Origin of the sequence: Planococcus notacanthi (genome assembly GCF_030407825.1) — a bacterium.
GTDB classification, from domain to species: domain Bacteria; phylum Bacillota; class Bacilli; order Bacillales_A; family Planococcaceae; genus Planococcus; species Planococcus notacanthi.
In genome coordinates, this window is the sequence record NZ_JASDCQ010000001.1 from 1037088 (window position 1) to 1094758 (window position 57671).

Below are 57671 nucleotides of genomic sequence, written 5' to 3' on the forward strand. Positions count from 1 at the left end.
GTGTCCGGACGCGCCACCAGGATCAATGCAGTCTGGCTCGGATCGGACAATGCATCCATAGTACTGGCATACAGTTCCTTTTTGGCATCCAGTCCAGCGAGCGGCCCGAGGCAAGACGCCCCATGTGTGGACTCATCCAAAAATCCGCTCCAGGCAGTCGGCAGCTTCAAGAGCCGCAAGGTATGGCCGGTCGGTGCCGTATCAAAAAGAATATGATCGTAATCGTCCATGACGCGTTTGTCGGCCAAGAGCTTGGTGAATTCGTCGAATGCCGCGATTTCTACCGTGCAGGCACCGGACAACTGCTCTTCCATCCCTTTGATGACCGCTTCCGGCAATTTGCCGCGGTAAGGCCCCACCACTGAATTCCGGTAGGCGCGCGCCGCTTCTTCCGGATCGAGGTTGCAGGCGAACAAGTTCTGGATCCCTTCTATCGCCTGTGGTTCGTTGGTCAGTTCCACATTAAAAACGTCCTGCAGGTTGGAAGCCGGGTCCGTACTTACCAACAGTACCCGTTTGCCGGAATCCGCTAAAGCGACAGCAGTAGCAGACGCAGTGGAAGTCTTGCCGACTCCGCCTTTGCCTGTGAAAAACAAAAATGGTGTTCCGCTGATATCAGCCGGTTTAAAGATATCGCCGGTCATTTTGCACCGGATGATGCAATTTTGACGTTCAGTGGAATCCCGGGTTGTTTAACCGGCTGCAATTCCGTTTCCTCCACTTTGAACCAGGCAGCAAATTCCTGGGCAGTCGGGTATTCTCCGGTTTTAGCCACTTCCCCATCAACGATTGTGAGCGGCAACGATTCGACACCTTTGTCGAACAATAGCGCATTGACCGTTTTATTTTCCACAAAAGCAGCAGGGTCAGTCCCTAAATTAAACCGCTTGATGTCGAAGCCTTTTTTATCCAACGAAAAAACAGCGGCTGCCACTGCAGTCAGTTTCGGGTCTACTACCGGACCGCAAACACCGGTATCACAGCACATAGCTGGATCGTATATCGTCACTTTAGTCATCAGACATTCTCCTTTAACATTCAGTTTCCCGTTTTGGCAAAAGTTTCGATACGGGTGCCGATTGCATCACGGACTGTTTGGAACACTGTCCATTTTTCTTCATCTGTCCCTTGTGCTTTCGCTGGATCTTCAAAGCCCCAATGTTCACGTCTGACGTGAGGCGGAGTCATCGGACATTTATCGGCTGCATCGCCGCAAAGCGTCACAACGAAATCCGCGCTATTCAACAATTCTGGATCAATGATGTCAGAAGTTTGGGTTGAGATGTCGATGCCCACTTCATTCATGGCTTTTACCGCGTTCGGATTTAAGCCATGAGCTTCGATGCCGGCACTGTAAACATCCCACTCTCCAGCTAAATGTTGTTTCGCCCAGCCTTCAGCCATTTGGCTGCGGCAGGAATTTCCGGTACATAAAAAATAAATCGTTTTTTTCGGCATAATTAGGTTCTCCTCAATTGAGCAGCTTTTGGCAGCCGCTTATTTTTGTCTGCGATTCTCTTCTTATCAGCAGCAATCCACTGGAGCTTCTTTGGCGCGCAGCGCTAATAGCTGGGGGTCTGCCTCTTCAATATGGCTCAAAATATTCTGCAGCAGCGGCGCATGCACCGAATCCTGGTTCAAGGAATAAAAGCGCCATTGCCCTTTTCTGTTTTCTTTCACCAGTCCTGCTTGTTTCAGCTTACGCAGGTGCTGGCTGATGGCCGGCTGGCTCATGCCGAACATCTCGACAAACTGGCAGACACATAGTTCATTGGTCTCCACCAGCTTCATCATCAGCAGGCGTGTGGGATCGCTGACGGCTTTCAGGCAAGCCGTGACGTCAGCTGCAGTTGTTTTTGCTAAAGTCTCCATGAAGATCCACTCCTTTGATTTCAGTATATAACCATTTCGTTATATAAGTCAATTGCGATAAAGATTCAATCCTTAAATCAAGAAAATTTGATTTAAAGCTTGAAAACAGCTGTTTAGAGTTCTATACTTGATTCATCAAATAAAATTGATTTAATGAAAGGTTTGTTAAGCATGGCTTACCAGCTGGAAAAAGAACTCAGAGCTCCTGCAGATTACGAAACCTATGCCATACAATTCAAAGCTCTGGCCGATCCGAAACGGCTGGAATTGCTGAAACTGATCGGAAAGAAAGGTTCTGTCTGTGTCTGCGATCTTGTTGAAGAGATGGCAATGCCTCAATCAAAGCTATCCTACCATTTGAAGATTCTGTTGAATGCCGGCCTTTTGACTAAGGAAACCAAAGGAACATGGAGCTATTACGCGCTGGAATCCGTTGAAATGGAACGCCTGCTCCCTAAGCAGCTGTACAGCTCCCTCATCAACGTGACATGAATGTCCGATTCAGCCAATGATGTTTTGCATGGACAGAAAGCGATATAGGATCATCAATTTTTAAAATAAAAGGAGTCCTTTAAAATGACCACCACTTTACCCATAGCAATTATCGGGGGCGGACCTGCAGGGTTAGCAGCGGCCGCTCAGCTGGTCCAGTACAAGCAGCCATTCGTCTTATTTGAAGCCGGTTCCGGACTTGGGACACATTTTCTTGAATACGGCCATGTCCGTTTGTTTTCCACATGGCGCTATAATATTGACGCGGCTTCCAAAGCTTTATTCAAAGAGCATGGAATCGCTTTGCCGGATCCGGACCGGCTGCCTTATGGACGGGAAATCGCCCAGCAATACCTCCAGCCGCTTGGCCAACTGCCGGAACTGGAGCCTTTTATCCACTTGAACAGCCGAGTTGTTCATGTGCAGCGGCAAGGATTGGATAAAATGAAAACAGCCGGCCGTGAAGAAAAACCATTCGAACTGCTTATCGAAATCGGATCCGGTGAACGCCGGACCGTATTGGCACGTGCAGTCATCGATGCAACCGGTACGTGGCAAAACCCCAATCCGATCGTGTCTGGCGGTGTGGCGGACAAAACTTCAGGATTAGTGGATTACGGTATTCCAGCGATTCTTGGAGAGGACCAAAAGCATTATGAAAACAAACGGATTGCGGTAGTCGGCAGCGGCCACTCCGCTTTGAATTCCTTGTTGGATTTGGTCGGCCTGAAAGCGGCATTTCCAGAAACGCAGATTACATGGATTGTCCGGAAATCTTCGGTTGAAGAGGCTTTAGGCGGCGGAGACGCTGACCAATTGCCGGAGCGTGGAGCACTTGGGCAACGAGTCAAAGCATTGCTGGATGCTGGGCAAATCGATGTGCTGACATCCTGCTTTATCCAGTCCGCGCAGTTAGGCAATGGCCTGGCCATACTGACAGCATTTCGATATGGCGAAGAACTGGAGCTTGGCCCATTCGACCGGGTAATCGCCAATACCGGTTCCCGCCCAAGCTTTGATTTCTTGCGTGAGATCCGCTATGCATTTGATCCAGCTTCTGAAAGTGTGCCTGCACTGGCGCCGCTCATTGACCCGAACGTCCATAGCTGCGGCACGGTGCGGCCACATGGCGAACGGGAACTGCGCCAGCCGGAAAAAAACTTCTATATTATCGGTGCGAAAAGCTACGGACGGGCGCCTACCTTCTTGATGGCCACCGGCTTTGAACAAGCCCGTTCTGTCGTTGCCCACCTTTCAGGCGATTACGAAGCAGCAGTGCGCGTTGAATTGGATTTGCCTGAAACAGGCGTCTGCAGCAGCCGGCCGTTAACATTCACCATTGCCGGAGCGGGAAATAACTGCTGTTAAATTAGAGCGAGAACAAATAATTCTATTCATTAAATTATTCACGAATAACAAATAATATCATCCAACAAATTATTCATTGAATTTTCGCAGTCTCGAAAACCCTGAGTGAATATATACGAATATCAATAAAAGCCGGCACTCATTTAGAGTACCGGCTTTTATTCATTATTATTCATAAACTTATTCAGAAGTTAAATGAATTGCATCCAGCTCAACCACCAACAGAATTTCCTGTCCGACGGCCATGCCCTCGGCTTCTTGGTTGGAAAAATGGCTTTCCAATTGATGTCCCTCAACTTGTACGGTTGCTGTATAGAATCCGTGGTTAAAGCGCAGCTGCTGTATCGTTCCCCTTAAGTACAAGGAATCAGGGGACTGCAAGTCATGGCGATGGGCTGCCTTCAACATTTCCGGGCGCAATACCATGTAGGAAGCACCTGACTTAATGCTCTCGCCTACCGGAAATTCAATGGCCTGATCCATTGAAGCGAAGCGGCCGTTTGCAACGTTCCCTTCAATGATATTTTTCAGTCCAAGGAATCTGGCAACTTTCTTGCTTTCGGGCTGTTCATAGATGTCTTTCGCCTTTCCAACCTGCAGCAAACGTCCTTCGCTCATGACTCCGATTCGGTCGGACAAATGGAAAGCTTCTTCACGGTCATGGGTAACGAACAGCACCGTAACACGAAATTCTTTATGGATGCGGCTGAGCAGGTCCCTCATTTCTTCCCGAAGGCCGGGATCCAAGGCACTGAACGGTTCATCCATCAGCAAGACACGCGGGTTGGATACCAAGGCTCTTGCCAATGCTACACGCTGCTGCTGGCCGCCGCTCAATTGATCCGGAAAGCGGCTGCCGAACCCGTCGAGCCCGACATGAACAAGCATGTCACGCGCCTGGGCCAAGCGCTGTTTTTTGCCGATTTTCTGCATTTTTAAACCGAAGCCCACATTGTCCTCCACTGTCATATGCGGAAACAGCAGGGATTGCTGAAACACCATGGCGAATCTTCTGGCTTCGGGTGGAACTGCCGTTATATTGGCGTCTCCTATCCAGATTTCGCCTGCGTCCGGCTGCACCAGGCCTGCCACCAGTTTCAAAAGCGTTGTTTTGCCGCACCCAGAAGGGCCAAGCAGAGAAAAAAACTCGCCTTCGTTTATGGTCAGATCGACCGGCTTCAAAGAAAATGCCGGATTTTTCTTTTTTGGCGTCTGGCTGTATTGTTTTTCAAGATTGATGATGCGCAGATCGCTCATCGTCCCACTCCTTTAGCCCTTCTCTATGGCGGTTTTCTTGTTTTGATAGTATTTTTTCAAAGCGGTATCCATTACGGCCAAAGTCACGATGGCGATGCCCGCAAACAGCAAGGAATAAGCGGAAGCAACTGCCGGATCCCCACCACTGATGAACGGGAACAACAGTATAGGCAACGTCACCACTTGGCCGGACCCGATGATGAAGGTAATCAAGTACTGGCTTAAAGAAATCAGGACGCTTAAGCTGGCCCCCGCAGCAATGCCTGGCAACAGATGCGGCAGCACTACATAATAAAAACGTGAAACCGGGCCAGCCCCAAGCATGCGTGCCTGATTTTCCCAATCAACTGACAAAGTGGAATAGCTGATGATGATCGCTCGCACCACATAAGGCAAAGTCGGTGAGATATGCGCCAGGACTACACCCCAGATGGTTTCCGTCAGTCCCAATCTCAGAAACGTCAAATGGATGCCCATCACCGCAACAAAAGGCGGAATCACAATCGGTGCAAAAAGGATCGCTTCCCAAAGCCATTTGGCGCGGAGTTGATGGCGAACAAGAGCAATGGCAGCGGGTATTGCAAGCAGAATATTCACAGCCGTGACGGTAAATGCAATTAATAAGCTCATCCAAACGGCTTGCCACGTACCGGAGCTTCCAAATAGCACATATTCCCAGGCACGGAAACTGAATGACTCAGGCAGAATGTGCGGCCATTGCCAGCCAAACGACAGACTCGACAGTACCAACGGGATAAACGGTAGACCAATGACTATGAATAAAAGAATGAATAAAAAAGTTTTTAATAAGACTCGGGGTTTATTCATCAATCCCACCCCTTCATTACATTCCAGCGTTTGCTGAAATAATAAACGACCAGCCCCAATAAAATGGTTAAAGCCGCCAAGATGATATTCACAGCTAACGCTTCCGGCCGGTCCGCCAATGTACCGCTTGTGTAGAGTTGATACGAATAGACCGGCAACATGCTTGGGTACGTTACCCCCAACAGGAATGGAACCTCAAAAGCAGAAAACGTGAAAACAAAAACGATGAATGCCGCAATCGTCCATGCCGGCAAGATCGCAGGCAGGACAATTTCACGGATAAAACTCCAGTTTCCTGCACCGTAGACACGGGATACATCACGCCACGACCGGTGGATCCGAGACAATACCGGATAAATCATCAAAGATACAAAAGGGGCCTCTTTCCAGGCATAGGTTAAAATAATGCCCCAGCCGAATGGATCATTGACCAGCACGGGAAACTCCTGGATTTCCCCGATCCATCCAAAGTTTGCGAAAATCTTTGACATAAAACCGCTTTGCATAAAGAGCAGCACAATAATATAGCCGCCGACCAGATGTGGTATGGTTAACGGCAATTGGAACATTCGGTGCCAGAGTTGTGTATTTCGCGACTTTGCAGATTCATTCAGCATAAAAAGCGACACCGCAATGGCTGCACCCAATACGGCTGAAATCAGAGACGACAAGGCGGCCACACGTACGGTCAAGGATAAGGATTCCCAAAATGCAGAAGAGCGGAACAACTCCGTATAGGCGGTCAGTTCAAAACCGGTTTCCCCGATTGCCGGAAAATAGCCGAGGCTTTTCAGCAGCCCATCAAAAAGTCCTCCAAAAAACAGGAGGACAATGGTGCCGATGGCTGGCAGCAGCAAAAGATAAGGCTTACTCTTTTGCCACATTTTCCATCCAACCTTTTTCGATAATTTCGATATAATCTGCAGACAATTCAGGAAGGCGGTGTTCTTCCAGGTCTTCTAATGGAAGAGTTGCCTCGCCCATGTCCACATTATTCATGGCGTCTTGTTGTTCAGGAGACAGTTTCTCCAAATCCAACGCCGACAGATCTCCCCAGTTTTCAGGAGACAGTTTAGCGGTTTGGGCTTCCGGCGACATCATTTCGTTGATGGCCACCATTGCTCCCGCTTTATCAGAAGAATTAAAAGGAATCGACAGGAAATGCGTATTGGACAGTGTTCCGCCTTCCAGCACGAATGTGCGCGTGGATTCGGGGAATCGCCCTTTCAATACTTCGCTGGCAGCTAGCGCCGGATCATAACTCATGGTCATTCCGATTTCACCGCTCGCAAACAATTGATCTTGCTTGGCCAGGCTTTCAGGATAAGTTGCTCCTTCACGCCATAAATAAGGCTCAATTTCATTCAAGTACTGCCACATCGGTTCCAGACGTGCTTCCAAGTCTTCGATGTCTGCGGCAGGCTGCTGGTATTGTTCATAACCGCCCGTCGTTTCATAGAGCACGTGGCGGATAAATGCACTTCCTGTAAAATCAGGCAAGGCAGGGTAAGTGAATTGGCCAGGATTTTCTTTGACCCATTCGGCCAGTTCTTCCATTGATTTCGGTGGGTTTTCCGACTTCATTTCATCGTGGACAAAAACAAATTGGGCTTTGCCCCACGGCGCTTCAAGCCCGTCGACAGCTTCCCCGAAATCGGTTGCAATTTCCGGGGCTTCTGCATCAACATAGTCATTAAAATTCGGCAACTGGCCGCTGAAATCTCCCCACAGCAATTCATTGTCTTTGGCGGCTTTGAAATTTTCGCCGTTGATCCAAATGATGTCCATGCTGCCTTCATTCTTGCCGGCGGCTTTTTCATCAACCAATTGATTGATGATGTCCTGCGCGTCATTCACAGGCACACGGGTCAATTCAACATCAAGCTCTTCTTTCAATCGGGGAGCCACCCATTCATCGAGGTAGCGGTTTATGTTATCGTTCCCGCCCCACATGTACATATTGACTTCTTGCCCCTTAGCCGCTTCTGAAACTTCGTTCCAGTCGTCCGTCAATAAGCTGCCTTTTTCTTCCGCTGCCCCGCTCCCGTTTTCATCAGAACATGCAGCTAGTGTAAGTGCCACCAAACCTGGCATTAACAATGTAAACTTTTTCACTCTTTCCACTTCCTAAACGCTTAGTAAATTCACTTTATCCGTCGAGCTATTGCTTTTTATTCCATTTATTGCGAATCAAAATCGGAACTGCGGTCAAAACGGCAAAAACCAGGACCGCCAAAATAATAATCCGTGGATTTCCGCTGATAAAACTGCTCCCTAAGAAATTATAGGCGAAGGTACCTGGAATGATACCAATCAATGTCGCTAAGGCAAAAGATCCAAAACGAACTTTCGCGAATGCGGCTGCGTAGCTGATCAAGTCGAAATTGATGACCGGAATAAAGCGGAACAACAGAACATAGAGAAAGCCGTTTTGTTCCATTTGCGATTGGATTTTCCCGGCATTCCCAGTCCATTCTTTGCGGACCAGGCTTTTCCCTACTGATTTTGCGATAATAAAGGACAGCATAGCTCCGAGTGTCGCTCCGATAATGGTGTAGAACGTACCTTGCCAGGCGCCAAACGCCAGGCCGCCAGCAATCGACAGTACCGATGCCGGGAAAAAGACCAATGGCCTGATGGTATAAATCAGCATATAGATGGCCGGTGCCCAAAAGCCGAATGATAAAATCCAGCGGCGGAGGCCATTTGCGTCAACATCAAAAACGGAACGGCTCAACCAGATAATCAGGACGATGGCGGCGGCTGCCAGCAACCATTTCCCGATTTTTGGAGCGGTGCCTTTTTTCATGAATTGCGCGTATGCGCCGAGATGTTGTAATACCGGTTTTTCATTTCATCGTAGCGTTTTCGGTTGACGCCTGCGTCTGAATAGCCGATTCGTGAAGCTGAACGGAATTCGATTCGTTGGTCAGCATCGTTAAAATAAAATTCGATGTCGTCTTTAAAGCGCATCGTTTTGGATTTCGCGACAGCGTATACGTAATTTTCGTCGTTTTGGGCGATCGTCACACCTTCATAGCCTTTCAACATGCCGATCAAGTTCTTTTTCGCCTGGCTTTTCGTGCCATTATATGGCCACGCAGGAACAAATTTGTCTTTAGAACTAGACTGGGATGACACGGCGTTTGGTGTTGACGGCATTTCTTTCAGACGGCCGTTTTCTACGCCGAGTTTCGGTTTAACGTTGTTTTTGATGGCCATGTTCGCGATGCCGATCCCAGCTGCAGTTGCCGCTCCGTAAATGGCGACTTTTTCTGCTGGAATTTCTCCAGCTTTCGCTTTGTTGAATGTTTTGACGACCGGTTGGTTCAACAAGTTATCGACATAGACTTTCTTACCGATCTTCACCAGCACTTCGCTGTAAGTCGGATAGGGATGGATGACACCAGACAGTTTGCCCATGTTGATGTGCAGGGATTTGATGGTCTGGATCTGGCTGATGATTTCCCCGGCACGATCACCGAGAATGCTCGCCCCTAAAATGTAACCTTTTTTATCCAGAATGATTTTCACTTTGCCAATGCTGTCTTTTTTGGTATTGGCACGATCGATGTCAGCGTAATCGTGTTCATAAACCCGGATCGAGTCGCCGTGTTTTTCACGCGCCTCCTCTTCGGATAAACCGGATCTGCCGAGTTCTGGATCCGTGTATGTACACCACGTCACATGCTCGTAATCCATTTTTCTGTTGATAGGCAAGATGGCGTTTTGCGTAGCCGTAATGCCCTGCGCATTGGCCATATGGGACAACTGGTAAGGTCCGACGACGTCACCGATGGCATAGATGCCTTTAGCGGTAGTTTCCATATGGTCATCCACTTGGATGCTTTTTGAATCGTATTCAACGCCTGCTTTTTCCAGATTGTAGCCTTTGACATTGGCTTTGCGCCCAAGCGCCACCAAAAGCCCTTCTCCGGTTACCGTCGTTTCTTTGCCGTCTTTTTCAATTGTCAAATCGATTTGACCGCCTTGTTGATTAGCTTTAACAGCAGTAGCACCCGTATGGATCGTTACACCTTCATTGATCAAACGCTGTTGGATCATCAAGACCAATTCTTCTTCATCTTTCGGCAGGATTCGTTCGAATTTCTCGACCAGCGTCACTTTCACGCCGATGCGGTTCAATGCCTGGCTCATTTCGACGCCGATGGCCCCACCGCCGAGTATGGTCATGGATTTCGGGAATGATTTCTGGGTAAAGATGGTTTCATTCGTCAAATACGACACTTTATCCAGTCCTTCGATTGGCGGTACCATCGGTGAAGAGCCTGTGGAAAGGATAAACTTCTTCGCTTCAATGCGTTCGCCATCCACTTCTACTGCATGCGGACCCACAAACTTGGCATAGCCGTTGATGAAATCAATGCCGGATTGTTTCAGCACTTCCGGTGATTCCCCCGCATAAACTTTCTGTATCACTTCCTGGATATCTTTCAGGACGACTGATGTATCGATTTGGAGGTTGGGTGAATATTTTTTGGCATGATGGACTTCTTTTGCCGTATTGATCAGCGATTTACTTGGAATACAGCCTGACCAAGTACATTCTCCGCCCGGTAAGTTCTTGTCGATCAAAACCACTTTTTTCGAGAATCCCGCTCCTGTAAATGCAGCTGTCAAACCGGCTGCGCCAGCTCCAATTATTGCGATATCATATTTTTTTACCATCTTTACCATTTCCTTTCTTTTTCTAAATTAGTATCATCTTAACAAACTACTAAAAAAACTTACTCCTAATCAGACTCGGATCGCGAGAAAAAATGAAATCCCCTTCTTCGCCTTCGAGTGGGATTACGGGTTTGAATCAGGAACATATACTATACTGAAAGTAACTTGAAAATGAAAAAGGTGAACTTAATGCTGGATACTCACGCTCGAAAACATGTTCAACCGTCCGTAGAAAAGTCGGCTGATTTCTTGCTGTCAAAGGGTTTCACGGCCGACAGCGTTACAAAAATCGCTTTTGCTATCGGCATGTCTTCAGGTGTTTTCATTTACCTGGACCAGCCTTTCTGGGCTGTTTTTGTTCTTTGGTTTTCCGGCTACCTCGATGTCGTTGACGGCACCATGGCACGCAAAACCAAACCATCTTCATGGGGGACCTTGCTGGATATCAGTTTTGACCGTTTGGTGGAAATCAGTGTAATCGTGGGGTTGGCATTCCGTTATCCCGAATCGATGTGGGCATTGCTGCTGCTGAGTGTCTCCATCATCATTGCCATGACCGTGTTCCTGACGGTAGGTGCTTTGTCCGATAAACAAGGGATGAAGTCGTTCTATTACCAGGCTGGCTTGGCTGAAAGAACAGAAGGCTTTATTCTCTTTACCCTAATGATTATTTTTTCAACATACTTAACTGCAATTACTTTATTTTTTTTCGCTGTGCAAATCATCACGATCTGCCAGCGTATGGCCGAAGCCCGGCGCATTCTGAAATAGACAGGAGAAGAAATGGATGAAGAATCTTGTGCTGGTCGGAGGCGGACATGCACATTTGCACTGTCTCGAACAACTGACAACGGATTTCCCGAAATCCTGCCGCGTTATCCTGATTTCCCCTTCCCCCTACCAATATTATTCCGGAATGTTTTCAGGATATGCTGAAGGAATCTATAGCCAGGAAGAGATCCGCATCGATATTCAAAAACTGAGCGAGCACGTCGGTGCGTTATTTATTGAAGATACCATTATCGCTGTCGATGCCCAGGCTAAAGAACTTACAGGTGCAGACGGAGCGGTTTATCCCTATGACCTGGCATCGTTTGATATCGGTTCGCAAAGCGATGTTCCACAGGCAGCGGCAGATTTTGTTTCTTCAATCAAACCGAATTACCGATTTCCGGAGCAATTGCTTCAGCTTAGAAACACGGCGCATCCTGCAGTCGTTGGAGGAGGGGCTTCGGGAGTGGAATTGGCATTTTCCATTCTGGCCTGGAGAAAGCATAATAAGCTCCCTGCCAATGTAGCATTATTCAGTTCAGCTTCCCTCCTCCACAGCCAAGGTAAAGCGGCTTCAAGAAAAATTGAAAATGTCGCTAAACAAAAAGCTTTGCCATTTATCACAGGCGTGTCTGTACAAGCCATCGACGGCATCAGCGTTACGGCGAGTGACGGCAGAATCTATCCCAAATCAGGCGTATTGTGGCTGACGGGTCCGAAAAGCGCAGCTCTCTTCAGCCTTTCCGGCTTAGCCACAGATGCCGGCGGATTTTTGCTGGTCAACGACAAGCTGCAAAGCATCCAACACCCTGATTTATTTGGAGCCGGGGACTGTGTTGCCATCGACCGCTATCCGGTTCTCGCCAAAAATGGCGTTTATGCGGTCCGCCAAGGCCCGATTTTATGGAAAAACCTAAAGAATAGACTTTCCGAAAATGTGTTGTTGCCCTTTGTTCCGCAAAAGCGATTTGTCTCCATCTTGTCGACCGGTGAAGGTGAAGCTTTTCTGACATACGGAAAACGGCCGTTGCACGGCAAGATTCCTTGGAAAATGAAGCAACGGATTGACCGGAAATTTATGAAGCGCTACAAAGATCTATATGAATAGAGAACGGAAATACAGATTGTTATTTCTGACATGCAAAAGCCCATTCCTGTGACGACCTGTAAAGTCAGCATAGGAATGGGCTTTTTCTTTTTAATTTTCTTCACCTAGAGTCGACACGCGATCAAATGCTGTTGACTTTCCATTGATGAAGACATCAATCACTTCATGGTGATCATCCAAAGTCAGCTTGTAGACATGCTGCTTTGCAGGAATGCTGCTGCCGTCCGCTTCACTGATCAAAATTTTAAGTGTGTCGTCCTGTTCTTCAATATCGGTAAGAAGATCTCCTGCAGATTGATAAATTACGTAGGCTGTTTGTTCACCTTCATAGATGAGCTGCAGGGGTTCATGTGGATTGATCAGCTGATTTAAATTTTCCGGCACGGTTTCGACTTCACTGAAGCTGAGGATCGAATCGTCCGAAGTGCATGCGGCCAATAAAACGATCAGCATAGTCAGTAACAGCTTCTTTTTCATCAAGCGGACCTCCTTATCGGCATTTATCTTTTAGGTTGGCGCTTGCCTTCCGTTCCAATTCGGCAAGGCAAAGAAGTAAGTTTTTTATAAGCGATCAACATCAGTCCGCAGACAAGAGCCGTTGCCAAAAACGTTCCCATATAGAAAACAGGAGAATTTGCAGTCCCAAAAGACACGGTACTCTGCAGATCCCCTGTATTTTCCCACGCGCTCGAAAAATTAGGCCTATAGGTGACGGTTTTCACATAGCCGACTGCAAGCGACGCCAAAAAATAAAGAATGTGGAAGATGGCCGCTCCCAACAAAGCCTGCCCCATTATTTTCATACCCAACTCCCCTTTTTTATTCCATTATTTAGTATATCAACCAACTCCATTCCTGTACACGAAAAATTATCGAATTTTCTAATAGTAATCATCCTAAAAACAGGCCATACTTTTATAGCACAGCCAATTCAGCAGTATTAATCAGCTTTGTTACCCCTTATCCGTGCGATCGGCATCATTTTGTTTGTTCATCTTCAAGGGAATGAAATAATGGGCGCTGTCTGCCCACAGGAGTTCCCGAGACAAAATATCGAAACTGGAATGAAAAAAATCCTGTATTGGCTGACCTGCACCATCAGAACTAAAGGCATTTTCTAAACTGAGAAAGTATTCACTCACTGATTGATCATAGTAAGCCTCTTTGGGTTTCAGGGCGTCAAAATTTAAGTCTTTATAGATGAATGGATAAGGCAGCACAAAAAAAGTCGGAACATCGACTTTATCATCTCCCAACCAAAATCCATATTCGATCATCTGTTCATCAAAAGCCGCTTTTTCGATGATTTTGTTTTCCGGAAATGGGTCCATTTTGTTTTTGACAATCAACAAAGACACATCAAATGTTCCCCAAAACAGTTGAGGTTTCACTTTCCGGCATCTGAGCGGGCCTACAAACTTCAGTTGTTCACGCTGTGCCAAATGGAATAGTTGCAGCCCCCTCATCGCTTGCTGGCGATTAAAAGTTAAGGGAGTGCTGTCTTCGTTCAAGTTTTTCTGATAGGCCATTTCCTGCGGTTTAGGATTGATCGTGACGCGGATGCCATTTGAATTCAACGCTTCCATTATTTCTTCAAAATAATCCTTTATGGCTTTGGAGGATTTCAATTCCAGGGATCGGACGTTGCCGTCCACATTGATAAGGATTTGGCTGTTGCGGATGTCTACATCCAGTTGAAAAGCTGTATTCTTTTGAAACAGCATCCCTGTCGAAAATCCATCAGTTGTTAAGCACAGTCCGACATGCGCCCACTGCGGCTCCTGTTGGGCAGTTTCCAGTTTTATTTTCCCCAGAATCTGTGAAATCAAATGCAAAGTGAATTTGGTATCAGCCCACTCGGAATGCTTGATCCCATCAACCTTCATTCTGTTCGCCTCCTGGATCCGTGTTGTTTTAACTACTATACCAACCGTCACCAAATAAGAAACATAATGTACCAGAGACTGCCCATGTCCGTAGCAAGTTAGAAGAATATTAAGCGAAAGAAATCAAATCTTTTGGACAAATAGAAACTAATCGGCAACCATTCATACATAGATGCTGAATAGTAGTATATTTTTTAGACTTTTCTCTATTATGCAAGGGTCCCACACTGATATTTCAGGTTCACCAATTTAAACTAACCAATCGTTCAGCTTCTTTGCAGCAGCCCATTTCCTTCAACTCTTCGATGAGAAATGCCTTTAGTTCAGGATCTTCAAAAACCAATCCAGTGAATTGTACATCTCTGATCAAAGCCAATTTACTTTCCTTTGGAGCAGAAACAAAAAATGTCATAATTTCTTCTAAAGCCGGGTCTTCATTTCTTGTTAAAGGAAAAAGGGGAGAATGATCCGCTATATTTTCTGTAGCGGCTATACCAAGGCCATCCATTGTCGGCAGAACGACCTGCGTACTTCTTGACGCAGTTACTGTCTTCTGAATGTACTCGTAGACGTTGGCTATATCCACACAGCCCATGACTTCTTGCAATTTCGCTGCCACTTCTTTTCGTACTCTGTAAAAATCCGTTTCCGTTGAGGCGTCCTTTTCTGCATTTTGCTTCATTATTTGGTAATCATCAATCGACTCAAGCATCGATCCATTAAATAAAAACAATAATTCCTCATCACTGTAGAGATAATCAATAAATTCTTTTGCATTTCTGGCAAGCAACTTCACTTCATTTTCAAAATCCATTGGTGAAATACTGACGATAAATGCCTGTTCCAGATCGGTGACTTTACCAAAATCCGTCAACAGGCCAATATGAATTCCATCTACACCTGTCCCCATGAAAGGGAGCACGTCGAGCGGCGTCTGCTGGTAGGCCTTTGTATCATCTATCCAATGCAAGCCCATATACTCATCCAATGATTTTCCATCCCTATGCAGCACCTCATCAAAAGATTTCAAACGCTTCAATGTCGGGGGAAGAAAGCTTAAATCAGTAATCACTTCCACTCCTTCTGAAATAGACTGACAGCATGAATTAATTTCAAATTTCTGTAGTTCGGGGGCAGCCATTTCCAAATTCAGTACATCATCAAAAGCCTCCACTTTTCCTTCTGCACTTAGAACCAACTGTCTCTTTCCGTTTGTAAGTTCACCGCAGATTTTGCAGCTTATTTGAGGATTGACCCGTTGAAGCCTTATCGTCAAATTGTCCAACTCTTTATCTCTGTCAGGTAGCTGCAAGTCCCAATAGGTCTCTTCTCTAACTTTGAACCAATCCCAAAATGCTTCGAATCTGTTCTCAAATTTTGTCGTCCATAGCATAATCTTCCCTCCCTTAATCCAACAATTAATTCATTTATTATACCCATTTCCTGGATATAAAGGAATTAAACAAACGGGTATTCCCCTTACACTTAATTGAAAATAACTTATTTATAAAGCATTGCCTATACCTATCCTTGTGAAGAATTTTGCTTAGGAATAGACAGATTCATTTTTCAATATTCAAGTAGTACTTATTGATATTCACTAATAGATTCGATTTTACTTATTCTTCAGTTAACGATATGCTTTTATCTAATAAGAGAAAGTAATCCAGATTTGAATGGCTATTCTTCAATTTCTTTTCTGAAATCAAAAGGAGTGTTGTCAAAATGCCGAATAAAGCGATCAGTGAACAATTCAAATCCATTCCGACCACCGCAATTTCTGATGCAATGAAAGGGATGAACAATCTGGATCCATCCATTAAACCGCTTAAGGACACCTACAAAATCAGCGGAAGAGCCCTTACCGTCAAAATGCCTATCGGAGACAATTACAGTGTTATGAAAGCGTTGGATGCAGCCGAACCTGGGGACATTATCGTCATTGATGCAAAAGGTGATTTGTCACGTGCTGTCGCAGGTGATTTTGTCATCGGCATGGCCAAGACCTTGGGCATCGCCGGCTTTGTCGTAGATGGTGCCGTTCGGGATCTGGAGGCATGCAAGGCATTGGATTTCCCGATTTTCTGTAAAGGCACCACAATTGCAGCCGGCAACAAGGCCGGACAAGGAGAGATCAATACGGCAATTTCCTGTGGGGGCGTTCCGGTTCAGCCCGGTGACATCATTGTCGGAGACTGCGATGGCGTCACTGTGATCCCTCAGGCCAAGGCAGAAGATGTTTTAGCCGGTTCACTGGAGAAACTCAAAAAAGATGATGAGCGTGCCGCTTCCGTTTCAGAAGATATTGTCGCTGTTAAGAAGTATTTAAAAGAGCAGATCGGGAAAGCTTAAATGACGAAAAGACAATGGCCACTAGGAGCTTTTCGAAAAAAATCATGGGTTTTTTGATAATGACAATGCCCATCCTTCCAAAACCTTTGCTATACGGGCAAAAACCACCCTTTGATGGGTTAAGCGATGGGACATAACGGGTATAGCATATCCAAGACATCAATAAATTTAGAGGAGGAATACACCATGGATTCAACAATGTGGCTGTACATAGCACTTGGAATCTTCGTGCTGGGCCTGATTATCGCAATCGTCGGCGTTGTTATGCTGATTTCGGGAATCAAAGAACCGGTGAAAAAAATGAAAGGTTCCGCAAACAACTTGAAAGAGCGTGTCGACAAGCTTAATTTGGAAGTGACGACCTTATCGCATACTGCAAATGAATTAAAAGAAGATGTGCAAGTAAAATCCGAAAAAGTCGGAACTTTGGTTGATGCCGCTAAAGGCACCCTGAATTCGGTTGTTGACTTGAACGCAACCGTCCGATCGATTACAGGTGATATTACGACTCGAGTGGATCGGGATAAACGCAATATCGCAGAAGTTAATCAATACAGCAATACGGCAATCGGTTTAGTTGACATGATCAAAAACCGTAAGTTGCCTAATAAAAGCAACTCTACTTATTCTCCAACCAACATGCCGGACGTAAAAGAATATTAATTTGTTAATGAAAATACACTCTGTGTTGGGTATCCGATACAGAGTGTATTTTTTCTGCGTTATCAACTCTGGATTTCACTACGGGTTGTAATAAAAGAATGTGTGAAATAGCACTGCAGCTAATGACGCCTTATCCTGATTTACCGCCTCGACATGGACCACATCAAGCTCAGAGTTGACGATTAAGTTGGACATTGATACAGCCGCAATTTCTGTGTCATTGCATTTCAAATGGCCCGTCCCAGCAAAGTCTTTCTCAAAATAATAGCTGCGGTTGTCCAATTTAAATGAATAAGCTATTTCTATCAATTGAATGCGATGTTCTGCAACCAGGACAGATTTGTGGGTTTGATGGCCTAAAATACGATAACCGAAACCTGGAAACGAACATTCGATGCTGTAAAAGGGTTTTCCATCCAACTGTGTAATTAAATATGTATAAGGCAAACCGGAACTCAGCAATGCATTGAAAATCCCTGCTATAAATGGATGGCGCTTTCGGTGCAATAAGAACAACGCTTGTCCCGATTCGTCTCTTAGCGTCATTTTTTTCGGCCGCTGAAACGTTTTGTGGACTCGATAAGTAAACTGCTGCATCCCCTGCCTCCTTACATTATTTTAATCTACAATATGAATTTTCGATCAGGAGGAATTATTGATGAAAAAAGGCTGGCTCTCAATTGTTATAGGCTTGGTTTTAGGTTTGACGCTATCCTATTTTCTGCTTAGCTATAATGGATGGACAATGGTTTCAATTGGAAATGATGGAGAAACTTTAAGTTCGGTCAATGAACTGGATTTCGATTTGATTACGAATGCATTCGGACTTGTTTTACTTTGTATAGCTGTAGTTTATGGAACACTTTCTGTCTTCAATAAACGTTCATGATTTTAGTTAGACAAGTCTTTTGAATAAGCTGTGGATTTGTAGAGCACCATTGCGCTGAAGAAAAAGAAATGAATTGCAAATTTTATATCCACAATCTCCAACGTGGAATCTTCGAGAAATCCATTCACTTTTTGATCTAAGTTATTTTCGCTCCATCCAACAAATGTTTTGACTCTCATGTTAACCGCTCCCTAAATTTATAGTTGATACTAAATATACGAATGAGTAAACTGCAAGTTTCATCTATTTTTCTTTTCCCCTATATCCATAAAGTTGAAATCACCAAATAAGCGATCATTCCAGCGATAAAAATCAGCAGGTACTTCAATTTTCTACCCATGCTACTCACCTCCTGGATTGTCGGTCGGATGACGAACTTTGCTGATTACCTATTACGTTCTTTGCCATCTTTTAAGTTTGATAGTCCAATAAATGGACAAATAATTGTCCCCGCTATCAAAATCCCAGTCAATATTCCATTATTTCCCCAAGACGTAATGACCGAAATCAAACACACGGCCGCAATTGCAAAAGCTCCGTATTTTTCCACAAACGCAAACATATGATGTCCTCCCGTCATTATTGATACACCCAAAGCTCTTTTTCTTATGTACCAGTCCAAACTCCAACAACAACTTCAAAATAAACAGGAATTCTCTTTCAACTGTATCATCCATTTCTTGACTTTCGAAACATATTGACTGTCTCCCTTGCCAAGTCTCTTTAACTAATCTGTTTATGCCGTTTAACTGCAGGAGTTCTCCCGTTCAACGGAGAAGTACTTAATACTACACAAATTGACAGGAGGGTAAACAATGGCTTTAGCTTACAAAGAGATTCTCGTAGCAGTTGACGGCTCGGACGAAGCAGGACTCGCATTCAAAAAGTCGATCGGCATCGCCAAACGAAACAATGCCAATTTGAACTTGATTTACGTTGCTGACCCCCGGACCTATACGCCCATCAGACTCCACGGCGTTGATACCGAACAGCAGGCTTTTAAGTACGGCAGAGAACTTCTGGAGAAATACAAAGCCGAAGCCGTGGACGCCGGAGTGGAAAATGTAAACAACATCGTCACTTCAGGTTCACCTAAGAGGGTTATTGCCCGAGACTTTGCTAAACAAGTTGAAGCGGACCTGATCATATGCGGTGCATCCGGAATCAATGCCTTGGAACGTTTCATGCTTGGAAGTGTTTCGCAGCATATTGTCCGCAGCAGCCCCTGCGATGTACTGGTGGTCCGTATTCCGGACCCTGAAGAAGAGGTCAATTAAGGATTCCATTTCCTGCTGTTAGGCACCTATCAATGACGTTTCATTTTTCAAACCTTTCATTGGCTCAAAGCCTCTTTCCTGCAACAAGGAAGAGGCTTTTTGATTTGTGATAAAGTGAAGCACATCCGATGCTTTCTCTCCAGTCCTCTCCTGTCCCGCAGGCAAAGCCATCCCTTGCGATTGAATTTATTGCAATTTCAACTCAAATCTTACGTTTAAACTGTGGCATATTTTTACATGTTTCACAATAGACTTGAAATGTTCAAAAATGATTTGGCAAAAATGCTGGTTTAATGGAAATTTGCCTGTCAGCTGAGGTATATTAATAGTCGTGGACATAAGAGGAGTTTGAAAATGAAAATAGAACTAACTGCACCATCTCAGAAAACATTATGGGCACAAGTCGTGAAAACAGGAATTATCAAATCGAATTTGATTCCCATGCTCGCAGGATTGATGCTCGCGTTGTATACGTACCAAGAAAGCTTTACAGAGAATATCGGCAATATCCTTTTAGCCTTAATAGGTACAGCAGCTATTATTGCAGCAGCTGGTTCGTTCAATAATCTTTACGACCGTGACATCGATGCTGTCATGAACCGGACCAAAAGCCGCCCGACGGTAACAGGATCTATAGCGATCAAAAAAGTCTTATGGGCTGCAATTCTGTTATTGGTTATCGGCTTGGCTTTATTGTATGTGGCTTCCCCACTAACCGCATTCCTCGGATTTCTCGGCGTGTTTTTCTACGTGGTGCCTTATACCATGTGGACAAAGCGCCGGACAATCTGGAACACGGAAGTGGGAAGTATTTCAGGCGCTATGCCTCCTTTGATCGGCTGGGCCGCTGTAGCACCTGATATCTGGCATCCTGCCTGCTGGGCGTTATTCCTGATTATGGTGATCTGGCAAATGCCCCATTTTTACGCAATTGCCATTCGTAAGCAAGAGGATTATACAGCAGCAAATATTCCGATGCTTCCCGTCGCCAAAGGTGCAAAGCGCACTTATTTACAAACTAATATCTATTTAGTTTTATTGGTGATTTCAAGCCTGCTGTTTTTGCCCTTAAGCCTCGGCTTGACCTTGGTTTCTCTAGTCATGGGACTTCTATGGCTGGGCTTAAGCCTTTTCGGATCCCAGAAATACGGCATTAAAGTATGGGCCGATAAAATGTTTTTATTCTCCTTGGTGCATATGGTCGTTATTTATTCAACGGTAATTATTTATGCTTCCATCGGGATGATTCTTTCCGGAATTTATTGACAAACAATCCAGTAAAAAATGTTACGTGACCAAACAGGTAGACAGTATCGCAGCTGATCTACCTGTTTTTTTATTGCCATAAATCTCCTTCTAAATATTCTAAATTATTGTATTAAGTTTTAGAAACCCCTATCTTGCTGTTGCTTAATCTAGTAAACTTAAATTACATGGGAATTAATTACTTTTTAAGAATCTTGGAGAACTAGTCTAATAGACCCCCGCGCATAAACTATCCATACATAAAAGAAGAAAAGTTATGATTGGAAGGAGATCAATAATGATGAAATATTTGTCAAAAGAGCTGGGACAGGATATTTTAGCTTCCACTGCTCTTTTTGATTTGATTCAAGACCCCATTTTCCTGATGGCGAAAGACGGAAATTCCTATCGTTATCTTTACGCTAATCCAGCAGCGTTGGCTATCATGCCCCCACAGAAAATTATCGGCTGTCTGATTGAAGAAGTTTTCCTTCCTGAGCAAAGTCAAGCAATAATCCGACAACACCAAGAAGTAACAGCTGCGCAAAAACCGAGAGAATTTATTGAAAAGATTCAAACAGACAATGGGTTTTTTATCGGTGAAATAATGTTGAGTCCGGTACTAGTCAAACCTGATCAATGCCAGTATATAATGACTGTCGTGCGGGACGTCACCGAAAGAGAACAGAGAAAGGAAGCTCTGCTGAAGACTAAAAGGGAAATCGATGTCGAGAGAAAACGATTGAACTCACTGGTCGAAAACAACGGAAATGCGGTATTTGAATTTGATCAAGACAAAAATTTCATCAGCATCAACCATACAGTCACAGAAGTTACAGGGTTCTCTGAAAAAGAGCTGATTGGCCAGTCCGTTGTTTCAATGGTCGTCGATCGCTATTTAGAGGACACGCTCTCTCATTTTGAAAAAGCCTTGACCGGAGTTTCTGTTGAATTTGAAACGGTGATCTATACAAAAAAACGGCAGAAGGCTGTCTTTCAAGTGAATACCATTCCCATCATCATTGAAAATCAAGTGAATGGAATTTATGCCATCGCCAAAGAAATTTCAGATCAGAAAAAAACAGAGCGATTGTTGCGCGAGAATGAACAGCGGTATAAATCGCTATTCGACAATCACCCGCATGGAATTTTCACGTTTGACCGGACCGGCAACCTGGAAAGCATCAATGCGGGTACCGAAAACATCACCGGTTATACGTTTGAGGAATTAAAGGCAAATTCATTTTTATCGATCGTCATGCCTGAAGAAATAGAAAAAGTACGCGACTATTTTTACAAAGCGATTAACAGCGAACAGCCGGAACGTTATGAAATGGCTTTCCATAAGAAAAATGGCGGGTTGATTGATTTGCAGGTCCTGAATATCCCTCTGATCGTAGATGGACAAATGCTTGGAATCCACGGCATCATCACCGATATCACTGAAAAAAATTTAGCTGCTAAGGCGCTGACAAAGGCAAAAGAAGAACTCGAAGTTTTCTGGGAAAACTCAACCGATCCTCTCTTTTATATTGATACAAAAGGAGATATCTTAAAAGTAAACCCGGCCTTTGAAGAAACATTCGGCTTTACTGAAGACGAAATGAAAACTGGAAAAGGAACAATCATCCCATCTCATATGAGATCTGATCAAGACCATATTATAGGACGGATATTGGACGGAGAAACGGTCAAGTTTCATGATACACTGCGCATCGACAAAACCGGGAAACCGTTGAATATCATTTCTTCCTATTCCCCAGTCCGAAATTCGGATAGAAAAGTCATTGGCGCGACAATCGTCTATAAAAATGTGACCGAATTAAAAAAAGCAGAACAGGAACTACAGAAAAGCCAGGAAAAATACCGGCTGATTACAGAAAGCACTTTTGACATCATTACATTGATCGACCTTTCCGGAAAAGTGGAATACGTATCGCCCGCCAGCGAAAAAGTGTTGGGATACTCGGATCAAATCTTTATCGGAAGCCCTTTTACTACGAACGTTCATCCGGAGGATACTTGTAATTTAATTGAAAGTGTCGCATCCCTCATTGATAGAGGAGAATCTACCACAGTAGAAGTGAGGTGTATGCATCGGAAGGGACATTATGTCTGGATGGAGATATCCCCCACCCCAGTCTTGTCGAATGGGGAATTAAAGCAATTCTTCACGATTGCAAGGGACATCACAGAACGCAAGAAGCTACAGGACAAAGTAGAGAAGATGGCATTTTATGATCATTTAACCGGTATCCCCAACCGCCGGACTTTTGATGACAAATTAAAGAAAGCTATTTTCCAAGCCGACGCCACCGGAAAAAAAGTAGCTGTACTTATGTTGGATGGCCGCAAGTTTAAACAAATCAATGACCAGTTCGGACACGATGCAGGAGATGCAGTCATCAGGGAAATGGCGATGCGGCTAGAGTCCAGCATCCGATCTAGCGACACGGTTGCCCGTTTGGGCGGTGACGAAATGGGGATTGTTTTACCGGGACTTGATTCAGTCGAAGTGGCCGAACAAACAGCAAAGCGAATACTGAAATCACTCGAATCTCCCCTGCTCTTTAACGGTTGTGAAATTAAAATTGGAGCCGAAATCGGCATTTCGTTATACCCCGACAACGCTGATAATGAAAAATCATTGGTTAAATACGCAGATATGGCTCTTTACGAGGCGAAAACATCAGACCACGATCATTATCGGATTTACAATTAAAAACCAGGCAGCTTAACTGAGAGCAGAATGAAAGAAGGAGAAAAACCATGCGTTGGCATCGTTTTTCTCCTTCTTTCATTTAAATTTCGTTTATTTACTATCACCGATAAACCAAATTTCATTTTCATAATAGCCTTCTTCATCATCGATTATTTCCTTGAAACCGGAAATGGATAAGTCTTCAGGAACGTCCAAATTCCATTCTGCCCGAACATTTCGAGTCTCCGGAAGCGGAATCCATTTCTGGTCCTCATCTTCACGGATAAAGAAATCTTGGAAATGTTCGTTCCCTTTAAAAACAATGATTTGTGAATTCCACAAACTCGGAAAATCAATTGAAGCTACAACACGGTATTCCACTTGGTCATAAGGCTTTAGATCTTTAAGGTATGCCACCCGTTCTATAAGTGTTTGCATACAAAGTTGTTTAACTTTCCGAGATGTTTGATCGGAGTTGATAAAACCTTGGTGAACCGGCAAATGCATATGCCAGTATCCATTATAGAAATCCGTTGGAAATACCGCTGTGTTTTCTTTAATCCGTTTGACCATGTTTTCCGTCTTCTGTTTAATCCCCCGAACTTTTTTTCTCTCATGTCAGTTCTCCTCAATTTACAGTTAGATAAAACTAAAGATAAAACACCATGAAGAGGCTAAACAAAGCAATAGCTCCCATCATGCCAACTACCATAGTTCTTCCAAAATCGCTTATAAAATACAGATTCAGCATCATAAAATAAAGAACACCAATGATCAAAATAAAAAGCAGAAATCCGTTTGTGTCTGCAATTTCATGCGTAAAGATCGAAAGCAGCAGTCCTGAAATAAGAAACACACCGTACCAATTTAGAACTTTTCGCACGGAGAATACCTTTGGATTTTCAGGTCCTGGTTTAGGCGTCGCCTTCGGATATGGGTTCATTTTATCAACTCCCTGTCGTCCCTACTTCTTTTACGAAATAATGGAACCGATAGTTTCAGAAATTGAAATAAATGATTTGCATCATCTTGTTGAGTTCATCAGCATCGATCAAATCATTTTTTCACAGCACCCTAAAAATTCATTCCACAATGACATCTGAAGGAAGAATGCCCGAAAAATCTTTCGGTACATCAAACGGAATGACGCGGACTTGATCGCCCACTTCCAATTCTTTGTAGGAACTTATGGCTCCTTTAAAAACGGCACCATCATTCAGATGCATTTCATATGCTGCGGTTTTTCCTTCACCAGTTGAAGGTACTTCGATAATGAAACTAGTCTCTTACTTTTCTGTCACTGTCCCCTCATAGTTTCCGCAGGCCGATACCACCAGCAGGAGAATGACCAGCACTCCGAACAATCGCTTCATATGGGCTCACTTCCGTTTCTATAAGGTACCTAAATCATCTGTTATTCATCAAATTTAATTCCTCTCTTTTCGTTTTCCAACTAAATTGTATTCTTAACGAATTCCCTGAATTTATTTTCCTCTTCGGAAAACGGATTATGATTACTCTCTTCGAATACAGTCAGTTTGGCTGTTGGAATATGGGTAACTACCAGTGGCACACATGGACTCTTTCAAAAATTTTAAAACTTCCCCTTGCCGTTTAAAGCATTCCTTCTTGCCACATTATCCATTCCTCTTCTTATTTAGAGGTTTTACTTACAAGGTTTGTTTCTCGATATGATCGCCAATTAGTTAATAACCAACCTGAAAAATTCCGTTTCATTCAGAAAATCTTGTCTTGTAAGCAATCGCCCTGATATGAGTTGCCGGTAAGAAGTGATGGTCCCATCATGTGTAATAATGTAGATTCTCTTTCGTTGAAAACTTCGGCAAAAACCAAAAAAGTCTTCGGCCAAGCAGCTGAATTCATATTCTGGCAGTATATTGATACCTGTTTTCCACAACGAAGAATCCTGATTTTGAGCAAAATGAAAGGCAGGAAATTCTTCTTGCATCGTTTGTGTATCGAGCAGCTCATCACAGCGAGATGTCACAGCATCCGCGTGGGCAGGAAATATCCGGGGCGCCGCCAACGGGTGGACAACTTTAATACAATCCACATTTCTGCTCCACACAGAAGCAGTCTGGAGCGTTCTCAGAGTAGGGCTGACAACCACAACATCCTCAGCAGTCAAAGGCAGTGCAGACCTTAATTTTTTCGCCTGGTCCATGCCTTTGCTGGTTAGCGAAGGATTTCTCATTCCAAGACTGTTCGGCAAATTACTCGTATGTGTTCCTTGGCCATGACGAATAAAAATCAATTCCATATTCCCTGCCTCCCCATTTTAAACAGTAATTACCATTTAAAAATGACTCCATACGTCAGATTCCCACTTCCACGACTTAACCCTGTTGGTCAACCGCACAACTTCCGGAAGAACCGTTGGCAATGTTCCCGGTTCCATTCTATAACCTTGCCGTCGGAGCTCCCGGAAGATGTTGATTCTATTCTTAATATACCAAATAAAACCAATAAAAAACAAAGTGATTGACTATTCTTTTCCTTTAAATTGATTGGTGTTTGTTCTTATCCAAGATTTTTGTCTGCACAAAAAAACCTCTCTCGAACATCCATTTTTGCGGACGATCAAAAGAGGTTCATCAATTAATTTTCTTCTGCCAACCTAAATGCTTTGCGGCTTCTGATGCTTAGAACAAGCCATAGCAGCACGTTGAAGACCAGAATAAACCCACCGAGCACCCATATGCTCATCATAAACGTTTCATTTCCATATGCGGAAGACATAGCTTCCCGGAAACCAAGAAGCGCATAGCTCATTGGAACAAAGTCATGGACTTTCTGGAAAAATCCATTGGTCAGTTCTACCGGGAACATGCCACCGCTCGCACCCAATTGAACGACGAGCAAGATCATGGCCATAAAGCGGCCTGGATTACCGAATGTGATTGCCAAGAACATGATCAGGAACATATAAGTAAGTGAGGTGATCACAGAAACTGCGATGAACTCTCCGATATGTTCCACTTGAAGGTGGAAACCGAACAACATGATGGCATCGACAATCAATGCAGCAGCAGTCGCCTGGACAAAGCCAATCGAAAACTTGCTGAGCCACCAAGCTGTTCCGGAAGTCGGACGCCCTGCCGGCGCATTGATCGGAAATACCAGATTGAACGATAAAGCACCTACGAAGAGGCCAAGCGATAAGATGTACGGGGCTAACGCATGGCCATAGTTTGGCACTTCACTGCGCTGGCTCTCAGTGGCTATTGCCGGAGCAGCCAGCAGTTTAAAGTTCGCATCCTTCAACTGGGTGCCATTGATGTCTTCTGCTCCCTCGCCCAAGCTTGCAGCGAGTTCAGATGATCCCTCTGATAGTTTACCTATGCCTGCTCCCAGCTCACCTGAACCATCTTGTAACCGTCCTGCCCCATTGCGCAGCTCAAGTGCACCGCCGGCAAGTTCACCCGCTCCTCCGGAAAGCGCCGGAAGCCCTTGATCCAAACGATTGGCACCCTCTGCCAATTCGCTGGAACCGGAAGTCAATTTTTCGGAATTTACAGCTAGCTGCTCGGTACCTTGCTGAAGTTGCCCCGCTCCTTCTGCTGCTTCGGCAACCCCTTCTGCATAAGCAGCAGTTCCACTTTTCAGCTCCTGCGATCCTTGCTGTAAGGCACTTGCCCCTTCGACCAATCCAGCTGAACCATCAGCAAGAGACGATACGCCTTTAGTCAACGAAGAACTGCCTTGTGCCAAACGATCAACTGCCTCTGCCAATTGCGGCAATTTTTGTGTGGTTGTCTCTATACCAGCCAATAATTCCCCACTACCTTGCTTGGCTTCATCTGCACCTGCAGCAAGAGCAGCAGCGCCCGGAATCAATCGGCTGCTCAGCGCATCCTGGACAGCTGCATAACCACCGAGTGCCTGCACCGCTTGTGGATTGACACGCTCGACCGCATTGTTCAATTCGGCGATTTGTCCCGGCAATGAACCGAGTGATTGAAAAGCCGGGATCAATTGATCGTTTAAACCGGATGACACCGCGCCAAGGCTAGTCTTGAGTGTTTCAAGTGTAGCTTGCTGCACCGCTGACTGTTCTTCCAAACTGTCATTGACAGCAGCTTTCAGCTCTGCCTGCTGCTCTTCTGTTAAGCTGCCAAAAGCGGGAGACGCCTGCAGCGACTCCACAGCTGAGACGGAAGAAACTGGCGGCAGTTCCTCTAAACTTTGTTGAGCTGCAGCTAATTTTGCTTGCAGTCCGGATGCATCTTGAGCGTTCCCTGCAGAAACTGCACTGTTCAATTGGCTAAGGCTTTCTTGAATACCGGCGAGCCCTTGCTGCAAGCTGGCGATTTGATCAGCCGCTGGCAGTTCATCATTCAATTCGTTTAACCCATTCTTCAATGCCGAACCTCCTGCAGCTAATTCTGCAAGTCCATCATTGAGCGCGGCTTGACCCGAAACCAATTGCTGCATGCCTGAAGAGCTGTCTGCCAGTTGACTGGTTTGTGACTGCAATTCGTGCAGGCCATTGTCCAGCTCTTCACTACCGCGCTGAGTTTCCGACAATCCATCATTCAGCTGCTGAGCTCCAGGAACCAGCGAACCTAGGCCATCTGCCAACTTCACGGACCCTTGAACCAATGCAGAACCATTACTGTTCAACTCGGCTGTGCCTTCAACCAGTCCAGCTACTCCGCTTTGAAGTCTTCCAACGCCTTCAGTGTACTCAAAAATTCCTTTGTTCAACTGGTCTGCCCCTTTGCGCAGTGCAGTTGTTCCCGCTGAAAATTGACCAACACCAATTTCCAACTGCTCGGCCCCTTCCTTGAACGTCAAACTGCCTTCTGACAATTCCATTAGCCCTGCAGTCAGTTCCTTATTGCCATCCTGGAGCTCAACAGTTCCTTCATTGAGCTGTTCGGCACCTTCAGCTGCCTGCCCTACTCCTTCACCAAGTGTTTCAATTTGCGCAAATACTGCTTTTACGTATTCTTTTGTTACATTTTCTGCGATTTCTTCTTTAATGGCCATGGTCGCCTGCTTGCTGACAGCTTCAATGAAAAAGCCTCGGCCAGGATTGGTTTCATACTGCAAATTCATGGCTTTCGGCTGATCATCCATAATGGACGCCGCATTTGTTGAAAAATCCTTCGGAATGGTCAACACCATAAAATATTTTCCGTCATTCATGCCGCGTTCAGCTTCTTTGGCATCTGTAAAATGCCAGTCCAGTGTTTCATTTTCTTTTAAGTTACCGACCAATTCGTCCCCGACAGCGAAAGTAGTGCCATCGTAATCTGCAGCTGTGTCTTCATTCACAACAGCCACCGGCAAACGATCAGTTTTACCGTAAGGATCCCAGGACGATCCAAGGAAAAACCCTCCATAAATAATTGGGATAAACATCATAACAATCATTGTTCCCAATAACAGCGGTTTGGAAAACAATTTTTTCCATTCCAATCTAAGCATGTTCACTTGTCATCATCCTGTTCTTTACCGATTACGTCACTTAAAGTTTCACGGTTCCAGTTTAAAGTCGGCAAGTTTGCCGTTCCAAGTCCTTCTTTCAGCAAATCCGCTGCAGTCAAATTAGAAAAGTACTCAATGAGCAAACGATCTCCTTGCGCAAACACATTACGCAGAAGTTCCTGTCCTTTTTTCGCATATTTTCCGTCATGAAATGCCAAGCCGATCAACCCAGTATCCGGATACATTTGAATCGGCCCTTCCATCGCTTCGATGACATCCAGCAAGGTAATATCAGTTGCAGGCTTCGCAAGTGAAACGCCCCCATTATTTCCAGAGACCGAAACCGCAATTCCCTGGACAACCAATTTTCGGATGATTTTTTTCATATACGAAGGCGACACGCCCAGTCTTTTGCTGATTTCATCGGAAGCAAGCGGCGCGCTGCTTTCCTGTGTGGCCAGCAAAACAATAATGCAAAATGCTTGCTCTACCCCTTTTGTCAATTGCATATCCAACACCTCTTTTTCATCTACTTCAGATATCCATTATGGACATCTGATATCTATTTAGGAATTCTACACCTTTTTCAAAAAAATGCAAGAGCCATATCTAACTCGGACTAACGAATCTGAATCATTTGGAATTTTATGCTATAATTTAAATAAAGATACATTTAATTGCATAAAAAACGAGTGGACATTGCCGAACGATTTAGGAAGCGGATGGGTATCGCCGGCTTTTAGCCAAGTGGTAGCACAATCGATGAGTTCTGACTTGCAGGATAAGGGAAACACCTGGATTAATACGGGGACGAGTTTCGGTATTTTATTGACCGGTCCTGTAGCTTTGGCATTTGGGGAACAGTGGAGATGGAGTTATGTCTTATTCGCAATCATTGCTTTAATAATTTGTTGGTGGAACAGTTATTCAATCAAAGAAGAAAATCAGAGAGTTCGAATGTTCAAGCAAATTAAATTCAAATTTAAGCCATTGGTTAAGGCGCGCTTTCTGATACTGGCTTCCTTCGGGGTCGGTTTCAGCTCAGCAATTTATTGGACCTTCTCAAGAAGTTATATTACCGCTATTCACGACTTATCAGTAAGTGAAAGTGTAGGATTTTGGACCATTATGGGAGGTGCGGGCATTATTGGAGGCATAGCCGGAACCATCATCCACTCAATTGGACTGCACCGCTCCTACCAATTAGGTGTGCTGATGGTATCAGCCGCTATTTTCGGTTTAACTCTATCACATTCTGCAGCTATCCATGTATCGGCTCTGCTTTTTGGCGTATCGTTTATTTTTATGAATGGCCTCTTTATCGTCTGGGGTACCCGACAATTTCCTGATTCGCCTTCGACGGGCGTCAGTATTTCATTTTTCTCATTGGGAATTGGCCAGTCCGCTGGTTCTATAGCTGCAGGCATGTTGGTCGAAGGCATTTCCTATCCTTTTGCGTTTATCCTGTTTTCAATCATCGGTCTTCTTTTTCTTTTTTGTAGAACCACCATTCTTCCTTTATCTTCTGATATAAAAAAGCAATGAAAAGTCCGATGCGAAAGCATCATGAACAGTCGCCATTGCCGGTTTTAGCCTTTTTATATTTAAAAACGCTTACATTTAGCGATCTATGTTTCGCCTTATTTTTAAGTGGTAGATAAAGAAAGAAACTATCCATTATCAACCACTAAGGAGAGAGTTAGATGACAAACTTGCCGAACCCTAGAACACAATACACAACAGATGATTTCCCAAAACAATTTCAAGAGCCGCCAGGCCTTCAAAATCAAATGGATCCACTGCCGGATTGCGGTGAAACAAGTTATGTCGGTTCCGGCAAATTAGCTGGGCGGAAAGCGCTTGTAACCGGTGGCGATTCTGGTATCGGCCGCGCAGCTGCAATCGCTTATGCCCGTGAAGGAGCGGACGTTGCGATCAACTACTTGCCGGTGGAACAGCCTGATGCAGAAGAAGTCAAAAAGCTGATTGAAGCCGAGGGTCGTAAAGCCGTCTTGATTCCAGGAGATCTGAGCAATGAGGCTTTCTGCCAGAAACTAGTCGAGCAGGCAAACGCCGAACTTGGCGGATTGGACATCCTGGCACTGGTTGCCGGAAAGCAGCAAGCGGTCGAGGACATTTTGGATTTGCCTACTGAACAACTTGAGAAAACATTCCAGATCAACGTCTATTCAATGTTCTGGACTGTAAAAGCAGCGCTTCCGCACCTTCCTGCAGGAGCTTCTATCATCACAACCAGCTCAGTAGAAGGATTCGATCCGAGCCCGATGCTGGTCGATTATGCAGCGACGAAATTCGCAATTATCGGTTTCACCAAATCCTTATCGAAACAATTGGCGGAAAAAGGCATTCGTGTCAATTCCATTGCTCCGGGACCAATTTGGACTGCTCTTCAAATTTCCGGCGGCCAGCCGCAGGAAAACATTCCGGAATTCGGAAAAGGTACACCTGAAACTCCTCTTGGACGTGCAGGGCAACCTGTGGAATTATCATCCGTTTATGTATTCCTGGCTTCTCCCGAATCCAGCTATGTAACGGGTCAGATCTACAGCATCACGGGGGGCATGCCGACTGCCTAATCCCTCAAAAAATACTAAAATCTTACAGCCCCTGTTTTTCTTGGGTTGTAAGATTTTTTTAGTGTATAGCTGAAATCTTCAGCACCATTTAAAAATCATATTTCTAACTGTTTAACCATTTAAATTAATTGAATTTTCAGTTTTAAAAGGTTTTATTAAAGAAGTGAAGAATTAACTATAGGAGCGAATGAAAAAACGAGGAGGCGTAAGTATGACACTGGAATACAACAATATTTTGGCAGCTGTAGACGGTTCACATGAAGCTGAACTGGCATTTAAAAAATCGATTGAGTTAGCTAAACGGCATAATGCCGTTCTCCATCTGCTTCATGTTGTAGATACCCGGGCCTACACTACGATGACGAAACACGTTCCGGATATTGATGATGAAGTCTTCGAGGATGGAAAAGAACTTCTTAGTAAATACAAAAAAGAAGCTGAAGCAGCTGGCATTCCGGAAGTGAATGTCTATATCACGCCGGGTTCTCCCAAAAAAGTCATTTCGCGTGATTATGCGAACCGTTTAGATGCAGACTTAATTGTATGCGGTGCCCAAGGCTTGAATGCATTTGAACATTATCTGATGGGAAGCGTATCGCAACATATTGTCAGCAGCAGCCCTTGTGATGTTTTAGTGGTTCGGGGCAATAAAAGAAGGAAATGACAAGAAAATCGGAAATGAAGAAATGATATGAGCCTGTATTCTTTATCAATAATACTTTTCTATGCCCGGCTAACTTATCGTTTAAGTTAACCGGGCTTTTAGATTTATGTATTTTCTTAACCGCAGATGCCTGAACGAATAGACCTGCTTTTAAGAATACCAGAGATCGGCAATTTGTTGTGCCTGTTGTTTTGTCATGACTTGAAATGAATATTTCACAGATTCTCATCTTCTTTCGTCTAATTTGAAGTCCAATAGAATTCCCGATTCGGCATTTACCAGCCAAACACCAGACAAAGCCACATTTCTATTCCAATTCTTAATAATCAAAGGTGCGTGTCAACAAGAGGATAAATAAAGAAAAACACGAAATGCAGGATTACGATGCTCCACCCGATCAGTTTGCTTTGTATGTTTTGTACTGCTAAAAATGCAAGGGATCCCACGACGCCGCCTATCAAGAAGAACGGCGATGCACCAAAGTCGGTTAACCATTCAAGGCCCAACCCAATCAAGAGGCCGACAATGGCAAAAACAGCGAGCTGGCGCTTGTTGAAAACGCCTTTGTCTGAGAAGTAGCTAACGACGCCGATTGCAACTACCCCTCCGATATAGCCAAAAAATGTGGCTATATAGAGATATGAATAAAATCCATATAATGCGTCGCTTAAGCTGAAGTCCGAACCGAACAAAATTATAAATAAGAACATGACAGCGATAGAAGAAAGCACGGATGCAGAGGATCCTTTCAAGTAATTGAGTAACATCGATTTCTCCTTTTAATTACGGTTTTTATGTTTCAAATAACGAGATATCCTCGTTATGAGAACCGATATCTTTCTGAAATCATCTTCAAGGAAAATTCCTTTCTTTTTAAAAGAAATTTAAGAAGAAATTGCATCTGTTTCTTATTATATATTATGCGCCATTGCTTACTGCTTATGTTAAAAATTATGCCGGTTTACCATAAAGACGATGTTAAAAATTCCTTCTCGGCAGTTTAGGTAATTCAAAAATTAATTTTTTTAATGCTTAGTTACAACTGGGCTGAAAGCGAAACTCTCAGAGAGATTCAATTTTAGAATTTGATTTCTTTAATTAGAGTATACTTTCTGTAGGGGGGATAAATATGGATGAAAAAGACTGGCTAATCATTACAACGGTATATGAAGAGAAAAATATCACTAAAGCGGCGAATAAACTGTTCACCTCTCAACCCGCCATTACTTATCGATTAAATCAATTGGAAGAAGAAGTCGGTGTTCGACTCATATGGCGCGACAAAAAGGGCATCAAGTTCACTCCTCAAGGCGAATACATTGTAAAGTACGCAAAAGAAATGCTTGTAAAGCTCCAACAGACAAAAGATCATTTGCTGAATACTACTGAAGAATCTGCTGGAATGATTCGCTTAGGCGTTTCCAGTAATTATGCCCGCTTCATCCTGCCTGATGTGTTAAAGGAGTTTTCTGAGAAATACAGCAACATCCAGTTCAAGGTTTTTACCGGCTGGAGCTATGAAGTGCTGAAGGAAATCGAGCAAGACAATATTGCACTTGGAATTGTGCGAGGCGATATCTACTGGCAGAACAATAAAGTTTTGTTGAATCGGGAAAGTTTGTGCATCATTTCAAAAGATCCTATTGATTTAACAGGCCTGCCCCAAGAACCACGCATCGTTTTCAAGACCGATCCCAAACTCCAGCAAATCATGGATAGCTGGTGGTACAGCAATTATTCACAACCTCCGGCTATTAATATGGAAATTGATAATATCGAAACGTGCACGAAGCTCGTCTCCAGAGGGTTGGGATACGCCATTGTACCCGAGCTGGCTGTGACGGATATGACGGACCTCCACAAGGTAGTTTTGAAAGATGGAAACGAACAGCCACTTAACCGGCCAACTTGGCTGATTTACAAAGAAACGGAAGTTTTATATCCTGCGGTCCAGAACTTCATCGACTTTTTGACACGTACCTATACTCCTGCTGAAGCGGAATCAGCAGATCGTTCAGTTGAATAAGATAAATCCTTCTGAAAACGATAACCCCCTAGCTATATAGTAGCCAGGGGGTTATCGATGCGATTTTCTATACAGTTATCTTTGATTTTTTTGAACGGGATGCGGCTGTGGCTCCCGCAATTTTCCCGAATACGGCACCGGACATCAGCCCGGATCCACCAGGGTAGTTGTCATAGAAAATACCACCAACCATTTCACCTGCTGCAAACAATCCATCAATCATCTCTCCGTTTTCACCCAATACTTCACCGTTCGGGTTCACATGCAGTCCTCCAAAGGAGAACGTTACGCCGCAAGTGACCGGATACGCATAGAACGGTCCCTGTTCAATTTTCAGTGCCCAATTCGATTTTGGCGGTGTGATGCCGGTAGTCCCTTTTCCATCTTTTTCATTCGGGCTGTATTCACCTTCTTGAACCGCTTCGTTGTATTGTTGGATCGTTTCTAAAAATTGTTTCTGGTCAACCGGCAATTGCGCAATCAATTCTTCAAGCGTATCCGCTTTGTATTCTGATGCCTCTTCCAGAACATATTCTTTACGCAGAAGCGGCTTTACTTGAGCGTCGAATATCTGGATTGCCATCTGTCCAGGTTGTTTCAAGATTTCTCGGCCATACTTGGCATAGGTGTAATTTCTTAAATCCGCTCCTTCATCAACAAAGCGCTTGCCTTCTTTGTTCAGCATAATTCCAAGCGGATATGAGTGTTTTTTGAAGATATCTCCCGGTTTAGTGAAGTCTCCGACCTTTGGGGCATTGTAATCTGTACCGATTGAATGACAGCCTGACCACTGGCCGAAAGTGGCTGCACCAGCTTCAATTGCCATAGAAAGTCCTTCACCAGTATTGAATTCCGTTCCTCTAACTATGGCTGCCTCCCATTCTTCCCCTAAATGTTCCATTCTCATTTTTTTATTGGCTTCAAATCCGCCACAAGCCAGCACCACAGAGTTTGTGTTGACTGTCAGCTCGTCGCCTTTTTGATTGATGAGGATCCCAGTAATTTGGCCTGCTTCTTTTTTCAACCTAACTGCCGCTGATTCGTACCAGACGTCGATTCCAAGTTTGCTGACACGCTCGTTCAATTGCTTGATCAGGCCAACCCCTTTGTCCGCTGTCTTTACCGGCAACCCGCCCCAGAAATGGCGTTTGCCGTCCTTTTCGAACGACTGATTATCATAAATCAATTCAAATGTTATATCGTTGTCTTTCATCCATGCAATTGTTTCATATGATTTTGAGACGAGTTGGCCTGCCAAACTTGGTTCGCTGCGGTTTCCGGTCACCCGCATGAGATCATTGTAATAATCTTCTTCGCTGTAATTCGGCATTTCAATCTTTTCCGCCTCTTCTTCTGTGATTGCAACTATCTCTTTTATGGAATCCAGCCCATTATAGGCAAATCGGATTGCTCCATCCGTGAAAAAGGAATTGCCTCCTCTTTTTTCTTTCGGACCTTTTTCCAGAACCAGGACATTCGCTCCCGATTCGTGTGCTGAAATTGCCGCACATAACGCCGCATTCCCCGCTCCTACAACCACTACATCATACCCATTCGTTTTCTCTGTCATTGTTATTCCTCCTTAATATTCTTCCTACTTTTATAATAGAGTCAAGTTGTCAGAAAATAAAATCGAAAATATCTATGTTTAATCATAAAATAATTATATCTTAATTTGTTTTTTTAATAGCATTTACTTATCTTTTAAAACCTCTTTTGAAAAACAAAGCAATTTTCTACACATCCAAACAGTTCTAAAGCTATAATGAAGTCATAGTCAGTCCGGCAAATCTAATCGAGGGTGGTATGAGTTTATGCATACTTTTCGGAAATATAAAAACTCACATTTACAAGTGCCCATAAATGCACCTTTACACTTTAATGAACAGACCCATGGAGAAGAAATGACTCTGTTGAAATCAAAATTGAAGGAAATCTTTTCAAAAGCGAAACAGCAACAGCGCGAGGTAGTTTTTTTGTGTATCGGTTCTGACCGTTATATCGGCGATTCTCTCGGCCCATTAATCGGCAGCATGATGCTGGAAAACGGGATTTCCCGTCCTGTGCATGGCACATTAGAGGAACCGGTTCATGCGTTTAATTTAAAACTTGCTTTAAAAGACATTCACAAGAAAAACGAAAATCCAATCTTGATTAGCATTGACGCCAGTCTTGGAACGAAAGAACAAGTCGGAGATGTCCTGTTCAAGGAAGGCCCTCTAGTTCCCGGAAAGGCCCTTAAGAAAATGCTTCCGGAAGTAGGAGATTATCATTTCCAAGGGATTGTCAACTACCTCGACCCATTTCCCAGCTCCCAATTTTTGAACGATACGCGACTCCACACAGTCATGAAACTGGCGAAGCTGATTACCCAAATTATTATAGACAGCGACAAAGAAGAGTAAAAAGTAAAAAAAGGATCCAGCCATGAATGGCTGGATCCTTTTTTTAGATTGCTCCGGTGATAAATGCCACTGCAATGATAGCGATGCAGCAGATAAAAGCCCATTTAAATGCAAATTTTTGAAGTTCACCAATATCTTTTTGAACCATTCCTGCAACCAATAGCGTGGATGCCACAAGCGGGCTCAAGAAGTGGATTGGCTGACCGAGTACGGAGGCCCGGGCAATTTCCAGCGGACTGACACCGTATGCGGCTCCTGCCTCTGCCAAGATCGGCAATACGCCGAAATAATAGGCATCATTCGAAAGTGCAAATGTAAATGGCATACTGGTAATTGCTACTATCAGCGGATAGTACGAACCAACTGAAGCTGGGATGATGGAAATCAAAGAATTTGAAATGGCATCAACCATCTCGGTTCCGGAAAAAATGCCGGAGAATATGCCGGCTGCAAAAACCAGAACTACGACAGTAATGGCATTTCCAGAATGGGCAAGAATTCGTTCTTTTTGAAGACTTAAATTAGGGTAATTAATGGTTGCTGCTATGACAAAACCGATTAGGAAACTGATTGGCGCTGGCAATAAGCCCATGATCAATATTGTCATAATTGTAACGGCCAATATCAAGTTGAGCCAGATTAGTTTCGGCCTTTTCAAATCGTTTTCCACAGCATGAGTAGCAGCTACCTGAAGCATGCTTTCTGAAGAGACTGGAACCTTTTCCACATTTATGATGCCAAGACGGGCACGTTCTTTTTTCCCCATGAGATAAGCTACTCCTAAAATACTGAGCATCCCTCCTAACATCGTAGGAAGTATGGGTATGAAGAATTCGTTGGCATCCAAACCAAGCGATGCGATGGCCCGTGTTGCCGGCCCTCCCCAGGGTGTCATGCCGCTAACGATACTTACAGATAATATAGAAATTGTCGCTAAAACCAAGGGATTCATGCCTAAGCGCAGATATAGCGCTAACATCGCTGAGATGGTAATCATATGGGTAGTCGTCCCATCGCCGTCCAAAGAAGCAATCATCGCAATTACGGCTGTCCCTACTGCAATCTTTACTGGATCCCCTTTAACAATTTTCATGACCTTGTTGATCAGTGGATCAAACAAGCCGGCATCGATTAAAATGCCGAAGAACAAAATCGCAAATAACAATAAAGCCGCGGAAGGAGCAACCTGTTTCAATCCTTCCATCATCATATCCCCTAGCCCTGACCAAAATCCACCTATCAGTGCAAAGAATATCGGAACCACTACTAATGCCGCAACTGGCGACATTTTTTTCGCCATAATTAGATACGTAAATATAACAACCATCGATACTCCTAAAAATGTAAGAATAGTAATTCCCCCTTTTAATGTATTCGCTTACAATTATTCCAAAGCATAATACCCTTGGCCGTTTGCTTTTCGAATTAGTTATAAGAATATTTCATCTAATCAAATAAGTAAAATAGATAAATCTTATTAGAAATGAACAAAAAAACTTATAATCTAATCTCTAATTGTAAAATCAACAAACTTTTTAAAAGGAGGGGTGGGTATCAAGAAAGTTTGTGAATTTTTGAACAGTTGATAGTTTTAGGAATTCTTGATTGTACATTAACCAGGTGTCCCGCGTGACCGGTTCTCCGTTCTCGTAATACAGAGGGTATTTGTAAAGTTCATCGGAAGGTCGAAGGCAAATTTCCGGCAAAATAGCGATTCCTAAATCATTTTTAACCATTTCTTTGCAGGTTTCTTGTCTGTCTGTTTCCATAGTGACCATCGGTGGTTCGATATAACGGTTATGCCACCACTTGCTGATGATGTCTTTTAATGAACTATCCGTTTTGTAATTGATGAAAGGCAGTTCCGGCACTTTCTCCATATCCACTTCTTTTTTGGAGATTAAAAATAATTGCTCTGTCTGTAACAATGTTTTCGATCCCGTCCAATTGTAATCACCACGTAAAATTCCCAGATGGACGCCCGAAGAATTAAGCAACCCCATTACATCTGCACTCCATCCGGTGTTAACACTAAACTGGACATTGGGATAAATAGTCAAAAATTCCTTCAACAATGGAGGCAATTTGTATTGAGCGAAATTACTTGAAACGCCTAAACGGATTGTTCCCCGGATATCCTGCTGCATGTTTTGAAGGTAATCTTTCGTATTTTGAAGTTTTGTCGTCATTTCTTCAGCATAGTGCGCTAAATAGATTCCCTCAGCTGTCAGTTCGATCCCTTTTTTCGTTTTAAAGAAAAGTTTTGTCCCTACTTCTTTCTCCAAGTTTTTTAAGCGGTACGTTAAAGCAGGTTGAGAAATATAGAGACGTTCTGAAGCTCGGCTGATATTTTTTTCCTCATATAAAACTTGCATAGCTTCCCAATCTTTTTCATCCATTTCAATCACTCCATTTATGTTATAAGTTATTTTTATAGGATGACCATTAAAATATCTATTTCACTTATGATATAAATTACCATATTCTATTTTTAGAAGCAATAGAATTTTCAGAAAGGTGGTTCATCCTATGAAAGTACCGATTGCCGTCATGCGCGGCGGAACTAGTAAAGGAATATTCATCAATTATAGTGAAATGCCGGAGGATCGTATGCTCTGGGACAATTTCTTATTGGATATTATGGGGAGCCCTGACCAACGGCAAATTGATGGTCTTGGAGGAGGAAACTCCTTAACAAGCAAAGCTGCAATCATTAAGAAGTCGGGGATGAAAGAAATCGACGTGGAGTATACCTTTGCACAAGTGAGTATTGAAAATCAGCTGGTCGATTTTAAGGGGAATTGCGGGAACATCTCTTCCGCGGTTGGTCCATATGCCATAGAGCAAGGACTGGTTGCGGCAGTGGAACCAGTGACTGTGGTAAGAATCTTCAATACGAATACACAGAAGGTAATCATCGCTGAAGTCGAGGTGGATAATGGACGAGTGAAAACAGACGGACAATGCTCGATTCCTGGTGTTCCAGGGACTGGTTCCCCAATCTATTTGTCCTTTACAGATGCACAAGGCGCTGTCACCGGAAAGCTGTTCCCGAGTGGAAATCCGATCGATCTGCTGGATACGAAGAAAGGGCCTCTTGAAGTATCCATCATTGACGTCGCCAACCCATTAGTATTTGTGAAAGCACAAGATGTCGGCTTGACGGGATCTGAACTGCCGCATGAATTTACTGTGGAAAAACTGGCAGAATTAGAAGAAATCCGTTCAGCTGCAGCTGAAATTTGCTTGTTTTCAACCAAAGAAGAAGCTACTGTAAAATCACCTGCTGTGCCTAAACTCACCATTATCGCACCTCCAGAAAATTATCTGGATATTAACCATGTTGAGAGGAAAGCAGATGATATGGATTGTCGAATTCGAATGATGTCCATGCAAAAACCTCATCAGGCATTAGCAATCACTGGCGCTATTTGCACAACAGCAGGAGCGTTTTTAACAGATACCATTTTAAATGATGTTATCCAAGTCGAAAATACCGTGTTGCGCTTAGGCCATCCTTCAGGAATCATTGAAACGAAAGTAGATTTAATTGCTGGCCACATTGGGAATATAAAAGTCGTTCGCACCGCTAGATTGATTCTAGAAGGATATGTTTATACTAAAAACAGCTATAATATTATTAAAGCTTTAGCTTGATCAAACAACTTTGAAACCTTTGATACACCCATTTATCTGCTAATGAAGCCGAGATTCGGAAATCTAAGTAAACGACGTGGAAACTAACAAAAAGGGAGCCAATTATGGCTCCCTTTTTGTTAATTTATGGACTCGTATACCGCATCTAGTTTCTCTTCAAACACAGTAAAGTAAGTTTCTTTTTCTTCATCTGATAACATTCCTAATTCTCCGCCTATCAGCCCTAATATCTTTTGGAGTTCTAATATTTCTCTACTTAATCCCAACGCTTCCATTTGCTTAGCGTCAATCGCCCTAAGCGCAATAAAGGTGAGATTCTTTTCATAATTTTCGTCAGCGAAACCGCCTCCGTAGTTCCAATGATTCCACGCCGTTTCTATGTACTCTTCCCCTTTAAACTTCTCTGCATCTTCTTTGGAATAATCTTCTGGGATTCCCCCTTCTACCGCAGCAAGGTTCACCCAGGCAATTACAGCTGCCAAAGAAGCAAAAATGACAAATGGTGCTGCAAAAATAATTTTCCTCAACTGCCCTGTTCCTTTCCATCTTTACTAATTAAATCGGCCATTTTTTGAAGCTCTTCGTAGCCTTTCGTGTAAACAACCGCTTTTTCTTCATCTTCAAGATCATCATAGGCTTTAAAGATTTCTTCTGTTTCAAGGATCCATTCTTCTAATGGTTCAAAATCATTCAACTCTTTCACTTCTTCCAGTCTTTGCACGATAGGTTCAGTTTGGCCTGAAGCATTTCCTTTTGTCCGATTCTCAGGTGATGGAATTTCGGCAGCGTCAAGAAGGCGCCCCATTATAATGCCGACCTCTTGCGCTTCAGTCGCTTGAGGCTCTTCTCCATTTTTTCCCCAGCTGCGAGCGATCATGGCCTTCGTATCCTTATCAAATGTATAGCCGTTTTCATAAGTTACGCTATTAACAAATTCTCCTTCTTCACCTCCCTCTGGAAGTTCCCATTGATCAAAATGTTGTTTAATTTCTTTGTAAGGAGATTCCAGAATAACATCCTCCTCTGACTCATCGTCTGCAGCAGTAACTTCTTCTGATGAAGTTTGTGTTTCTTGAACTTCGCTCTGAGGACTTTTGGTTTCCGGTTCTTCTGTGCTTCCGCATCCTGACAGTAAAAAGATTGCTGAAACACCTAACATCATGCCATGTTTTTTCAATTCAATTCCTCCTAACTATAGTCTGATTATATCTCTTTTTTCTTACCAATAATTGGCGTTAGCATCCCCCACATCATAACAATAATTAACCCAAGAGCTCTAACCCACAAGGGCTCATTACTAATAAACACCGAATAGACCATGTATATTCCCAACAACACACAAAAAATAATTATCCACCTTTTTTACTCACAGAAGGCTCCCCCTTTTTACTGCATGAACTTAATAATTTCCGTTTTGATTTCTTCATAATGATCTTTCTTTTTCAATTCTCCTATCTGAAATCCAAATTATTTAGACAGCGTTTAACTCCTTCCATTCGCGCATATCACTGAAATGCTGTTCCAGTTGATTCGCTTGGCTGGTTATACTTTTGGATAATCAGGGATTTCCAATAAGTTAATGGCCTTTCGAGTTACAGAAGGCCCTTTTCATGAATTTTATAATCGGTCAGCACTTCTCCGTTCTTAATCTATTATTTTAAGCCATTTTGCAGATAAATTAATGAATCAAGAGTTTAAATTATCATAATATGTTAAAATAAGTTAATTACTGAATGGAGCGATATTATGTTTGGGATATTTGTAAAAAAAGTAAATTCTGATGTCGTGATTAGATGGCTATTAACAAAGGTAACAATTCCAATAAGTGATATTTTAGCAGTTACTACGGATGACACCTATGGCGGAAAAGAAAAACAGGCAATAAGACTTGGAACACCATATGGCACAACCGATAGATTAGTTATCATCACGAAGGAAAACACTTATATTTTATTTACAACCAACTATACATCAATACAGAAAAAACTGAACTCCTACATCCAACCAGCTTGATAGCTGGAAAATTAAATTTGGTATAGTTGAGTTGAATAAATTGATTAAGTAAAAAAATCTATAGTTGTTAGGAGAATCTTGATGCTGCAAAAGCATATTTTCAGATTAGGGGCCATTTCCCTTTTGTTGATTATTGTTGGATTAATATTGATGTTTTCTAGTGTTGCATTTGGAACTTCTTTAGGGGAATCTTGGCTCATAAACCAAGAAAATAGTATCGCTGACACCAGCCAATACATGATGATTATCGAAACTTATACAAATACCTTTTTAATTTCCGGCAGTATTCTCTTTGCCGCGGGTTTCCTGACAGCTATACTTACATATTTCACATGCCTATTTTTCAGTACCAGAGAATCCAAAATAGCACCTGAAAATAATATAAACGGAACGATCAGCAACCAATAATAAAATATGATGTTTCTCAAAAATATACCTTCCTCAAGTTACTTAATTAACCTTCTTATTATATGAAAAAGAGCGCTAATCTTTATTGCTAGATTAGCGCTCGCTGGCAAGATGTTTCATACTCCATTTACACCCCGATTATTCCGGCAAATTCAACTGCCAAGATACGCCGAACTGATCAACCAGCCATCCGAACTTTTTGCTGAAACCATAGTTATTTATAGGCATAAGTACTTTGCCATTCTTTATCATTTTATTGTATAAGCTGTCAATTTCCTCTTCGGTATCACACGTAAGATAGATGGAAAAAGACGGGGTAAACGTAAAATCGTGGTCCACATGACTGTCAATGCACATGAATTCTTGCCCCTTTAACGAGAATACAGCTTGTATAACTGTTCCTTCTTCACCCGGCCCTTCAGCTCCGTATCGAGTGATGTTTTTAATTTCTGAATCCTCTATGAGGGATGTGTAGTAATTCATAGCTTCTTCCGCAATACCCCCTTGAAACATTAAAAATGGTTTTAGGTTCTTCATATTTTGCTCCCCTATCTTCACTTAAATTTTTTTGGAACCAGTTGGCATATACTTCTGTGGCTCCAAGAAGAAAATCTGTGGAAAGATTCTATAAAATGAAAAGCCATGCTCTCCATTTTCATGCAAATTCAGTACATCATCCGCTGAAGACTCTCAATTATTAATAATCCCACTTCACTGCTTTGAACGCCGCAGTACCGCCAGTTGCATAAAACCGAATATCCTGGCTTCTAATTTCCGGGAAAATCCGGGCGGTAAACGCTTCTTCTCCATCGTCCACGAAAATTTCTACCGATGAAGAATCAACAAACAAATGAAACCTGCGAACATCTCCCACAATTTGGCACTTCCTTACTGTTCCATACTTGCTTCCAATCACTTTGCCCGATAGTGTACGGTCCATTATAATTTTGCCCTGGGCTGCATCATATTTAATCACCGTTTTTTCTTCAGCACCAGCACGGAATTCTATGCCATATTCCAGGGCGTCTCTTTGTTCAAACTCACAAATAAGCTCATAAGTGACCCCTGAGATTCCCTCATACATTTTCTTTTCATCTGTAATTTCATCTTCTGCTTCGACTTTATTTTTCCGGAGTGACTGAAGTTCAGAAACCGGTTTTTGTATCAGTTTTCCGTCGCGAAGCGATAAGTCTCTCATGATGGTCAAGCAGTTGGCCCATCCATTGATATCGCTGGGGTATTCGATTTCCGGCAACCCCATCCAAGCGACCATAAGACGTCTGCCGCTCGGATCCTTCATTGTATGCGGAGCATAAAAATCAAAACCGCGGTCAAGTTCAATAAAACTTCCGTGAGTCAATACCCGCCGTTTCAGATCAACCTTTTCACCCAGCACATAACCCGCCTGGTATATGTTTTGGTACAGATCCCCAATAGAATCAAGTCCCTGCGGAGAGAAAACCAGGATACCCTTATTTTCCATTTCAAAATAATCCGGGCATTCCCACATAAAACCGAAGTGGTCCAAGTTTGTGGCCAGCTCTCCTTCAAAATTCCATTCCAGCAAATCAGATGAACTTAATAAACAGACACAGCCTGTTTTATCGGTTCTTTGCGCGCCTATTACCGCATAAAACTTGTCGTCTTCTTTCCATAATTTCGGATCACGGAAATGCTCTGTATACCCCGCTGGGACTTTATCAAGAACTGATTTTTTCGATTTAATGATATTCCCGTCATCATCCATTAAGGCTATACACAGATAAGGATGCCTTTCAAGATTCTCATCTCGTGTATTGCCTGTGTACAACAAATATAAGTTTCCGTTATGCTCAACGGCACTTCCTGAATATGCGCCATGGCTGTCAAAATATTCATCAGGCTTAATCGCAATTCCGACATTCGTCCAGTTTACGAGGTCTATTGATTTGGTATGATACCAATATTTCAAGCCATGAAAAGGCCCTAACGGATGCCATTGATAATACAAGTGATATTCACCATGATAAAAACAGAAACCGTTGGGATCATTGAGAAGCCCAGAAACGGGTTGGATATGAAACGTTTGCCGCCACGAACAGCTGTTAACCCTGGCAATCAACTTATCTATATCTTCTTGGCTGACCTGGTCAATTCGAATATAACTTTTCCCCCGTGGTAGTTCCATCTGATGAATGCTCCTTTTAGTAAAACTTGAATGTTGCCTTGCAGCCTGTACAGAATTTTTTGTCATAACACTCCTTTTAATTATGCAGCAATTTCCATTCAACCTCGACTGAGAGCGCTTTCTTACTTAAATTATATTATTTCAAAGATTTATTATCAATGACACTTCCTTATATGAGCTAGTATTCTGACAACGTTATGAGCAGAATGTGTCTATCGTTGTCCGCATTCTTTTTCCATAATGTGCTATTACAATCTTTCTTCATAAATGGTTGGCATATGGGATTAGTAAAAACTGAAGCCTTAAAAACAGAGAGATAATACTTAATTAACAGCTTCATTATTTTTAATGGACTGCGTATAATTACTTGCATGATACCGATAAATAAGATTCAATCATTCAAAGCTTTCACACCTCTATTGGACTTTAGTTTACTGCAAAATGGTGCCTTCCAAAGTTAAAGCAATTCAACTTTTGGAAGGCACCATTTCTCATTTCCAGTTATCAAAACTAGATCAAACAGATTTAATTCTTTAGTTGCAACGCCATTGCATTGATCGCGACGATAACGGTTGACACTGACATCAGAACCGCTCCTGCCGCAGGAGCCAACGTAATCCCGATGGAGGCTAAAATTCCCGCAGCTACAGGAATTGCAATAAAGTTATAACCGGCGCCCCACAAAAGGTTTTGTTTCATTTTACTGGTGGTTTTATTGGCCAATTCGATAAAGGATTCGATATCGCCTGGATTCGATTGCGTCAAAATTACATCTGCGGAATCGATAGCGACTTGAGTGCCGGCTCCGATTGCTACACCAACGTCTGCAATTGCGAGAGAGGGTGCATCGTTTACGCCATCGCCTACCATGATTACAGTTTGCCCTTTATTCTTTAGTGATTCAACTAACTCATATTTGTCTTGTGGGGATTGATTCGCTCTGTATTCAATATCCAGTTCTTCGGCCACCCCTTGGGCAGCTGTTTCGTTGTCACCCGTAGCCATAATCGGTTGTATGTGGTAATGTTTCAACGCTTGTATCAGTGTTTTACTCGTTTCTTTTAATTCATCACCTAATGCGACCGTACCAATTGGTTTTCCGTCTTCGACCAATATACTTAATGTAGCCCCTTTCGGAACATCCATCGCCACGTCTTTTCCAAATGTCTTCTGACTGATTAATCTATAGTTGCGGCCATTAGCGCTGCCTTCCACACCCGCTCCTGACACGACGTCAATCGAATCGAAACGGACAGGCTGAATACCTTGATTCTCAGCGTAATGGACAATTGATTGGGCGATAGGATGACTCGATCCCCCTTCCATACCTGCCATGATTGCTGCGATTTCAGCTTCGGTATGTTGGACATTCAATGTTTCCATGTTCAATACCTTAAATTCCCCAGTCGTCAATGTGCCTGTTTTGTCCAATATCATCACATCGGCTTTATTGGCGAGCTCTAATGCTTCACGGTCTTTCACCAACAACCCGCGTCTTGCACCCAAACTGGTGCTCCGTGCAATTACTAAAGGGATCGCCAGGCCGAGTGCATGCGGACAAGCGATAACCAACGTGGTGACTGTAAAGAGAATAGCGGTTTGAATGTCTGCAATATACAACCAGACGACAAAAGCGATGAGGGCCGCTGCAATTGCAATATAAAATAGCCAGCCGGCTACTTTTTGAGCTAAATTTTCAGCTCTTGAAGGCTGATCTTGAGCCTGTCCAATCAAGGTTTGAACTTGGGAAATAAAAGACTGGTCGCCCGTCTCTCGCACTTCTACATACAAAACCCCTTCTCCATTCGTCGAACCGCCGATTACTGTGTCTCCAATTCCTTTTTCAACAGGCTTGGATTCTCCCGTCAATAAAGCTTCATTGATGCGGGAATCTCCTCTTTTGATGAGGCCATCAGCTGGAACGTTTTCGCCAGCTTGGACCCGGACAAGATCTCCAACTTTCAACTCGGCGACCGGACGCGTCTCAATCAAATCGTTCTCCAATACCACATGTGCATCTTTTGGCACAAGCTCAGCAAGTGATTTTTGCGCATCTCCTGCTTCACCGACAGCTTTCATTTCAATCCAATGCCCAAGAAGCATAATTAAGAGCAACGAAGCGAATTCAAAGAAGAAATCCATGATGTGGCCGTCCGTCGCATAGCGGGCAAGTACTGCATAAATACTGTACAGGTATGAAACCGACAACCCTAACGAAATCAAGGCCATCATGCCCGGTGCTTGTTGTTTGAATTCGTCTATTGCACCTTGAAAGAAGGGTTTGCCTCCAAAAATTAATAAGATGGTTGCCAATACAGCGACCAAAATATCCGAGTACGGAAAAGTGAATTGAAAGGGAAGCCGAACATCCATCATCGGCGACAATAACAGAATGAGGATGCCAATCGGCAGTGATCTTAAGAAAATCCCTTTAAAATCACCGTGATGATGGTGTCCACCCTTATGTCCGCTATCATTGGAATGCTCATGATGATTGTGTTGCTGAGATGAACTGCTTTGATCATGAATGCCCTCTTTTACTTGAGTTTCATGGTAACTATGCCCAACATGTTCAGAGTGATCCGTGTCTTCATAGTGAGAATCGTGATTAGAATGATTTTTTTTATTCTTTTCCATTTCCTATCCCTCCTCTAAATACTCCATAGGGGTATATTTAATTTAAAAGGAAAGAGTGCTGTTCAGCACTCTTATACCACTTCATATCCTTGTTCTTTAATGGTTTCATGAATTTCAGTTATTGATGTTTTACCATCATCAAATTCCACGGCAACTTCACCTTGATTAAGATCCACCTTTACCAATGAAACCCCCTGCAGTTTACTTACGTTCGATTCAACCGCATTGACACAATGTCCACAAGACATGCCTTTTACTTTCAACGTTTCGTTCATCATTATTCCCCCTAAGATTTGACTTTCTTGAAGTTGATCCGCCTATTTCGGATTTTCAGATTATTTCACTTCTTCTCTTACTTGGTCATGGCTTTCATAACATCCATCAGTTCACTGATCGCTTCTTCGCCTTTATTTTCTTTGATGGCTTTGGCTACACAATGGTGTGTGTGGTCTTCCAATAAAGCGAGAGATACTTTATTCATCGCAGATTGAATGGCGCTGACTTGATGCAAAATATCCACACAGTAGCGATCATTTTCCACCATCTGATGAACTCCCCGAACTTGCCCTTCAACCCGTTTCAACCGGTTCAATAATTGCTGCTTATTAGGTTGCACTGTAGTTTTAATGTTCTCTTCCATAATTTGAGCCTCCCGAATCAATATACCCTGTACCCGTATAATACAAAAATAACAATTTTATGTCAAAGCAACTGATTCGTTTAGAAATCTACTCTTTATGTTGAAAGTGAAATCATCTATCGTTTATTCCTCTACCGGAATTTGTGCCAACTCAGGAGTACGTACAAATATGAGTGACAGTACCGCACCCGCAAATGCTGCTATTGCTGACCAAAAGAACGCTTGGTGAAATCCTACATTTTACGCCGCAATCGGATCAGCGGAACCACTTGAAGCTGAAGCCGCTCCGGCAACCGCTACCATAACGGCCAATCCGATTGCAGATCCTATTTGATAAAACGTATTGTACAGACCTGAGGTAAGACCCGACTTTTCGGATCCCACTGCAGACACCGACGCTGTTGTTGCCGGCAAATATGCAAGAGTATTTCTCAATGCTGCGAATAATGAAGTAAGTACTTTTATTCTAATCGCCTGCTACGCATACGGCGTCAGTATTACCGCCGTTGATTGTGGCAGAATATGAACCATTCAGGTTACCGTACTCTTAGTTTATAGACCCTCACTTTCCTTTTTATATCTATGACATCCAGTTGCACGATCAACTTCTCAAAATGAATATACTATACCCCCCTATAGTATGTAAAGGTGTTTGTGTATTTTTTTATGCAGAAATAAAAGTTCTTCGAAAACAGCAACTGCTGAAGCTGGTTTAGACACATTAAAGTAGTGGATAAGCAAAAAAATGACCAGCAAGAGTCCGGTACACTTCCGGGCTCACGCCAGCCAATTAGCTCATAACTGAAACTCCACCTTTAAGGGCAATTTCTTATTTGAGCTTATTCTTTCTTTTTATAAAATTAGATAGGCTTTTTGTTTTTTTCATTGAATGTTATTTTAAAATGAAAAAGATTCTCCATCATTTGGTACAAATACATTTGAAGACATATCTTTTTCTTGAGCAAATTTTTTCAGTTCTTTTCTTGATAATGTCCAGTGGTTGACTGCCTCCATGTGAACAGCAATAATCTTCGCTTTCGGGACAGCTTTATGCACTTCGTAAACATCTTCTTTGTTCATGACAAGTGAACCGCCTTGAAGGAATTGGTTGTCTCCTGCATTTACTATGATAATTTCCGGATTATGGACAGCGATGGTTTTCTGTACTTCTTCATACCATACTGTGTCTCCAACTACATAAAGGGTTTTTTCATCTTCATGCTTAAAGACAACGCCGCATACAAGGCCGGCCATCTTCAAGATCTCGCCTCTCCCATGTTCCCCTTTTGTTTTGATCAGTTGGATGCCTTCAAATACCGTATCTTCCTGAAGAACTTCGATGTTAGTAAAACCAGCACTTTCAATCTCGGTTTTGTCTTCTTCATTTTGCGTGAACAATTTCGTGTCTTTCGGCAACGCATTTTTTGCTGCATCGTCCCAATGGTCCAAATGGGTATGCGTAACAATTACGGCGTCTACTCCACCAATTACTTCATCAATGGATACGGGTAAGCTCTCAAGCGGATTTTTCTGGTCTTGTCTCGCTGAATTTGGAAAAGGCGGAAGCGTTCCTTTCTCTGATAAAAATGGATCAACTAGAAACTTTTTCCCTGCATAGTCTACAACTAAGGTCGCGTTACGAATGTGATGGATGTTCATAATTCCAACTCCTTTTGTATGGTGTCCAATCATTGTATACTAGACCCAATTCGAATTTATATAGATTAAATAAAGTCTTTTGCCGCTTTGACTTTACAAACGAAAGGAATTGAAAAAATCTTGGATCAGACGGATTTGCGAATTTTGGATGAACTTTCTAAGAATAGCCGAATCACCATGAAAGAGTTAAGTGAAAAAGTTCATTTAAGCAGCCCCGCCACCTCTGCAAGGGTGTTAAAATTGGAAACTGCGGGCATAATTGAAGGATATACCATTAAAGTGAACCAGTTGAAGATGGGCTACTTTGTACATGCAATGATCAGTGTAATCATGAAAAGCAACCACCACGAGCCCTATCTTTCCTATATAAAAGCACAAGCTCCTTTTGTCATTCAGAACTATAAAATCAGTGGAGACAGTTGTTACCTCCTGGAATGCAAATTTCCCTCCAACGAAAGACTGGATGAATTTTTGGTAGGGTTGAGTGATTTTGTAAATTACAAGTTATCCATCATCATTAGTAAATAAATCGCATTAATCAAGACGCGGGTGTACTGAACCTCTCTTAACGGAATAAATAAAGATGATTGTAAAGTGATCTATCCACTGTACAACCATCTTTAAATTTCTGAATAGCTCCTGGCAATTCCTTCCCCTTACATCTTTCGTGTTAATGGGATCCAGATTTCCGATACATAATCATCACTGTATGGATCTCCTTCAGGATAAACTTCCATCTCAGCGGTACCTGTGTTCTCGTATTGATTTGATGGGAACCACTCTGAAAAAATTTGTTTCCATACTTTTTGAATGGCATCAGGCATAGCTCCCCGCACTTCGAAAACGCCCCATTTAGCCGCTGGCACCTCCAGCTGCATTAAGCCTTTCGGTGCTTGCTGTGAGCTTTCGGCAGCAATCCAGTAGTCCATCGCCTTGCCATCCTGGTAGTCCGTACAGATACCCAACAAGCCGTCAATCTCTCCGTCTTTCAGTGCCGCAATCTCTTTACTCGTTCCGTCTCCGTTTAACTCCATCCACATCTTTGATATGCCCGTCATGTTCTCTCCATCCCGTAATGAGAATTCGCGCTTCACCCCAATTGCCCGGAAGCTTTCCTTTTCCACAATGCGGTATTTCATCGGATCCACCCCTTTCAAATTTACCTGGATTACCAGGCGGTTAAATGATTGCAGCTCTCCTACATGCTTTCTGGCTTCACTCGGAGACACCCCGTGCTGCCGCCGAAACGCCTTTGAAAAAGCTTCAGGGGTATCATAGCCATACTTATAAGCGATATCGATAATCTTCTGGTCAGTGGCTGATAATTCCTGGGCAGCTAAAGTCAGACGCCTTCTGCGCAAATATTCAGCTACTGAACAATCCGTCAAAATCGAAAAAGTCCGCTGGAAATGAAACACAGAAGAATTTGCCTGCTTGGCAATCTGCTCAATCGTCACCGGTTCGTCGAGATGCTTTTCCATATAATCAATGGCACGCTGCAACGATTCGATCCACCCCATAGCCATCCCCCCTTATCCTGATCATACCAAATGCCGTATGCGCCATCCTGTCCGTTTGTGCTCACTATGGACAGATGAAACAATTACTTCACCCTTATTTATTAGGATTAATGATAAAAGAAAAATGTTCGTGATAGTCTATTTGTAAAGAGAAAAAGGAAGCGCAGTGCTGATTAGCATTGCCTTCCTCTTTGCCTGTTACCCATAATATAAAAGTTTCTCTAAAGCATTCTGGCCATGGAACTTGGAAAATCATCTTTTATTACAAATTGCCGATGATTTTATATGTTGCTTACGACCATTTTTCATCGTCATCAATCCATTGCCTATTTTTCAAGTCGTATGATCGATATTCATCGTGAAAAACAAAATAAGATGGCAAACCTACCGAAGGCCCAGCTGCTTTTTTCCAGCATTGATGGAACCAGTCAGCAAATATTTGTTGTTCTTCAGGTACCAGAGTTTCTTCATTTTGCTCGTAAAAATCAAAAAAATCATCCAACTGAACGTCGTTTACCTGATAATACGCTGTGTCTGTGATGACGGTGGTACTTCCTGCAAAAACCGATGGATCAGTTCCTTCAAAAAAGATTTCGTTAGCTTCATTGTCCATTGAGAACATGGTGATTGATACTTCAAATCTCGTTGGTTCAATGTATGCAGTGAAGTCCAATAAACTTATTTTCGAATAAAAATTGTATGTAGAAATCTTCTTCAGATTCTCGACTACTAAATCAGATTTCTCCTCAAGATTGGCTTTCATTGAACGAATATAATCTTCAACAGTAAACATTCATCATCCTCCTATACTTCATTAAGCGACGAATTAATTTATATTTTATTTGGCTCAACCCTCCATCATTTTTTCTAATTCACGATGGCTATATTCTGTAGCAAACACGCCCGTTATCATTTCATTGATGTACCGGATAATATCCAACTCATCATAATCGTCCTCTTCACCGTCTATGTAAACGAACTTCACGTTGGATAAGCCTTTTTTGATCATTTTCTTCCCTAGCTCTTTTTTTCCATATCCCATATAATGCTGCCCTAAATCTGTATAGTTCCTAACAATATAAGGATAATATTCGATTGACCTTTTTAATAAGAATTCGTAATGAGCCTTGTCATTGCTCTGATAGTGGTCGGCAAGCAGCAGCGAAATAATGGAGGCCATTTCAGGATCGGCTTCTCTCTGTATTTCTTCGGCTTGCTCCACCAATTCGGCATCCAGTTCTCCTTTGTACCACGGAGTAAATGAAAGAATCAGGAGGAAGTACAACAAATTGTTTTGGTGGTAATACAGAGCAGTCCTGGCAAAGTCAGATGCCTGTTCATAATCTTGAATTGGCACCAATGTTTCCAATATAATCAATCGATTCCATCCCTCAATGTCATAGGGATTCTGCTCGACATAGCTGATTAATAACTTTTCAGCTGTCTCTATCTTCCGGTCAGACACCAATGCAGTGATCTGTTTTTGTAATTCCTTATCTATCATTTTTTCACTCCAATGTTCTTACGGGATATCTCTCTCCCGCGTTTACTTTGATTAAGAAATAAAAAATATTGTTCCTCCCTTATTCCCACCAGCCGCTAACAGGAATCGACAGGCTTTCATTCAATTGAAGCGTATCTCCTATTTTCGGCGTCAAGAGCTTTACCTCTTTGGCTTCCGCTTCTTTTACTGCCCGTTCTATCGGATCCGACCAACTGTGCCGCGCAAGAGTAAATGCTCCCCAGTGCATCAACATCATGTTTTCGGACTTCAAATCGATACTGGCCTGTACCGATTCTTCCGGCTGCATATGTGAATCTGGCCAGCGGCTATCGTATTGGCCACCCTCAATTAAAGCGATATCAAAAGGTCCGTATTTATTACCGATTTCTTTAAAATGTGCATCATAGCCACCGTCGCCACTGGTATAGAAACGGGATTGGTTTCCGATAATCACCCACCCTCCCCAAAGTGTGGAATTTTGATTCAAGATTCCTCGTCCAGAGAAATGTTTGGCGGGAGCCAAGGCGATCGTCAATCCTTGGAACTCTGTTTCATCCCACCAATTCAATTCCGTAATCTTATCTTCTTCAACGCCCCATTTCACCAAATGATTGCCGACTCCATAAGGGACAAAGAAATGGGCAACTTTGCTCTTCAGTCGTTTGATGGACTGATAATCTAAATGGTCATAATGGTCATGCGTGATAAAGACAGCATCGATAGGAGGCATCTCTTCGATCGTATCCAACAGATCGTCACTATAGCGCTTTGGCCCGATAAAGGAAACCGGTGAAGCTACCGGTCCCAGCATGGGATCAATTAAAATTTTCTTATTATCGAGACTTAGGATAAAAGCAGAATGCCCCAACCAAGTCAGGCTGTCTTCTTCAGCATTGATTTGGTCCCAATCGATTTCCGATAGAGGAATTTGGCCGGTTGGGCTCCTTTCATCACTGGCTGAGTTGGGCTCTTGTTTTGTGATGGGACTGCCAGCAGCCACGATTTCCGATGGCAGATTAATGAATTTGCCGTCTTCATAATTCGCAAAGGTTTCATAAACTTCTTTTTGTTCCTTGCTTGGATTGCTCCCAAAAGTCGCATAGATATTGGTAAACACTAAAATCCCCACCCCTAAGCCAACGATCAGCATCACTAAATAAAACAGTATTTTCGTTAGCTTTCTTTTTTTGCTTCTTAATGTATTCTGTCCTTTTTGTTTCGTTATTGTTCGATGGCTTTCGAAATTCGACATTCTATCCCTCGCCTCACATTATTGGCCAGTAACTGATGCTAGCTCAAACTTACTTCCAGTATACCTCCACATAAAGCCGCAAAGAAAAGATTATCGTTCATAATTTGCCAAAAAATGTTGCCTTTTATTTTTAATTTGAAAAGTCCGTTTGTGAAACTGCTCGGTGAATCCCTCACATGAATTAATCAATTACAAGAGATGCAAAATAAAAAAGACGAAAGGAGCTGACTCCTTTCGTCTTTTAATGCTTATAAGGCATTTTTTACGGTGTTCCGGTAATAGCCGACTGTCAAGAAAGCAAAGATCAGATAAATTAATGTGTACATGGCCATAGCAACAAAAGCTGCAAAGGCGATGTCTGATTGGAAGAAAGAAGACAGCACTTTAATGGCGAAGATGGCATGCACTAACCCAAGTACAAGCGGTAAGCCAAAAACAAAAACCTGTTTTTTGATAATGCCGCGCATGATATCTTTCACACTAAATCCAAGCTGGCGCAAGGTGCCATAGCTTTTCTTTTCCTGTTCAGCTTCCGTCATTTGTTTAAAGTACAAAATACTGCCTGTCGAGATCAAGAATACGAGTCCTAAAAAGCCCGATATGAAAATCAACAGTCCATTCGTTTCAATCGCTCTCTGGTAAGCTGAATAATAGTCAATGTGCCCACTTGTATTATAGCGTTGCACATAAATCTCAGACGCCGCTTCCAGATCCGCTGAATCGGTAATGGTAAATCCATCTACCCGGCTCATTTCCGCCTGGCCTGTCGCTGTAAACTGATCTTTTAACTGCTCATAGGTGCTTTCATTAACCACTAATTGAGAGTAAAGCATCGTCCCATTGATGCTGTTGCCTTCCGCATATTCTGCGATTTCGATTGTGGTCTTTTCGTCATCAGCTAAATGCAGTGTCAACGGCATTTCTATCACATCTCTGAACATGGAAATCGATGAAGTGCTATAGAAAATTGCCGATCCATCCGCAGGAGCTTCTATGTCACTTCCAGCTTGCTGCAACTGCTTATCGCTGACAATGGCGATATACAATTCATTGCTCGGGACAGGCATCGCCCCTTCTTCCATCCGACCGAATAACACGAGCAAGTCAATGGCCCCATGGGTATATGAAATTCCTTTTTCATCAAACTCTTTGCTCAATTCAGTAGCCTCTGTTTCATTTTTTTCAAAAATGAAGTCGAAAGGCATTTGCGAACGGGTTTCATGTTCAGTGGCATAGTAGAAAGAATAAGCGCCAGCAAGCATCGTCAATGTCATGGCCGAAAGAATCGTGATGATGGTCAACGAATTCGCATTCCCTTTTAACCGGTGCATCAATGGAGCCAAAGATAAACTGTTGGATAAGCCTAGATGGCCTGCTTTTCCATCACGGATTTTGTAAAATACCCAACCGATGGTGACGCGGAAAATCAGGTAGGTCCCTACACCAATTGATGCTAATACAGCCAGTATATTAAAAAGAAATAAATCATTCAGCATATTGTCCGAAATGAGATAACCTAAAACGATTAAGGCGATGCCGAGAATCGCCAGAAAAGCTGCATTTCTGGTTTTCGGTTTTTTCGGGTGCTCTCCGGTTTTTTCTGTGTTGAACAAGGACAAGAGGGTGTTGCGGTAAACGGTGGAAATCATTTGAATGGTCGTAAACATGAAAATTCCAATGAAAACAAAAACGGTTTGAATGACAGCAGTCATTGAAAACGAAACATCGATCATCAGGTCATAACCGATCAGCTTCATGAGCAGCAATAGGAAAACACGTGATACCAACATTCCCACAATAATCCCTAATACAAGTGCTGCGATGCCCATCAAGAAATTTTCAATAACCAAAAGTCGTGCAACGACTCTTTTTTTCAATCCAATCAACTGGTAAAGCCCAATTTCCCGGCTTCTTCTTTTCAGGAAAATCGAGTTGGCGTAGACCACAAAGATGCCGGCAATAAAGATCAGCAGGATTCCTGCTGCCAGAAAAGCCGTACTCATCTGTTCGTTTTGCGCAAGAACCGCAGGGTCGTGCTGCAACGTAGCGAAAACGAAGTACAGCACCACACTGAAAATGAGTGCGAAAAAGTATAAATAATAATGTTTGATGTTTTTGCGCATGCTGCGGAAAGCGAGATCAAAGAGCGTCAATGCTTTCACCTCCGAGCACAGCTTGAATATTTAAAATTTCCTGGAAAAAAGCTTGTCTCGTTTTATCTCCTTTATAGAGCTCCGTGTAGATATTGCCGTCTTTCAGGAACACAACACGGCTGCAATAACTTGAAGCCAGTGGATCATGGGTAACCATCATAATCGTTACGCCACGCTTCTCATTGATATCTGCCATGGTGCCAAGCAACGATGAAGCGGATTTGGAATCGAGCGCTCCAGTCGGTTCATCCGCAAAGACCATTGAAGGCTGATTGATCAGTGCACGCGCTGCAGAAGTGCGTTGCTTTTGTCCGCCTGAGATTTCATGCGGGTATTTATCGGCAAGATCTGCAATTCCCAATATATCGGCGATCGTACGGAATTCCGCTTCCGCCAACTTCTTTCTCATTTTGCCGAGTGACACCGGCAGCAAAATGTTTTCCTTAACGGTCAAGGTATCCAGCAAGTTATAATCCTGAAAAATAAAGCCCAGCTGGTTTCTTCGGAATGCGGCCATGGCGGCATCTTTCATCTTCGAAATATCCGAGCCGCTGATGAGGATCGTCCCTTCCGTGGCCCGGTCGATCGTCGCAAGAATATTGAGCAAGGTTGTTTTGCCGGCGCCGGAAGCGCCCATGATTCCAACAAATTCGCCTTCTTCTACGCGCAGATCTATTCCTTTCAATACTTGCTGGACATTGCCCTTCGAACCGAATGATTTTCGGACATTTTGAGCATATAAGACCGTTTTTTTCGAGATTTGGTCAGTAGTTTTTGATTTTCTTTTTAAAAGTGCCATGCTTTTTGCCTCCCTGTTTTCTTCTATCCTTATACTACCGCGTAACAATTCGGCAGTCGTTTGATTCGCATGACAAACAGGGTGTACAAAGTGACAATGTTGTCACCTGCGAATTTGATCAAAATCGTTTTCCATTGTGAATCCCATTTCCAAAGTCGCCCCTTTGCCTTTTGTTGAAATCGCCGACAGCCGGATGCCGATTTTTTCGGATACTGTTTTGGCCAGGTAAAGCCCGAGCCCGGTCGCCGTATTATGGAGCCGACCCATGCCCCCTGTAAAACCTTTATCGAAAATACGCGGCATGTCATGATCTGGTATGCCCGCTCCTTGATCTTTGATGGACAAAATGCAATGTCCTCCGGCTTCTGTGCGTGTCGTAATAAAAATGGTACCGTCTCTCGGGCTGTATTTCACAGCATTCGACAAAATCTGGCGTACTATAAAACGACACCATTTCCTGTCTGTCACAACGTTCGTTTCCAAGCCTTCGATTTCAATTGCCAAGTTCTTTTCCCGGCACCAAGACATCAGCTCCCGTACTTCTGCGGCTATGATTTCTTGAAGAGGAACTCTCTCCAACACATAATCCGATTCTAAAGAGGACAGCCGGGATATGTATAATTGTTGATCGACCAATAAAAAGATGCGCAGCCATTCTGCTTCGATTTTGCGTATTTGCGGATCTTTGCGGTTTGCATCAATAACGAGTTTCATGGCG

The 57671-nt window shown here is 43.1% G+C and carries 62 protein-coding genes (2 of these 62 cut by a window edge); 19 read left to right on the forward strand and 43 right to left on the reverse strand.

The window, feature by feature from the left end; genetic code table 11:
• From arsA to QMA01_RS05045, 4 genes are all read right to left on the reverse strand, one after another.
• Positions 1-644 carry the 5' end (the start) of an arsenical pump-driving ATPase gene (gene arsA, locus QMA01_RS05030; protein ID WP_290214455.1) on the reverse strand. 1144 nt of this gene lie to the left of the window's left edge, so the window shows 644 of its 1788 coding nt (coding positions 1-644); its start codon is at positions 642-644; its stop codon lies off the left edge, out of view.
• A complete protein-coding gene (arsD, locus tag QMA01_RS05035; protein WP_290214456.1) occupies positions 641-1018 on the reverse strand; it encodes an arsenite efflux transporter metallochaperone ArsD in 378 nt (125 codons plus the stop codon). The genes arsA and arsD overlap by 4 nt, the downstream gene beginning before the upstream one ends.
• A 20-nt stretch (positions 1019-1038) precedes the next feature.
• Entirely contained in the window at positions 1039-1458 is a 420-nt protein-coding gene (gene arsC / locus QMA01_RS05040) for an arsenate reductase (thioredoxin) (RefSeq protein ID WP_191715722.1), read from the reverse strand.
• Positions 1459-1524: 66 nt separating this feature from the next.
• Entirely contained in the window at positions 1525-1872 is a 348-nt protein-coding gene (locus tag QMA01_RS05045; protein WP_191715723.1) for an ArsR/SmtB family transcription factor, read from the reverse strand.
• 171 nt (positions 1873-2043) lie between these two features.
• On the opposite strand from QMA01_RS05045, the gene QMA01_RS05050 reads away from it, so the two are divergent.
• Together QMA01_RS05050 and QMA01_RS05055 are read left to right on the forward strand one after the other, a co-directional pair.
• Positions 2044-2364, forward strand: a complete 321-nt coding sequence (locus QMA01_RS05050; protein ID WP_191715724.1) for an ArsR/SmtB family transcription factor — start codon at positions 2044-2046, stop codon at positions 2362-2364.
• Positions 2365-2448: 84 nt separating this feature from the next.
• A complete protein-coding gene (locus QMA01_RS05055) occupies positions 2449-3732 on the forward strand; it encodes an NAD(P)-binding domain-containing protein (protein ID WP_191715725.1) in 1284 nt (427 codons plus the stop codon).
• 180 nt (positions 3733-3912) lie between these two features.
• Here QMA01_RS05055 and QMA01_RS05060 read toward each other — a convergent pair whose 3' ends face one another.
• Genes QMA01_RS05060 through QMA01_RS05085 form a run of 6 tightly spaced genes read right to left on the reverse strand, consistent with a single transcriptional unit; the run spans position 3913 to position 10506 of the window.
• Positions 3913-4989 (reverse strand): ABC transporter ATP-binding protein, encoded by a 1077-nt coding sequence (locus QMA01_RS05060; RefSeq protein WP_290214457.1) that lies wholly within the window; start codon positions 4987-4989, stop codon positions 3913-3915.
• A gap of 12 nt (positions 4990-5001) precedes the next feature.
• Positions 5002-5817 (reverse strand): ABC transporter permease, encoded by an 816-nt coding sequence (locus QMA01_RS05065; RefSeq protein ID WP_290184882.1) that lies wholly within the window; start codon positions 5815-5817, stop codon positions 5002-5004.
• The gene (locus QMA01_RS05070) at positions 5817-6701 is read right to left on the reverse strand and encodes an ABC transporter permease (protein WP_203339936.1); all 885 of its coding nucleotides are present in this window, start codon (positions 6699-6701) and stop codon (positions 5817-5819) included. Before QMA01_RS05070 ends, QMA01_RS05065 begins: the two co-directional genes overlap by 1 nt.
• Positions 6685-7932 carry an ABC transporter substrate-binding protein gene (locus QMA01_RS05075; RefSeq protein ID WP_290214458.1) on the reverse strand — a complete coding sequence of 416 codons (1248 nt, stop codon included), beginning with the start codon at positions 7930-7932 and terminating at the stop codon, positions 6685-6687. Before QMA01_RS05075 ends, QMA01_RS05070 begins: the two co-directional genes overlap by 17 nt.
• A 46-nt stretch (positions 7933-7978) precedes the next feature.
• Entirely contained in the window at positions 7979-8626 is a 648-nt protein-coding gene (locus QMA01_RS05080; RefSeq protein ID WP_191715729.1) for a TVP38/TMEM64 family protein, read from the reverse strand.
• A complete protein-coding gene (locus QMA01_RS05085; protein ID WP_191715730.1) occupies positions 8623-10506 on the reverse strand; it encodes an FAD-dependent oxidoreductase in 1884 nt (627 codons plus the stop codon). Before QMA01_RS05085 ends, QMA01_RS05080 begins: the two co-directional genes overlap by 4 nt.
• Positions 10507-10695: 189 nt before the next feature.
• Between QMA01_RS05085 and QMA01_RS05090 the strand changes: the two genes are divergently transcribed.
• Both QMA01_RS05090 and QMA01_RS05095 read left to right on the forward strand, forming a co-directional pair.
• Positions 10696-11277, forward strand: a complete 582-nt coding sequence (locus QMA01_RS05090; RefSeq protein ID WP_191715731.1) for a CDP-alcohol phosphatidyltransferase family protein — start codon at positions 10696-10698, stop codon at positions 11275-11277.
• Between the two features lie 16 nt (positions 11278-11293).
• Entirely contained in the window at positions 11294-12385 is a 1092-nt protein-coding gene (locus QMA01_RS05095) for an FAD-dependent oxidoreductase (protein ID WP_191715732.1), read from the forward strand.
• Between the two features lie 90 nt (positions 12386-12475).
• On the opposite strand, the gene QMA01_RS05100 is transcribed toward QMA01_RS05095, so the two are convergent.
• The 4 genes from QMA01_RS05100 to QMA01_RS05115 form a co-directional block, all read right to left on the reverse strand.
• A complete protein-coding gene (locus QMA01_RS05100; RefSeq protein WP_191715733.1) occupies positions 12476-12862 on the reverse strand; it encodes a hypothetical protein in 387 nt (128 codons plus the stop codon).
• A 23-nt stretch (positions 12863-12885) separates the two neighbouring features.
• The gene (locus tag QMA01_RS05105) at positions 12886-13188 is read right to left on the reverse strand and encodes a hypothetical protein (protein WP_191715734.1); all 303 of its coding nucleotides are present in this window, start codon (positions 13186-13188) and stop codon (positions 12886-12888) included.
• Positions 13189-13338: 150 nt separating this feature from the next.
• Positions 13339-14271, reverse strand: coding sequence for a DUF5996 family protein (locus QMA01_RS05110; protein WP_191715735.1), 933 nt, complete (start codon positions 14269-14271; stop codon positions 13339-13341).
• A 241-nt stretch (positions 14272-14512) separates the two neighbouring features.
• Positions 14513-15664: a hypothetical protein gene (locus QMA01_RS05115; RefSeq protein WP_290214459.1), complete on the reverse strand. Its 1152-nt coding sequence runs from the start codon at positions 15662-15664 to the stop codon at positions 14513-14515.
• A gap of 332 nt (positions 15665-15996) precedes the next feature.
• On the opposite strand from QMA01_RS05115, the gene QMA01_RS05120 reads away from it, so the two are divergent.
• A complete protein-coding gene (locus QMA01_RS05120; protein ID WP_290214460.1) occupies positions 15997-16623 on the forward strand; it encodes an RraA family protein in 627 nt (208 codons plus the stop codon).
• Positions 16624-16809: 186 nt separating this feature from the next.
• A complete protein-coding gene (locus QMA01_RS05125) occupies positions 16810-17286 on the forward strand; it encodes a DUF948 domain-containing protein (RefSeq protein ID WP_290214461.1) in 477 nt (158 codons plus the stop codon).
• A gap of 78 nt (positions 17287-17364) precedes the next feature.
• On the opposite strand, the gene QMA01_RS05130 is transcribed toward QMA01_RS05125, so the two are convergent.
• Positions 17365-17883, reverse strand: coding sequence for a tubby C-terminal domain-like protein (locus QMA01_RS05130; RefSeq protein WP_290214462.1), 519 nt, complete (start codon positions 17881-17883; stop codon positions 17365-17367).
• A 61-nt stretch (positions 17884-17944) separates the two neighbouring features.
• On the opposite strand from QMA01_RS05130, the gene QMA01_RS05135 reads away from it, so the two are divergent.
• Positions 17945-18175 (forward strand): hypothetical protein, encoded by a 231-nt coding sequence (locus QMA01_RS05135; protein WP_290214463.1) that lies wholly within the window; start codon positions 17945-17947, stop codon positions 18173-18175.
• 2 nt (positions 18176-18177) lie between these two features.
• On the opposite strand, the gene QMA01_RS05140 is transcribed toward QMA01_RS05135, so the two are convergent.
• Positions 18178-18354: a hypothetical protein gene (locus QMA01_RS05140; RefSeq protein WP_191715741.1), complete on the reverse strand. Its 177-nt coding sequence runs from the start codon at positions 18352-18354 to the stop codon at positions 18178-18180.
• Positions 18355-18560: 206 nt separating this feature from the next.
• Positions 18561-18737, reverse strand: a complete 177-nt coding sequence (locus QMA01_RS05145) for a hypothetical protein (RefSeq protein ID WP_290214464.1) — start codon at positions 18735-18737, stop codon at positions 18561-18563.
• A gap of 253 nt (positions 18738-18990) precedes the next feature.
• On the opposite strand from QMA01_RS05145, the gene QMA01_RS05150 reads away from it, so the two are divergent.
• From QMA01_RS05150 to QMA01_RS05160, 3 genes are all read left to right on the forward strand, one after another.
• Positions 18991-19452 (forward strand): universal stress protein, encoded by a 462-nt coding sequence (locus QMA01_RS05150; RefSeq protein ID WP_203339923.1) that lies wholly within the window; start codon positions 18991-18993, stop codon positions 19450-19452.
• 354 nt (positions 19453-19806) lie between these two features.
• Positions 19807-20718, forward strand: a complete 912-nt coding sequence (gene cyoE, locus QMA01_RS05155; RefSeq protein ID WP_290184906.1) for a heme o synthase — start codon at positions 19807-19809, stop codon at positions 20716-20718.
• Positions 20719-20995: 277 nt separating this feature from the next.
• The gene (locus QMA01_RS05160) at positions 20996-23419 is read left to right on the forward strand and encodes a PAS domain S-box protein (RefSeq protein WP_290184908.1); all 2424 of its coding nucleotides are present in this window, start codon (positions 20996-20998) and stop codon (positions 23417-23419) included.
• A gap of 90 nt (positions 23420-23509) precedes the next feature.
• Here QMA01_RS05160 and QMA01_RS05165 read toward each other — a convergent pair whose 3' ends face one another.
• The 6 genes from QMA01_RS05165 to QMA01_RS05195 form a co-directional block, all read right to left on the reverse strand.
• The gene (locus QMA01_RS05165) at positions 23510-23971 is read right to left on the reverse strand and encodes a DUF3916 domain-containing protein (RefSeq protein ID WP_290184909.1); all 462 of its coding nucleotides are present in this window, start codon (positions 23969-23971) and stop codon (positions 23510-23512) included.
• A 76-nt stretch (positions 23972-24047) separates the two neighbouring features.
• On the reverse strand, positions 24048-24341 hold the full coding sequence (locus QMA01_RS05170) for a hypothetical protein (protein ID WP_290184911.1): 294 nt from the start codon (positions 24339-24341) through the stop codon (positions 24048-24050).
• Between the two features lie 139 nt (positions 24342-24480).
• Entirely contained in the window at positions 24481-24624 is a 144-nt protein-coding gene (locus QMA01_RS05175) for a hypothetical protein (protein ID WP_290184913.1), read from the reverse strand.
• A gap of 476 nt (positions 24625-25100) precedes the next feature.
• Positions 25101-25679 (reverse strand): histidine phosphatase family protein, encoded by a 579-nt coding sequence (locus tag QMA01_RS05185; RefSeq protein ID WP_290184914.1) that lies wholly within the window; start codon positions 25677-25679, stop codon positions 25101-25103.
• Positions 25680-26017: 338 nt separating this feature from the next.
• Entirely contained in the window at positions 26018-28852 is a 2835-nt protein-coding gene (locus QMA01_RS05190; protein ID WP_290214651.1) for a YhgE/Pip domain-containing protein, read from the reverse strand.
• A gap of 2 nt (positions 28853-28854) precedes the next feature.
• Positions 28855-29361, reverse strand: coding sequence for an RrF2 family transcriptional regulator (locus tag QMA01_RS05195; protein ID WP_191715749.1), 507 nt, complete (start codon positions 29359-29361; stop codon positions 28855-28857).
• Positions 29362-29446: 85 nt separating this feature from the next.
• Here QMA01_RS05195 and QMA01_RS05200 point away from each other — a divergent pair, with 85 nt between their 5' ends.
• The 3 genes from QMA01_RS05200 (at position 29447) to QMA01_RS05210 (ending at position 32113) form a co-directional block, all read left to right on the forward strand.
• Complete coding sequence (locus tag QMA01_RS05200) at positions 29447-30397, forward strand: MFS transporter (protein WP_290184916.1); 951 nt, start codon at positions 29447-29449, stop codon at positions 30395-30397.
• Between the two features lie 158 nt (positions 30398-30555).
• Positions 30556-31449 (forward strand): SDR family oxidoreductase, encoded by an 894-nt coding sequence (locus tag QMA01_RS05205; RefSeq protein WP_290214465.1) that lies wholly within the window; start codon positions 30556-30558, stop codon positions 31447-31449.
• Positions 31450-31660: 211 nt separating this feature from the next.
• Complete coding sequence (locus tag QMA01_RS05210; RefSeq protein WP_203339915.1) at positions 31661-32113, forward strand: universal stress protein; 453 nt, start codon at positions 31661-31663, stop codon at positions 32111-32113.
• 326 nt (positions 32114-32439) lie between these two features.
• Here the strand turns inward: QMA01_RS05210 and QMA01_RS05215 are convergent, their stop codons facing one another.
• Positions 32440-32880 (reverse strand): hypothetical protein, encoded by a 441-nt coding sequence (locus tag QMA01_RS05215; protein WP_290214466.1) that lies wholly within the window; start codon positions 32878-32880, stop codon positions 32440-32442.
• 362 nt (positions 32881-33242) lie between these two features.
• Between QMA01_RS05215 and QMA01_RS05220 the strand changes: the two genes are divergently transcribed.
• A complete protein-coding gene (locus QMA01_RS05220; protein ID WP_191715754.1) occupies positions 33243-34139 on the forward strand; it encodes a LysR family transcriptional regulator in 897 nt (298 codons plus the stop codon).
• 67 nt (positions 34140-34206) lie between these two features.
• On the opposite strand, the gene tcuA is transcribed toward QMA01_RS05220, so the two are convergent.
• Complete coding sequence (tcuA, locus tag QMA01_RS05225; protein ID WP_191715755.1) at positions 34207-35709, reverse strand: FAD-dependent tricarballylate dehydrogenase TcuA; 1503 nt, start codon at positions 35707-35709, stop codon at positions 34207-34209.
• A gap of 334 nt (positions 35710-36043) precedes the next feature.
• On the opposite strand from tcuA, the gene yyaC reads away from it, so the two are divergent.
• Positions 36044-36544 (forward strand): spore protease YyaC, encoded by a 501-nt coding sequence (gene yyaC, locus QMA01_RS05230; protein ID WP_191715756.1) that lies wholly within the window; start codon positions 36044-36046, stop codon positions 36542-36544.
• Between the two features lie 43 nt (positions 36545-36587).
• Here yyaC and QMA01_RS05235 read toward each other — a convergent pair whose 3' ends face one another.
• Together QMA01_RS05235 and QMA01_RS05240 are read right to left on the reverse strand one after the other, a co-directional pair.
• Positions 36588-37895, reverse strand: coding sequence for a CitMHS family transporter (locus tag QMA01_RS05235; RefSeq protein WP_290214652.1), 1308 nt, complete (start codon positions 37893-37895; stop codon positions 36588-36590).
• Positions 37896-38079: 184 nt separating this feature from the next.
• The gene (locus QMA01_RS05240; RefSeq protein ID WP_290214467.1) at positions 38080-38943 is read right to left on the reverse strand and encodes a LysR family transcriptional regulator; all 864 of its coding nucleotides are present in this window, start codon (positions 38941-38943) and stop codon (positions 38080-38082) included.
• Between the two features lie 130 nt (positions 38944-39073).
• Between QMA01_RS05240 and QMA01_RS05245 the strand changes: the two genes are divergently transcribed.
• Positions 39074-40201 carry a 2-methylaconitate cis-trans isomerase PrpF family protein gene (locus QMA01_RS05245; protein WP_203339909.1) on the forward strand — a complete coding sequence of 376 codons (1128 nt, stop codon included), beginning with the start codon at positions 39074-39076 and terminating at the stop codon, positions 40199-40201.
• A gap of 119 nt (positions 40202-40320) precedes the next feature.
• Here the strand turns inward: QMA01_RS05245 and QMA01_RS05250 are convergent, their stop codons facing one another.
• Together QMA01_RS05250 and QMA01_RS05255 are read right to left on the reverse strand one after the other, a co-directional pair.
• The gene (locus tag QMA01_RS05250; protein ID WP_290214468.1) at positions 40321-40728 is read right to left on the reverse strand and encodes a hypothetical protein; all 408 of its coding nucleotides are present in this window, start codon (positions 40726-40728) and stop codon (positions 40321-40323) included.
• Positions 40725-41378 carry a hypothetical protein gene (locus QMA01_RS05255; RefSeq protein WP_290214469.1) on the reverse strand — a complete coding sequence of 218 codons (654 nt, stop codon included), beginning with the start codon at positions 41376-41378 and terminating at the stop codon, positions 40725-40727. Before QMA01_RS05255 ends, QMA01_RS05250 begins: the two co-directional genes overlap by 4 nt.
• A 569-nt stretch (positions 41379-41947) precedes the next feature.
• On the opposite strand from QMA01_RS05255, the gene QMA01_RS05260 reads away from it, so the two are divergent.
• Both QMA01_RS05260 and QMA01_RS05265 read left to right on the forward strand, forming a co-directional pair.
• Positions 41948-42214 (forward strand): SunI/YnzG family protein, encoded by a 267-nt coding sequence (locus QMA01_RS05260; RefSeq protein ID WP_290214470.1) that lies wholly within the window; start codon positions 41948-41950, stop codon positions 42212-42214.
• Positions 42215-42295: 81 nt separating this feature from the next.
• On the forward strand, positions 42296-42622 hold the full coding sequence (locus tag QMA01_RS05265; protein ID WP_290214471.1) for a hypothetical protein: 327 nt from the start codon (positions 42296-42298) through the stop codon (positions 42620-42622).
• A gap of 138 nt (positions 42623-42760) precedes the next feature.
• Here the strand turns inward: QMA01_RS05265 and QMA01_RS05270 are convergent, their stop codons facing one another.
• The 7 genes from QMA01_RS05270 to QMA01_RS05300 all read right to left on the reverse strand — a co-directional run bounded on the left by QMA01_RS05270 (position 42761) and on the right by QMA01_RS05300 (position 49725).
• Positions 42761-43159 (reverse strand): VOC family protein, encoded by a 399-nt coding sequence (locus QMA01_RS05270; RefSeq protein ID WP_290214472.1) that lies wholly within the window; start codon positions 43157-43159, stop codon positions 42761-42763.
• Positions 43160-43319: 160 nt separating this feature from the next.
• Positions 43320-44789 (reverse strand): sucrose-6-phosphate hydrolase, encoded by a 1470-nt coding sequence (locus QMA01_RS05275; protein WP_290214473.1) that lies wholly within the window; start codon positions 44787-44789, stop codon positions 43320-43322.
• 525 nt (positions 44790-45314) lie between these two features.
• Positions 45315-47426 carry a copper-translocating P-type ATPase gene (locus QMA01_RS05280; protein WP_290214474.1) on the reverse strand — a complete coding sequence of 704 codons (2112 nt, stop codon included), beginning with the start codon at positions 47424-47426 and terminating at the stop codon, positions 45315-45317.
• A 71-nt stretch (positions 47427-47497) separates the two neighbouring features.
• Entirely contained in the window at positions 47498-47704 is a 207-nt protein-coding gene (gene copZ / locus QMA01_RS05285; RefSeq protein WP_290214475.1) for a copper chaperone CopZ, read from the reverse strand.
• 74 nt (positions 47705-47778) lie between these two features.
• On the reverse strand, positions 47779-48066 hold the full coding sequence (locus tag QMA01_RS05290) for a metal-sensitive transcriptional regulator (protein WP_290214476.1): 288 nt from the start codon (positions 48064-48066) through the stop codon (positions 47779-47781).
• A gap of 240 nt (positions 48067-48306) precedes the next feature.
• Positions 48307-48450, reverse strand: coding sequence for a hypothetical protein (locus QMA01_RS05295; RefSeq protein WP_191715770.1), 144 nt, complete (start codon positions 48448-48450; stop codon positions 48307-48309).
• Between the two features lie 513 nt (positions 48451-48963).
• Positions 48964-49725 (reverse strand): MBL fold metallo-hydrolase, encoded by a 762-nt coding sequence (locus QMA01_RS05300; protein ID WP_290214477.1) that lies wholly within the window; start codon positions 49723-49725, stop codon positions 48964-48966.
• 117 nt (positions 49726-49842) lie between these two features.
• Here QMA01_RS05300 and QMA01_RS05305 point away from each other — a divergent pair, with 117 nt between their 5' ends.
• Positions 49843-50253 carry an Lrp/AsnC family transcriptional regulator gene (locus QMA01_RS05305; protein WP_290214653.1) on the forward strand — a complete coding sequence of 137 codons (411 nt, stop codon included), beginning with the start codon at positions 49843-49845 and terminating at the stop codon, positions 50251-50253.
• A 128-nt stretch (positions 50254-50381) separates the two neighbouring features.
• Here QMA01_RS05305 and QMA01_RS05310 read toward each other — a convergent pair whose 3' ends face one another.
• From QMA01_RS05310 to QMA01_RS05340, 7 genes are all read right to left on the reverse strand, one after another.
• Positions 50382-51245, reverse strand: a complete 864-nt coding sequence (locus QMA01_RS05310; protein ID WP_290214478.1) for an AraC family transcriptional regulator — start codon at positions 51243-51245, stop codon at positions 50382-50384.
• A 292-nt stretch (positions 51246-51537) separates the two neighbouring features.
• Positions 51538-52038 (reverse strand): hypothetical protein, encoded by a 501-nt coding sequence (locus QMA01_RS05315; protein ID WP_290214479.1) that lies wholly within the window; start codon positions 52036-52038, stop codon positions 51538-51540.
• Positions 52039-52092: 54 nt separating this feature from the next.
• On the reverse strand, positions 52093-52749 hold the full coding sequence (locus tag QMA01_RS05320) for a hypothetical protein (RefSeq protein ID WP_290214480.1): 657 nt from the start codon (positions 52747-52749) through the stop codon (positions 52093-52095).
• Between the two features lie 79 nt (positions 52750-52828).
• Positions 52829-53914 carry an MBL fold metallo-hydrolase gene (locus QMA01_RS05325; protein ID WP_290214654.1) on the reverse strand — a complete coding sequence of 362 codons (1086 nt, stop codon included), beginning with the start codon at positions 53912-53914 and terminating at the stop codon, positions 52829-52831.
• Positions 53915-54249: 335 nt separating this feature from the next.
• Positions 54250-56163, reverse strand: coding sequence for an ABC transporter permease (locus QMA01_RS05330; protein WP_290214481.1), 1914 nt, complete (start codon positions 56161-56163; stop codon positions 54250-54252).
• On the reverse strand, positions 56141-56953 hold the full coding sequence (locus QMA01_RS05335) for an ABC transporter ATP-binding protein (RefSeq protein WP_290214482.1): 813 nt from the start codon (positions 56951-56953) through the stop codon (positions 56141-56143). Before QMA01_RS05335 ends, QMA01_RS05330 begins: the two co-directional genes overlap by 23 nt.
• A gap of 102 nt (positions 56954-57055) precedes the next feature.
• On the reverse strand, positions 57056-57671 hold the 3' portion of the coding sequence (locus QMA01_RS05340; protein WP_290214483.1) for a sensor histidine kinase. Its footprint extends 407 nt past the window's final position; only the last 616 of its 1023 coding nucleotides appear in the window; its start codon lies beyond the right edge, outside the window; it ends in the stop codon at positions 57056-57058.

Bases quoted from the DNA above. Each gene is read 5' to 3' on its own strand.
- arsD (WP_290214456.1), bottom strand. From the start codon at position 1,018: ATGACTAAAGTGACGATATACGATCCAGCTATGTGCTGTGATACCGGT.
- arsC (WP_191715722.1), bottom strand. From the start codon at position 1,458: ATGCCGAAAAAAACGATTTATTTTTTATGTACCGGAAATTCCTGCCGC.
- QMA01_RS05045 (WP_191715723.1), bottom strand. From the start codon at position 1,872: ATGGAGACTTTAGCAAAAACAACTGCAGCTGACGTCACGGCTTGCCTG.
- QMA01_RS05050 (WP_191715724.1), top strand. From the start codon at position 2,044: ATGGCTTACCAGCTGGAAAAAGAACTCAGAGCTCCTGCAGATTACGAA.
- QMA01_RS05055 (WP_191715725.1), top strand. From the start codon at position 2,449: ATGACCACCACTTTACCCATAGCAATTATCGGGGGCGGACCTGCAGGG.
- QMA01_RS05060 (WP_290214457.1), bottom strand. From the start codon at position 4,989: ATGAGCGATCTGCGCATCATCAATCTTGAAAAACAATACAGCCAGACG.
- QMA01_RS05065 (WP_290184882.1), bottom strand. From the start codon at position 5,817: ATGAATAAACCCCGAGTCTTATTAAAAACTTTTTTATTCATTCTTTTA.
- QMA01_RS05070 (WP_203339936.1), bottom strand. From the start codon at position 6,701: ATGTGGCAAAAGAGTAAGCCTTATCTTTTGCTGCTGCCAGCCATCGGC.
- QMA01_RS05080 (WP_191715729.1), bottom strand. From the start codon at position 8,626: ATGAAAAAAGGCACCGCTCCAAAAATCGGGAAATGGTTGCTGGCAGCC.
- QMA01_RS05085 (WP_191715730.1), bottom strand. From the start codon at position 10,506: ATGGTAAAAAAATATGATATCGCAATAATTGGAGCTGGCGCAGCCGGT.
- QMA01_RS05090 (WP_191715731.1), top strand. From the start codon at position 10,696: ATGCTGGATACTCACGCTCGAAAACATGTTCAACCGTCCGTAGAAAAG.
- QMA01_RS05095 (WP_191715732.1), top strand. From the start codon at position 11,294: ATGAAGAATCTTGTGCTGGTCGGAGGCGGACATGCACATTTGCACTGT.
- QMA01_RS05100 (WP_191715733.1), bottom strand. From the start codon at position 12,862: ATGAAAAAGAAGCTGTTACTGACTATGCTGATCGTTTTATTGGCCGCA.
- QMA01_RS05105 (WP_191715734.1), bottom strand. From the start codon at position 13,188: ATGAAAATAATGGGGCAGGCTTTGTTGGGAGCGGCCATCTTCCACATT.
- QMA01_RS05110 (WP_191715735.1), bottom strand. From the start codon at position 14,271: ATGAAGGTTGATGGGATCAAGCATTCCGAGTGGGCTGATACCAAATTC.
- QMA01_RS05115 (WP_290214459.1), bottom strand. From the start codon at position 15,664: ATGCTATGGACGACAAAATTTGAGAACAGATTCGAAGCATTTTGGGAT.
- QMA01_RS05120 (WP_290214460.1), top strand. From the start codon at position 15,997: ATGCCGAATAAAGCGATCAGTGAACAATTCAAATCCATTCCGACCACC.
- QMA01_RS05125 (WP_290214461.1), top strand. From the start codon at position 16,810: ATGGATTCAACAATGTGGCTGTACATAGCACTTGGAATCTTCGTGCTG.
- QMA01_RS05130 (WP_290214462.1), bottom strand. From the start codon at position 17,883: ATGCAGCAGTTTACTTATCGAGTCCACAAAACGTTTCAGCGGCCGAAA.
- QMA01_RS05135 (WP_290214463.1), top strand. From the start codon at position 17,945: ATGAAAAAAGGCTGGCTCTCAATTGTTATAGGCTTGGTTTTAGGTTTG.
- QMA01_RS05140 (WP_191715741.1), bottom strand. From the start codon at position 18,354: ATGAGAGTCAAAACATTTGTTGGATGGAGCGAAAATAACTTAGATCAA.
- QMA01_RS05145 (WP_290214464.1), bottom strand. From the start codon at position 18,737: ATGTTTGCGTTTGTGGAAAAATACGGAGCTTTTGCAATTGCGGCCGTG.
- QMA01_RS05150 (WP_203339923.1), top strand. From the start codon at position 18,991: ATGGCTTTAGCTTACAAAGAGATTCTCGTAGCAGTTGACGGCTCGGAC.
- cyoE (WP_290184906.1), top strand. From the start codon at position 19,807: ATGAAAATAGAACTAACTGCACCATCTCAGAAAACATTATGGGCACAA.
- QMA01_RS05160 (WP_290184908.1), top strand. From the start codon at position 20,996: ATGATGAAATATTTGTCAAAAGAGCTGGGACAGGATATTTTAGCTTCC.
- QMA01_RS05165 (WP_290184909.1), bottom strand. From the start codon at position 23,971: ATGGTCAAACGGATTAAAGAAAACACAGCGGTATTTCCAACGGATTTC.
- QMA01_RS05170 (WP_290184911.1), bottom strand. From the start codon at position 24,341: ATGAACCCATATCCGAAGGCGACGCCTAAACCAGGACCTGAAAATCCA.
- QMA01_RS05175 (WP_290184913.1), bottom strand. From the start codon at position 24,624: ATGCATCTGAATGATGGTGCCGTTTTTAAAGGAGCCATAAGTTCCTAC.
- QMA01_RS05185 (WP_290184914.1), bottom strand. From the start codon at position 25,679: ATGGAATTGATTTTTATTCGTCATGGCCAAGGAACACATACGAGTAAT.
- QMA01_RS05190 (WP_290214651.1), bottom strand. From the start codon at position 28,852: ATGCTTAGATTGGAATGGAAAAAATTGTTTTCCAAACCGCTGTTATTG.
- QMA01_RS05195 (WP_191715749.1), bottom strand. From the start codon at position 29,361: ATGCAATTGACAAAAGGGGTAGAGCAAGCATTTTGCATTATTGTTTTG.
- QMA01_RS05200 (WP_290184916.1), top strand. From the start codon at position 29,447: ATGCAAGAGCCATATCTAACTCGGACTAACGAATCTGAATCATTTGGA.
- QMA01_RS05205 (WP_290214465.1), top strand. From the start codon at position 30,556: ATGACAAACTTGCCGAACCCTAGAACACAATACACAACAGATGATTTC.
- QMA01_RS05210 (WP_203339915.1), top strand. From the start codon at position 31,661: ATGACACTGGAATACAACAATATTTTGGCAGCTGTAGACGGTTCACAT.
- QMA01_RS05215 (WP_290214466.1), bottom strand. From the start codon at position 32,880: ATGTTACTCAATTACTTGAAAGGATCCTCTGCATCCGTGCTTTCTTCT.
- QMA01_RS05220 (WP_191715754.1), top strand. From the start codon at position 33,243: ATGGATGAAAAAGACTGGCTAATCATTACAACGGTATATGAAGAGAAA.
- tcuA (WP_191715755.1), bottom strand. From the start codon at position 35,709: ATGACAGAGAAAACGAATGGGTATGATGTAGTGGTTGTAGGAGCGGGG.
- yyaC (WP_191715756.1), top strand. From the start codon at position 36,044: ATGACTCTGTTGAAATCAAAATTGAAGGAAATCTTTTCAAAAGCGAAA.
- QMA01_RS05240 (WP_290214467.1), bottom strand. From the start codon at position 38,943: ATGGATGAAAAAGATTGGGAAGCTATGCAAGTTTTATATGAGGAAAAA.
- QMA01_RS05245 (WP_203339909.1), top strand. From the start codon at position 39,074: ATGAAAGTACCGATTGCCGTCATGCGCGGCGGAACTAGTAAAGGAATA.
- QMA01_RS05260 (WP_290214470.1), top strand. From the start codon at position 41,948: ATGTTTGGGATATTTGTAAAAAAAGTAAATTCTGATGTCGTGATTAGA.
- QMA01_RS05265 (WP_290214471.1), top strand. From the start codon at position 42,296: ATGCTGCAAAAGCATATTTTCAGATTAGGGGCCATTTCCCTTTTGTTG.
- QMA01_RS05270 (WP_290214472.1), bottom strand. From the start codon at position 43,159: ATGAAGAACCTAAAACCATTTTTAATGTTTCAAGGGGGTATTGCGGAA.
- QMA01_RS05275 (WP_290214473.1), bottom strand. From the start codon at position 44,789: ATGGAACTACCACGGGGGAAAAGTTATATTCGAATTGACCAGGTCAGC.
- QMA01_RS05280 (WP_290214474.1), bottom strand. From the start codon at position 47,426: ATGGAAAAGAATAAAAAAAATCATTCTAATCACGATTCTCACTATGAA.
- copZ (WP_290214475.1), bottom strand. From the start codon at position 47,704: ATGATGAACGAAACGTTGAAAGTAAAAGGCATGTCTTGTGGACATTGT.
- QMA01_RS05290 (WP_290214476.1), bottom strand. From the start codon at position 48,066: ATGGAAGAGAACATTAAAACTACAGTGCAACCTAATAAGCAGCAATTA.
- QMA01_RS05300 (WP_290214477.1), bottom strand. From the start codon at position 49,725: ATGAACATCCATCACATTCGTAACGCGACCTTAGTTGTAGACTATGCA.
- QMA01_RS05310 (WP_290214478.1), bottom strand. From the start codon at position 51,245: ATGGGGTGGATCGAATCGTTGCAGCGTGCCATTGATTATATGGAAAAG.
- QMA01_RS05315 (WP_290214479.1), bottom strand. From the start codon at position 52,038: ATGTTTACTGTTGAAGATTATATTCGTTCAATGAAAGCCAATCTTGAG.
- QMA01_RS05320 (WP_290214480.1), bottom strand. From the start codon at position 52,749: ATGATAGATAAGGAATTACAAAAACAGATCACTGCATTGGTGTCTGAC.
- QMA01_RS05335 (WP_290214482.1), bottom strand. From the start codon at position 56,953: ATGGCACTTTTAAAAAGAAAATCAAAAACTACTGACCAAATCTCGAAA.